The organism is Paenibacillus sp. GCM10023250, from assembly GCF_042653205.1.
Taxonomy (GTDB): Bacteria; Bacillota; Bacilli; order Paenibacillales; family Paenibacillaceae; genus Paenibacillus_Z.
The window spans coordinates 57,672-115,046 of the sequence record NZ_JBHSHY010000015.1; the positions used below are offsets into that span (position 1 = coordinate 57,672).

General features: G+C 64.0%; 50 protein-coding genes and 1 other annotated feature (2 of these 51 running past the window's edge). Of the genes, 36 read left to right on the plus strand and 14 right to left on the minus strand.

Features of this window, described 5'->3' with window-relative positions; genetic code table 11:
- The 9 genes from ACFPB1_RS14050 to ACFPB1_RS14090 form a co-directional block, all read left to right on the plus strand.
- On the plus strand, positions 1-1,346 hold the 3' portion of the coding sequence (locus ACFPB1_RS14050; protein WP_379226262.1) for a GH36-type glycosyl hydrolase domain-containing protein. It extends 6,997 nt beyond the left edge of the window; 1,346 of the gene's 8,343 nt are visible here — the last part of the coding sequence; its start codon lies beyond the left edge, outside the window; the stop codon is at positions 1,344-1,346.
- A gap of 195 nt (positions 1,347-1,541) precedes the next feature.
- On the plus strand, positions 1,542-2,114 hold the full coding sequence (locus ACFPB1_RS14055) for a DNA-3-methyladenine glycosylase I (protein ID WP_379226264.1): 573 nt from the start codon (positions 1,542-1,544) through the stop codon (positions 2,112-2,114).
- A 405-nt stretch (positions 2,115-2,519) separates the two neighbouring features.
- Positions 2,520-3,263, plus strand: coding sequence for a methyltransferase domain-containing protein (locus ACFPB1_RS14060; protein ID WP_379226266.1), 744 nt, complete (start codon positions 2,520-2,522; stop codon positions 3,261-3,263).
- Positions 3,264-3,442: 179 nt separating this feature from the next.
- Positions 3,443-3,847, plus strand: coding sequence for a Fur family transcriptional regulator (locus tag ACFPB1_RS14065; protein ID WP_379226270.1), 405 nt, complete (start codon positions 3,443-3,445; stop codon positions 3,845-3,847).
- On the plus strand, positions 3,814-4,533 hold the full coding sequence (locus tag ACFPB1_RS14070) for a winged helix-turn-helix transcriptional regulator (protein ID WP_379226272.1): 720 nt from the start codon (positions 3,814-3,816) through the stop codon (positions 4,531-4,533). Before ACFPB1_RS14065 ends, ACFPB1_RS14070 begins: the two co-directional genes overlap by 34 nt.
- Before the next feature lie 273 nt (positions 4,534-4,806).
- Positions 4,807-5,757: a thioredoxin-disulfide reductase gene (trxB, locus tag ACFPB1_RS14075; RefSeq protein WP_379226274.1), complete on the plus strand. Its 951-nt coding sequence runs from the start codon at positions 4,807-4,809 to the stop codon at positions 5,755-5,757.
- Positions 5,758-5,784: 27 nt separating this feature from the next.
- The gene (locus tag ACFPB1_RS14080) at positions 5,785-6,033 is read left to right on the plus strand and encodes a glutaredoxin family protein (protein WP_379226276.1); all 249 of its coding nucleotides are present in this window, start codon (positions 5,785-5,787) and stop codon (positions 6,031-6,033) included.
- Positions 6,034-6,086: 53 nt separating this feature from the next.
- On the plus strand, positions 6,087-6,665 hold the full coding sequence (locus ACFPB1_RS14085) for a peroxiredoxin (protein ID WP_379226278.1): 579 nt from the start codon (positions 6,087-6,089) through the stop codon (positions 6,663-6,665).
- Positions 6,666-6,823: 158 nt separating this feature from the next.
- Positions 6,824-7,312: an NUDIX hydrolase gene (locus ACFPB1_RS14090; RefSeq protein ID WP_379226280.1), complete on the plus strand. Its 489-nt coding sequence runs from the start codon at positions 6,824-6,826 to the stop codon at positions 7,310-7,312.
- Positions 7,313-7,483: 171 nt separating this feature from the next.
- Here ACFPB1_RS14090 and ACFPB1_RS14095 read toward each other — a convergent pair whose 3' ends face one another.
- On the minus strand, positions 7,484-9,115 hold the full coding sequence (locus tag ACFPB1_RS14095; protein WP_379226282.1) for an S-layer homology domain-containing protein: 1,632 nt from the start codon (positions 9,113-9,115) through the stop codon (positions 7,484-7,486).
- Between the two features lie 195 nt (positions 9,116-9,310).
- Positions 9,311-9,566, plus strand: a binding site (T-box leader).
- 111 nt (positions 9,567-9,677) lie between these two features.
- Here ACFPB1_RS14095 and ACFPB1_RS14100 point away from each other — a divergent pair.
- From ACFPB1_RS14100 to ACFPB1_RS14115, 4 genes are all read left to right on the plus strand, one after another.
- Positions 9,678-11,360 carry a glutamine--tRNA ligase/YqeY domain fusion protein gene (locus tag ACFPB1_RS14100; RefSeq protein ID WP_379226284.1) on the plus strand — a complete coding sequence of 561 codons (1,683 nt, stop codon included), beginning with the start codon at positions 9,678-9,680 and terminating at the stop codon, positions 11,358-11,360.
- 133 nt (positions 11,361-11,493) lie between these two features.
- Positions 11,494-11,922 (plus strand): DMT family transporter, encoded by a 429-nt coding sequence (locus ACFPB1_RS14105; protein WP_379226286.1) that lies wholly within the window; start codon positions 11,494-11,496, stop codon positions 11,920-11,922.
- Positions 11,923-11,966: 44 nt separating this feature from the next.
- Positions 11,967-12,665, plus strand: coding sequence for a Crp/Fnr family transcriptional regulator (locus ACFPB1_RS14110; RefSeq protein ID WP_379226288.1), 699 nt, complete (start codon positions 11,967-11,969; stop codon positions 12,663-12,665).
- An 11-nt stretch (positions 12,666-12,676) separates the two neighbouring features.
- Positions 12,677-13,195 (plus strand): DMT family transporter, encoded by a 519-nt coding sequence (locus ACFPB1_RS14115; protein ID WP_379226290.1) that lies wholly within the window; start codon positions 12,677-12,679, stop codon positions 13,193-13,195.
- Here the strand turns inward: ACFPB1_RS14115 and ACFPB1_RS14120 are convergent.
- From ACFPB1_RS14120 to ACFPB1_RS14140, 5 genes are all read right to left on the minus strand, one after another.
- Complete coding sequence (locus tag ACFPB1_RS14120) at positions 13,192-13,911, minus strand: TIGR02206 family membrane protein (RefSeq protein WP_379226292.1); 720 nt, start codon at positions 13,909-13,911, stop codon at positions 13,192-13,194. The genes ACFPB1_RS14115 and ACFPB1_RS14120 overlap by 4 nt on opposite strands.
- Positions 13,912-14,096: 185 nt before the next feature.
- On the minus strand, positions 14,097-15,227 hold the full coding sequence (locus tag ACFPB1_RS14125) for a GerAB/ArcD/ProY family transporter (protein WP_379226294.1): 1,131 nt from the start codon (positions 15,225-15,227) through the stop codon (positions 14,097-14,099).
- On the minus strand, positions 15,224-16,336 hold the full coding sequence (locus ACFPB1_RS14130) for a Ger(x)C family spore germination protein (protein WP_379226296.1): 1,113 nt from the start codon (positions 16,334-16,336) through the stop codon (positions 15,224-15,226). Before ACFPB1_RS14130 ends, ACFPB1_RS14125 begins: the two co-directional genes overlap by 4 nt.
- 4 nt (positions 16,337-16,340) lie before the next feature.
- Positions 16,341-17,828: a spore germination protein gene (locus tag ACFPB1_RS14135; RefSeq protein WP_379226298.1), complete on the minus strand. Its 1,488-nt coding sequence runs from the start codon at positions 17,826-17,828 to the stop codon at positions 16,341-16,343.
- Positions 17,829-18,116: 288 nt separating this feature from the next.
- A complete protein-coding gene (locus ACFPB1_RS14140; protein ID WP_379226300.1) occupies positions 18,117-19,094 on the minus strand; it encodes an aldo/keto reductase in 978 nt (325 codons plus the stop codon).
- A 223-nt stretch (positions 19,095-19,317) separates the two neighbouring features.
- Here ACFPB1_RS14140 and ACFPB1_RS14145 point away from each other — a divergent pair, with 223 nt between their 5' ends.
- Entirely contained in the window at positions 19,318-19,812 is a 495-nt protein-coding gene (locus ACFPB1_RS14145) for a GNAT family N-acetyltransferase (RefSeq protein WP_379226302.1), read from the plus strand.
- A gap of 34 nt (positions 19,813-19,846) precedes the next feature.
- Complete coding sequence (locus ACFPB1_RS14150; protein ID WP_379226304.1) at positions 19,847-20,614, plus strand: HAD family hydrolase; 768 nt, start codon at positions 19,847-19,849, stop codon at positions 20,612-20,614.
- 253 nt (positions 20,615-20,867) lie between these two features.
- On the opposite strand, the gene ACFPB1_RS14155 is transcribed toward ACFPB1_RS14150, so the two are convergent.
- Positions 20,868-22,115 carry an MDR family MFS transporter gene (locus ACFPB1_RS14155; RefSeq protein ID WP_379226306.1) on the minus strand — a complete coding sequence of 416 codons (1,248 nt, stop codon included), beginning with the start codon at positions 22,113-22,115 and terminating at the stop codon, positions 20,868-20,870.
- A gap of 459 nt (positions 22,116-22,574) precedes the next feature.
- Here ACFPB1_RS14155 and ACFPB1_RS14160 point away from each other — a divergent pair, with 459 nt between their 5' ends.
- The 8 genes from ACFPB1_RS14160 to ACFPB1_RS14195 all read left to right on the plus strand — a co-directional run bounded on the left by ACFPB1_RS14160 (position 22,575) and on the right by ACFPB1_RS14195 (position 29,671).
- Entirely contained in the window at positions 22,575-23,831 is a 1,257-nt protein-coding gene (locus tag ACFPB1_RS14160) for a DNA polymerase IV (protein WP_379226308.1), read from the plus strand.
- A complete protein-coding gene (locus ACFPB1_RS14165) occupies positions 23,828-24,349 on the plus strand; it encodes a hypothetical protein (RefSeq protein ID WP_379226310.1) in 522 nt (173 codons plus the stop codon). Before ACFPB1_RS14160 ends, ACFPB1_RS14165 begins: the two co-directional genes overlap by 4 nt.
- Before the next feature lie 321 nt (positions 24,350-24,670).
- Positions 24,671-25,951, plus strand: a complete 1,281-nt coding sequence (locus ACFPB1_RS14170; RefSeq protein ID WP_379226312.1) for an ArsB/NhaD family transporter — start codon at positions 24,671-24,673, stop codon at positions 25,949-25,951.
- Between the two features lie 16 nt (positions 25,952-25,967).
- Positions 25,968-26,255, plus strand: a complete 288-nt coding sequence (locus ACFPB1_RS14175; RefSeq protein ID WP_379226314.1) for a hypothetical protein — start codon at positions 25,968-25,970, stop codon at positions 26,253-26,255.
- Between the two features lie 100 nt (positions 26,256-26,355).
- Entirely contained in the window at positions 26,356-26,856 is a 501-nt protein-coding gene (locus ACFPB1_RS14180) for a DUF4362 domain-containing protein (RefSeq protein WP_379226316.1), read from the plus strand.
- A 75-nt stretch (positions 26,857-26,931) separates the two neighbouring features.
- Positions 26,932-28,182, plus strand: coding sequence for an MFS transporter (locus tag ACFPB1_RS14185; RefSeq protein ID WP_379226318.1), 1,251 nt, complete (start codon positions 26,932-26,934; stop codon positions 28,180-28,182).
- A 39-nt stretch (positions 28,183-28,221) separates the two neighbouring features.
- A complete protein-coding gene (locus ACFPB1_RS14190; protein WP_379226320.1) occupies positions 28,222-28,770 on the plus strand; it encodes a ubiquinol-cytochrome c reductase iron-sulfur subunit in 549 nt (182 codons plus the stop codon).
- Positions 28,771-28,915: 145 nt separating this feature from the next.
- Positions 28,916-29,671 carry a class I SAM-dependent methyltransferase gene (locus ACFPB1_RS14195; protein ID WP_379226322.1) on the plus strand — a complete coding sequence of 252 codons (756 nt, stop codon included), beginning with the start codon at positions 28,916-28,918 and terminating at the stop codon, positions 29,669-29,671.
- Positions 29,672-29,755: 84 nt separating this feature from the next.
- Here the strand turns inward: ACFPB1_RS14195 and ACFPB1_RS14200 are convergent, their stop codons facing one another.
- Positions 29,756-30,271 carry a DinB family protein gene (locus ACFPB1_RS14200; RefSeq protein ID WP_379226324.1) on the minus strand — a complete coding sequence of 172 codons (516 nt, stop codon included), beginning with the start codon at positions 30,269-30,271 and terminating at the stop codon, positions 29,756-29,758.
- A 122-nt stretch (positions 30,272-30,393) separates the two neighbouring features.
- Between ACFPB1_RS14200 and ACFPB1_RS14205 the strand changes: the two genes are divergently transcribed.
- From ACFPB1_RS14205 to ACFPB1_RS14215, 3 genes are all read left to right on the plus strand, one after another.
- Complete coding sequence (locus ACFPB1_RS14205; RefSeq protein WP_379226326.1) at positions 30,394-31,581, plus strand: winged helix-turn-helix domain-containing protein; 1,188 nt, start codon at positions 30,394-30,396, stop codon at positions 31,579-31,581.
- A 115-nt stretch (positions 31,582-31,696) separates the two neighbouring features.
- Complete coding sequence (locus tag ACFPB1_RS14210; protein WP_379226328.1) at positions 31,697-32,965, plus strand: MFS transporter; 1,269 nt, start codon at positions 31,697-31,699, stop codon at positions 32,963-32,965.
- A gap of 160 nt (positions 32,966-33,125) precedes the next feature.
- A complete protein-coding gene (locus ACFPB1_RS14215) occupies positions 33,126-34,922 on the plus strand; it encodes an AAA family ATPase (RefSeq protein ID WP_379226330.1) in 1,797 nt (598 codons plus the stop codon).
- An 89-nt stretch (positions 34,923-35,011) separates the two neighbouring features.
- On the opposite strand, the gene ACFPB1_RS14220 is transcribed toward ACFPB1_RS14215, so the two are convergent.
- Entirely contained in the window at positions 35,012-37,069 is a 2,058-nt protein-coding gene (locus ACFPB1_RS14220; RefSeq protein WP_379226332.1) for an amidase family protein, read from the minus strand.
- 486 nt (positions 37,070-37,555) lie between these two features.
- Between ACFPB1_RS14220 and modA the strand changes: the two genes are divergently transcribed.
- Positions 37,556-38,395, plus strand: coding sequence for a molybdate ABC transporter substrate-binding protein (gene modA, locus ACFPB1_RS14225; protein WP_379226334.1), 840 nt, complete (start codon positions 37,556-37,558; stop codon positions 38,393-38,395).
- A 309-nt stretch (positions 38,396-38,704) separates the two neighbouring features.
- On the opposite strand, the gene ACFPB1_RS14230 is transcribed toward modA, so the two are convergent.
- The 5 genes from ACFPB1_RS14230 to ACFPB1_RS14250 form a co-directional block, all read right to left on the minus strand.
- Positions 38,705-39,481, minus strand: coding sequence for an ABC transporter ATP-binding protein (locus ACFPB1_RS14230; protein ID WP_379226336.1), 777 nt, complete (start codon positions 39,479-39,481; stop codon positions 38,705-38,707).
- Between the two features lie 128 nt (positions 39,482-39,609).
- The gene (locus tag ACFPB1_RS14235; RefSeq protein ID WP_379226338.1) at positions 39,610-39,789 is read right to left on the minus strand and encodes a hypothetical protein; all 180 of its coding nucleotides are present in this window, start codon (positions 39,787-39,789) and stop codon (positions 39,610-39,612) included.
- A gap of 40 nt (positions 39,790-39,829) precedes the next feature.
- Complete coding sequence (locus ACFPB1_RS14240) at positions 39,830-41,239, minus strand: MFS transporter (RefSeq protein ID WP_379226340.1); 1,410 nt, start codon at positions 41,237-41,239, stop codon at positions 39,830-39,832.
- Between the two features lie 128 nt (positions 41,240-41,367).
- Complete coding sequence (locus ACFPB1_RS14245) at positions 41,368-41,973, minus strand: TetR/AcrR family transcriptional regulator (RefSeq protein ID WP_379226342.1); 606 nt, start codon at positions 41,971-41,973, stop codon at positions 41,368-41,370.
- A gap of 283 nt (positions 41,974-42,256) precedes the next feature.
- The gene (locus tag ACFPB1_RS14250; RefSeq protein ID WP_379226344.1) at positions 42,257-44,326 is read right to left on the minus strand and encodes a GxGYxYP domain-containing protein; all 2,070 of its coding nucleotides are present in this window, start codon (positions 44,324-44,326) and stop codon (positions 42,257-42,259) included.
- A 376-nt stretch (positions 44,327-44,702) separates the two neighbouring features.
- Between ACFPB1_RS14250 and ACFPB1_RS14255 the strand changes: the two genes are divergently transcribed.
- From ACFPB1_RS14255 to vanT, 9 genes are all read left to right on the plus strand, one after another.
- A complete protein-coding gene (locus ACFPB1_RS14255) occupies positions 44,703-45,869 on the plus strand; it encodes a GntR family transcriptional regulator (RefSeq protein ID WP_379226346.1) in 1,167 nt (388 codons plus the stop codon).
- A gap of 258 nt (positions 45,870-46,127) precedes the next feature.
- On the plus strand, positions 46,128-47,045 hold the full coding sequence (locus tag ACFPB1_RS14260; RefSeq protein WP_379226348.1) for an ABC transporter permease: 918 nt from the start codon (positions 46,128-46,130) through the stop codon (positions 47,043-47,045).
- A gap of 24 nt (positions 47,046-47,069) precedes the next feature.
- Entirely contained in the window at positions 47,070-47,966 is an 897-nt protein-coding gene (locus ACFPB1_RS14265) for a carbohydrate ABC transporter permease (protein ID WP_379226350.1), read from the plus strand.
- A gap of 104 nt (positions 47,967-48,070) precedes the next feature.
- The gene (locus tag ACFPB1_RS14270) at positions 48,071-49,750 is read left to right on the plus strand and encodes an ABC transporter substrate-binding protein (RefSeq protein ID WP_379226352.1); all 1,680 of its coding nucleotides are present in this window, start codon (positions 48,071-48,073) and stop codon (positions 49,748-49,750) included.
- A 102-nt stretch (positions 49,751-49,852) separates the two neighbouring features.
- Positions 49,853-52,042: a hypothetical protein gene (locus tag ACFPB1_RS14275; protein ID WP_379226354.1), complete on the plus strand. Its 2,190-nt coding sequence runs from the start codon at positions 49,853-49,855 to the stop codon at positions 52,040-52,042.
- Positions 52,043-52,693: 651 nt separating this feature from the next.
- Positions 52,694-53,323, plus strand: a complete 630-nt coding sequence (locus ACFPB1_RS14280) for an FMN-dependent NADH-azoreductase (protein ID WP_379226356.1) — start codon at positions 52,694-52,696, stop codon at positions 53,321-53,323.
- Positions 53,324-53,531: 208 nt separating this feature from the next.
- Positions 53,532-54,620 (plus strand): D-alanine--D-alanine ligase family protein, encoded by a 1,089-nt coding sequence (locus ACFPB1_RS14285; protein ID WP_379226358.1) that lies wholly within the window; start codon positions 53,532-53,534, stop codon positions 54,618-54,620.
- A gap of 90 nt (positions 54,621-54,710) precedes the next feature.
- Positions 54,711-55,592, plus strand: a complete 882-nt coding sequence (locus ACFPB1_RS14290; RefSeq protein WP_379226360.1) for a D-alanyl-D-alanine carboxypeptidase family protein — start codon at positions 54,711-54,713, stop codon at positions 55,590-55,592.
- A protein-coding gene (gene vanT, locus ACFPB1_RS14295; RefSeq protein WP_379226362.1) for a serine racemase VanT catalytic subunit crosses the window boundary here: on the plus strand, positions 55,582-57,375 show its 5' portion. 408 nt of this gene lie beyond the right edge of the window; the window shows 1,794 of its 2,202 coding nt (coding positions 1-1,794); it begins with the start codon at positions 55,582-55,584; its stop codon lies off the right edge, out of view. Before ACFPB1_RS14290 ends, vanT begins: the two co-directional genes overlap by 11 nt.

Genomic DNA, 57,375 nt, shown 5'->3' on the forward strand with positions numbered 1-57,375 from the left:
GCCGGCCGGACATGACGCGGCAGCAGATCATCCGCCACGCCTCGCACCAGTATCTCGAAGGCGATGTGCAGCATTGGTGGCACGAAGAGACGCACCGCGGCATCCGGACGAAATTCTCGGACGACCTGCTGTGGCTGGCGTACGCCGTCGCGCGGTACGTGTCGCATACGGGCGACGTAAGCCTCCTGGAGGAAACCGCGCCGTTCCTGCAGAGCGGACCGTTGTCCGCGGACGAACACGAGCGCTACGAAGAGACGGTGCTTGCCGGGGAGAGCGGCACGATTCTGGACCACTGCTTCCGCGCGATCGACCGCGCCCTCGGCCGGATCGGCGAGCACGGGCTCCCGCTCATGGGCATCGGCGACTGGAACGACGGCATGAGCAACATCGGCCCGGCAGGGCGCGGCGAGAGCGTCTGGCTCGGCTGGTTCCTCGGCGACGTCCTGCGCGGCATCGCGGATATCTGCGAGCGCCGCGGCGACGCCGAGCGGGCGGACCGGTACCGGAACGCCCGCCGCGAGCTGGCGGAGGCGATGCAGGAAGCGGCCTGGGACGGCAAATGGTACCGCCGCGCCTTCACCGACGCCGGCACGTGGCTCGGCACCGTGCACAACGCGGAGTGCCGGATCGACGCGATCGCCCAATCCTGGTCGGTCATCTCCGGCATGGCGCCGCCGGACCGCGCCGAGCAGGCGATGCGTTCGTTCGACCGCGAGCTCGTGAACCGGAGCCTCGGCCTCGCCCATATTTTGACTCCGCCGTTCGATAAGACGGAGCCGAGCCCGGGCTACATTCAAGCCTATCCGCCGGGCATCCGCGAGAACGGCGGCCAGTACACGCACGGCGTCATCTGGAGCATCGTGGCCTGGAGCCTGCTCGGGGACGGGAACAAGGCGTTCGAACTGTTCAACCTGTTCAACCCGATCTCGCATACGAAATCCCAGCTCGAGGCACGAACCTACGTCGGGGAGCCGTACGTCATGACGGCTGACATTTACTCGGAGCCTCCGCATCGCGGCCATGCCGGCTGGACGTGGTACACGGGAGCGGCGGGCTGGATGTACCAGGCGGGCGTGGAATGGATTCTCGGGCTGAAGCGCAGCGGCGACCGGCTGATCGTAAAGCCGTGCATTCCGTCCGATTGGCCGGAATTCGAGATGACCTACGCGTACAAGGGCGCCGAGTACCGCATCCGCGTCCTCAATCCGTCACGCAAGTCGACCGGCCTGTCGGCGCTCGCGATCGACGGGAACGGCGTGGCGCTGGAAGCCGGGGCTTCCGAGGATGGAGCGTCCATCCCGCTCGCGGACGATCGGGCGGTTCACCATATCGAGCTGACCCTCTGACGGGCCCGCGCTCGGCTTGACCGGGGCGGCCGTTCGGGCGCATCGCTGTCGATGCGGCCGGGCGGCCGTTTTCGGTTTTATCGCGGGGGGCAGGGGGCGGCGGTAAAAAAAAAAGTGGAACATATGTTCGATTTTTGCTAGGATAGGGACAGGAATCACGATCGAAATTTGGCTGGAAAGGATGCTGGACGAGCGATGCCGAGACGATGCGCTTGGGTCAACGAAGACCCGCTCTATCAGCACTATCACGATTATGAATGGGGCGTCCCCGTCCATGACGACCGGAAGTGGTTCGAGCTGCTGTCGCTGGAAGGCGCGCAGGCGGGCCTCAGCTGGTACACCGTGCTGAAGAAGCGCGAAGGGTACCGGCGGGCATTCGACGCCTTCGATCCGGTACGGGTGGCGGCCTACGACGAGGACAAGCTGGAGGCCTTGGCGGCCGACGAAGGCATCATCCGCAACCGGCTGAAGATCCGTTCGGCCGTCGCGAACGCCCGATGCTTCCTGGAGGTGCAGGCGGAGTTCGGCAGCTTCGACGCCTATATCTGGCGGTTCGTCGGCGGAACGCCGATCCGGAACGACCGGCGGTCCGCCGCCGAGGTGCCGGCGACGACGCCGCAATCCGACGCGCTCAGCAAGGATTTGAAGAAGCGCGGCTTCAAGTTCGTCGGATCGACGATCTGCTATGCCCTGATGCAGGCGTCCGGGATGGTCGACGACCATACACGCGATTGCGATTTTCACCATGCGGGCGTCCGGCCGTCTTAAGGATGGGTGTTTTGGCCGGGCGCGGCATGCGGCGCGATTGGCGCTTGACGGCGATTCGGCTTCCGGGGTATAACTGGAATAAGTTTCTTGCTTCTCATAGAGGAAGATCCATGAACGGGAGAGTAGATCCGCGATGCACGCCGCAGCGAGCCGGGACGGTGGAAGCCGGCACGTGCACGCGGATACGAAGCGCACCCGGGAGATGATCCGCCGAAACGAAGTAGGCGGGTCCGGCGAAGGACCGTTATACCTGTGAGCGGCCGAAGCGCGTTTCGGCACGTAGAGTGGTACCGCGGGAGCTAAGCTCTCGTCTCTAAGCATTGGAGACGAGAGCTTTTTGTTATTCCGGCGGCCCGGTTCGAGCGGGACGACCGGGCCGAAGAGGCGAAAGGGGAGCGATCAGCCATGGAGAAGAAGGAGCTGAAGAAGTTCGTGCTGGGGAAGCTCGAGCTGCGGGACGGCATGCGCGTCCTCGATTTGGGATGCGGGAACGGCGGAGACCTGCTCGCGCTCGGCGAGCGGCTGCACGACGCGTCGTTTTACGGCGTGGACGCCTCCGCGGCCGGGATCGCGGAGGCCGAAGCGGCGGCGGCGGGCGACGGGCGGTTCCGCTTCGCGGCGATGGATATTTCGGCGGGCCTGCCGTTCGAGGACGGCGTGTTCGATGCGGTCTATTCCATCAACCTGCTGGAATGCATCGTCGATAAAGCGGCGCTGCTCCGCGACATCCATCGCGTGCTGAAGCCCGGCGGGCAAACGGTGATGGCGCATCTCGACTTCGACACCCAGCTGTTCGACGGCACGGACAAAGACCGCGTGCGCCGGCTCGTGCAGGCGTACAGCGACTGGCAGCAGGCGTGGATGGACGACTGCGACGCCTGGATGGGCCGCCGCCTCTGGAAGCACCTGAACGGCAGCGGCCTGTTCGAGGGCGCCGTGGAGGCCTTCGTCTTGACGGATACGCGCTTCGAGCCCGGCTATTACGGGTACGAGCGCGCCATGGATTTCGGCGCGATGGCGAAGCGGGGCCTCGTCGCGGAAGCAGACTATGCCGCCTTCTTGGCGGAGCAGCATGCGCTCGGCGAAGCCGGACAGTTCTTCTACAGCATCACGATGTATGCGTACGCCGGGCGGAAGAAGGGCGGTTGAGCCTGACTAACAACCGAAAGCACAGCCATGCGCGTCCGGGGGAACAATTTTCCGGGGAACCATTGTCCTTGTCCAGGCGAGAACGCGGCGTCCTTGCGGGGAATTCGCCGTCGGCTTGACGAAAGCGGTTGGAAGGATTAAATTTAAACTAAGTCTAAAATTGCGAGGAGGGGAATCGGATGTCCCGCCAAACGTTGACCGCGCCCCGAAAGCTGATCCTGGATATCGTGACCCATTCGCACGACCATCCGACCGCTTCGGACATCATCGACCGCCTGAAGAGCCAAGGCCAAAGCGTCGCCTACGCGACTGTCTATAATTCGCTGCGCTATTTGACCGAGCAGGGGCTCATCCGCGAGCTGAAGCTTGAGAAGGACGCCAGCCGCTACGACGCGCGGACCGAGGATCATCAGCACATCGTCTGTGTATCCTGCGGCAAAGTAAGCGAAGTGATGACGGATTCGCCGAAGGAGTGGCTTCGCCGGATCGAGCATGAGACCGGGTACGCGATTTCGGAGGAACAATTTCTATTCAAAGGGGTGTGCGCGGAATGTCGGACGCCGGCCAGCCAATCGACGCATTGAACGCGGATGCTTTTCCGGACGGCGCGTTCTGCGACACGACGCGAAGAATCGTCGTCATCAGCCCGTTTCCCGCACGCCTGCAGGGGCTCGTCTCGGAGCTGATGGCCCGCTGCTACGACGTGCTGATGTTCCATAGCGCCAAGGAATCCGTGCTGTCCCTGCTTCAAAACGACCTTATCGTCGTGGACCTCACGTGGGGGACGGAGGAGGATGTTCCGGCGCAGGCGGCCGGCTCGGCCGACTGTCTCTATTTGATCGGCAGCCGCACGGTGCGGCCCGTGCCGGAGGGCCACACGCTGGAATGGCCGTCGGCGCTCGAGACGGCGCTCGCGAGGATCGAAGCGCTCGCGGGCCTGAGCAAGCCGCAGGCGCCCGACGCGTCCGCCGACCGGCTGCGGTTCAAGGACGTGGAAATGGACCTGAAACGGATCATCGTCCTGCACCGCGGCGAGAAGATCGACCTGACGAAGACCGAATTCGACCTGCTGCGTGTCCTCCTAACGTCGGACGGCGGCGTCCTGTCCCGTCAGGACATCATGGAGGCGATCTGGGGCGACGGCTATTTCGGGGGAAGCAACTCGATCGACGTGCATATCAAGAGCTTGCGGCAGAAGCTCGGCGACGACCCGAAGCGCCCGGTCTACATCGCGACCGTGCGCGGCGTCGGCTACCGGCTAGGAGAATAAGCGCAAGCGCGGCTCCGCAGGGCGGCCTTCGGTAATCGAAGGCCGCCCTGCGGCTGTCCCAAGCGGGCGGCATCGCCCTGCGATCAGCCGCATGATCCTATTCGGCGTCGTTTCGGGAACCGCGCCGCGCTCTTCATCGAACCTTTACCGACTCTTCATCATACCTTCATGATCGCTTCATCATACCTTCATGCAAGCCTTGCGCATGGATGGTATGATTTTTTTGTGCCCAATAATTAAACTAAATCTAAATATAAAGATGGAGGGAACCGCATGCGAAAAACGATCATTGTCGGTACCGGCCCGGCCGGATTGACGGCCGCCATTTACTTAGCGAGAGCGAACCTGAACCCGCTCGTCATCGAAGGCCCCGAGCCGGGCGGACAGCTGACGACGACCACCGAAGTGGAAAACTTCCCGGGCTTCCCGGACGGCATCATGGGACCGGAGCTGATGGCCAACATGCGCAAGCAAGCCGAACGGTTCGGCGCCGAGTTCAAGACGGGCTGGGTCACCGAGGTCGACGCGTCGAAGCGGCCGTTCACGCTGAAGGTGGAAGGGCTCGGGGAGCTGCAAGCCGAAACGCTCATCATCTCGACCGGCGCCTCGGCGAAATACTTAGGCATTCCCGGCGAGCGCGACAACGTCGGCCGCGGCGTCAGCACTTGCGCCACCTGCGACGGTTTCTTCTTCCGCGGCAAGAAAATACTCGTGGTCGGCGGCGGCGACTCCGCCATGGAGGAAGCGAGCTTCCTGACGCGCTTCGCCTCGGAAGTCGTCGTCGTCAACCGCCGCGAAGAGCTCCGCGCCTCCAAGATCATGCAAGCGAGAGCGCGTGACAACGCCAAAATCAGCTGGGCGCTCGGCCGAACGCCGCTCGAGGTCGTCGCGGACGACAAAGGCGTGAAAAGCCTTAAAGTGCTGAACAACGCGACCGGCCAAGAAGAGCTGCTCGAGACGGACGGCGTCTTCATCGCCATCGGCCATACGCCGAACACGAAATTCCTCGGCGGCCAGCTGACGACGGACGATCACGGCTACCTGGCCGTGAAGCCCGGTACCACGGAGACAAACGTTCCCGGCATCTTCGCGTGCGGCGACGTCCAGGACAGCCGGTACCGCCAAGCAATCAGCGCCGCCGGCACGGGCTGCATGGCCGCTCTCGACGCCGAACGGTTCCTGGAAGCATCCGAAGCGTTCGAAGCCTCGGCCGCTACCGTTTGAATGACATCCACCGAAGGAGGAATAACTATGTCTAATGCCAACCCCGTAATCGTCTATACGAGCACGCACTGCAACTTCTGCAAGCAAGTGAAATCGTTCCTGAGCGACCGCGGCGTCGCCTACGAGGAGCGCAATATCGACCAGGACGAGAAGTACGCCGAGGAACTGTGGAATACGGGCATGCGTTCCGTGCCCGTGACCGTCATCGGCGAAGCCAAAATTCTCGGCTTCAATCAGACGCAGCTGAACCGCGCCGTCGCGGAGCTGCAAGCGTAAGTCGTACGCCGCGATTAGGCCATTCATTCCCATACACAGGAGGATTCTACACTATGACCATTCAACCAACGACCATCCAACCAACCGCCGTGTACCCGTTCGCCAAAGTCGGCCTGCCCGCGCCCGAATTCACGCTGCCTTCGACCAAAAACCTCGAGACGCTCGAGGAGAACGTCTCGCTCTCCGATTATCGCGGCAAGTGGCTCGTGCTGTTCTTCTGGCCGTATGACTTCACGTTCGTCTGCCCGACGGAAATCGTCGGCTTCAGCGAAGCGTATGAGCAGTTCAAGAGCCTGGATTGCGAAGTGCTCGGCGCTTCCGTCGACAGCGTTTATACGCACCGCGCCTGGATCGAGACGCCGGTCGACAAGAACGGCATCGGCCCGATCCGCTTCCCGATCGCGTCCGACTTCACGAAGGCAACGGCGCACGCGTACGGCATCCTGAGCGAAGAAGGCGCGGCGCACCGCGGCCTGTTCATCGTCGACCCGGAAGGCATCCTGCGCTACCAGGTCGTCACGGACATGAACGTCGGCCGGAGCGTCGACGAGACGCTGCGCGTGCTGCAGGCGCTGCAATCCGGCGGCCTGTGCCCGGTCAACTGGAAGCCGGGCGACAAAACGCTGGGCTGATCATCCGTGCCGCGGCGCTTCCGATCGCGAAGACTCCGTCCCTTTACGGGCCGGGGTCTTTTTCGCGCGTATAAGACGCCTGGGGCGATCGGAGACAAGGACCGCGGGCCTTGCGCGTGGAATCTTTATGGGATACCAAGCGGAAAGGGGACTGTGACATGTTCTACGTCAATTCGCGCGCGATCATCGAGCGAACCGTCGGCGATTGCGCCGAAATTATCGTTCAAACGCGGAACAAGCCCGGCGGGCCGCGGCGAATCGAACTGCCGGGCGGGAGAATCGAGCCCTTCGAATCGTTCGTCGCAGCGCTCGTCCGGGAAGTCAAAGAAGAAACGGGGCTTGACATCGTCGAAATCGAAGGCGAGGAGACGCGAATCGAGACGGCGGGCATGAACCCCGACTTTGAGGTAGAATGCATCCGCCCGTTCGCGGCTTATCAAACGACGAAAGGGCCGATCGATTCCGTTGGCGTTTATTTTCGATGCAAGGCGAAAGGGGAACTGCTCGAATCGGGCGATGAAACGCTGCGGCCGCACTGGGCGACGGTCGATGAGATTCGGCGCATGATGGCGCGAGACCCGCTGCAATTCGCCGACGTCGATCGGGCGGGCCTCCTGTTTTATATCAAGCATAAGGATAAGGAATGAACGGATATCCGCCGCGTGCGTCAGCTCCCATGGCCGCCGGGCGTAGGGACCGATACGGTTTGGACGGACCGCGACGCGAATCGTCCCGCGTGCGAATGAATGCGCGCGGCAAAAAGGCGGCATCGCCTCGAGCCTCGATGCCGCCTTTTTTGCCGTGTCCCGCCGCCGCGATTAGGCGAACGCATACGCGTCGAACCGGATCGCGTTGCGGACGCTCGTCCACATGTCGGTGGTTTCTCCGCCCATGTACCAGTAGCCGTAGCCGGCGACGGCATTCGCGGCGCCGAGCCCGATCTTATGCGACAGCGAGCGGCCGTCCTCCAGCCAGAGGCGGTTCAGCTGCGTCCGGTCGGCGTACTGGGCGTAGTACTGCCCGAGTGCGTCGTCCCAGCGGGGCGCGAGCTTCTTCGCGCGGACGAGGGCGTTCTGTTCCGGGAGCCCGATCTCCAGGGATGACGCGGCGCCGCCGCCGGTCTGCGTCCATTGGCGCGTGTAGAGCGGCAGCGCGAGGATAACTCTGCCGGCGGGCGCTTCCCGCAGCAGCGTCGCCAAGCCCTGCCGCACCCAAGGGAGCGAGGCGACAGAGCCTGCGACCGAATCGCCGTCCCAGTGCTCGTCGTAGCCCATGAGCACGATGTAATCGGAGGCGTTCGCGAGCGCGGCGTAGTCGAAGACGGCGGTCCAGTCCGTGCCGAGATCGGGGGAGACGTTAACGGACACCGCGGCATGCGAGGCATCCAGCGCCTGCTCGAGCGCCGCGACGAACGCCGTGAAGGCGTCGCGGTCCTCGGGCAGCATGTTCTCGAAATCGATATTCAATCCGTCGAGGCCGTACAGCCGGACGCGATCCGCGAGCTGCTGCACGAACGCCTGCCGCCGGCCTGCGTTCGCAAGCATGTCGTGGGTCGCGGCCGCGTCGGAATGGTTGCCGACCATCGCCCATACGCGGTTGCCGCGGGCGTGGGCCCAGGTGACGAGCGCGGCGTCCGTACCGTCTTCGAGGGCTCCTGTCTTCCCGAGGAAATACCAACGCGGCGCCAGCGTGTTGACTTCGGACTTCGCGACTTGGCCTTCGTACTGCAGCGTCGTCTGGTCATACTGCCAGCCGAGCTGGATCGGGGACGGCGCCGCCGCTTGAATTCGCGCAGCCCAATCGGCGTGCGTCCACGTACGGTTCAGCAGCACGGCCGCTTCCTGCCGTGTGATGGCATCCCGCGGGCGGAACCCCCCGGCATCGCCGCCCATCAGATCCAGCTGCCGGAGCCGGTAGACGGCGGGCAGCGCCCAGTCGTCGATCCGCGCCTCGTCGCCGTACAGGCCGTCCGGCACGGAAGACGCCGGCGGCAGGGACTGCTTCGCCGCCCGCGCGAGCAGCACGGCCGCCTCTTCGCGGGTGACGGGACGGTTCGGCTCGAAGCGCGATGGCGACGCGCCCTGCACGAGGTTCAATTGAACCGCCGCCTGAACCCAGCCGTAATGCCAGGCGGAGGCCGGGACGTCGGTGAACGCGGGGATGGCCGCGGAGACCGGCTGGATGCCGAGCAGCCGCTCGAGCATCGTCGCGAACTCGGCGCGGGTAATCGCCTTGTCCGGCTCGAACCGCCGCGGACCCGTTCCCGTCACGAACCCGAGCTTGGTCATGTTCACGATCGCTTCCTCGGCATAATTCGGGCGTATATCGTCGTACGGCAGGGCGTTCGGCGCCGCTGCGGCCGCGGCCGCATGGGGATAAAAGCCGTAGGTCATGCCGATAATAAGCATTAGAGCAAAAATCGGACGATGGAAGAAACCGCTAGTAATCATGGGGCATGTCTCGCTTTCGGATCGTAGTTGCATAGCGGCGCCAAGGATGACGACGCCCAAAGATCCATCGTACGCGATCGGATTCGGAATACCCAGCCTCAATTATTGGGAATTTCCCGTCCGCTGGAAAAACCGTGCTCTTGCCGGTTTACAGCCGATGGCGGGATTTGGTAAGCTAGGAAGCATCATGGAAACGCAAACGCGATGAAGAGAAGAGTAACGGACGACGCGCTTGTCCAGAGAGCTCCGGCAGCTGAGAGGGAGCCTGGCGCCCGCCGCGAACCAAGTCTCGGAGCTGCGTGCCGGAACCGCGCGCGGGGATGGCACGACGGGCGCTCCCGTTACAGGGCTAGAGTATCGCCTTGCCTCGCGCAAGCGCCGTACTCGAAGAGGTTGATGCGGCGACGCATGAACGAATACGGGGTGGCACCGCGAAAATTTCGTCCCCAAGACCGACGGTCTTGGAGGTGAAATTTTTTTTGTTTTTTCGCGGATGCCGCGCCCGCCGTCCGGCGGCGCCCGGATGAATCCGCCTCAATCCGCTTAGAGGAGGCGCCTTGCCATGATTGACGAACATGCCGAAACGGAACATTTCTTAGCGAAAGCGATCTCAGAGGAACTCGCGTCCCATCCATTCGGAAGACCGATGCGAACCCGCTTCCCGCCCGAGCCGAACGGCTATCTCCATATCGGGAGCGCGTATGCCATTCAGACGAACCATGACATGGCCGCACGGTACGGCGGCGCGTTCCATCTGCGCTTCGACGACACGAATCCGCTCAAGGAGGACATGGCGTATGTCCGCGCGATTATCGAAGACATCAAGTGGCTCGGGTACGACCCGGGCGCTCATATCTACTACGGCTCCGATTATTCGGACCGCATCTATGAGGCGGCGTTGACGCTCATTCGCAAAGGCAAAGCGTACGTCTGCGACCTCGGCCCCGAGGACGTGGCTGCCTATCGCGGAACGCTGACGGAGCCGGGCCGGAACAGCCCATGCCGGGACCGCGCGGTCGCGGACAATCTGGCGCTGTTCGAAGGGATGAAGCGCGGAGACTTTCCGGCGGCGTCCAAGGTGCTGCGCGCCAAGATCGACATGGCCTCGCCCAACATGAACCTGCGCGACCCGGTGCTCTACCGCATCCTGCACGCCGAGCATTACCGGACCGGGACGGCGTGGTGCATCTACCCGATGTACGACTTCGCCCATCCGATTCAGGACGCGATCGAGGGCATCACGTATTCGCTCTGCTCCATCGAGTTCAAGGACCACCGCCCGCTGTACGAGTGGGTGCTGCGCGAGCTGGGCGTCGCCGAGCCGCCGCGGCAGCGGGAATTCGGGCGTCTGAACCTGACCGGTGCGGTGACGAGCAAGCGGTTTCTGCGGCAGCTGGTCGAAGGCGGATTCGTGGACGGCTGGGACGATCCGCGGCTGCCGACGCTGCGCGGCCTGCGCCGGCGCGGCTTCACGCCGGCCAGCATCCGGCGCTTCATCAGCGAGATCGGCGGCATCCGCACGCAGAGTACGGTGGACATCTCGCTGCTCGACCACTGCCTGCGGCAGGATCTGAAGGCGAGCGTCCCCGCGCTGATGGCGGTGCTGCGGCCGCTCAAGGTCGTCCTTACGAACTACCCGGAGGGCGAGACGGAGCGGCTGCCGATCGAAAACAACGCCGAGAACGGCGCGCTCGGCAAGCGGGAGGTGCCGTTCTCGCGGACGCTCTACATCGAACGGGACGATTTCCTGGAGGAGCCGCCGAAGGGCTTTCACCGCCTCAGTCCCGGCGCGGAGGTGCGGCTCAAGGGGGCGTATTTCATCCGCTGCGAGGACGTCGTCCGCGATCCTGCGACCGGGGAAATCGCCGAGCTGCGCTGCACGTACGATCCGGAGACGAAGAGCGGCACGGGCTTCGCCGGACGCAAGGTAAGGGGGACGATCCATTGGGTGTCCGCGGCGCACGCCGTCCGCGCCGACGTTCGTCTGTACGGGAGGCTGCTACGCGATGGCGAGCTGCCGCATACGGACGGCGGAGCCGCCGACTGGGCGGAGGCGCTCGATCCGGAATCGCTCGTCGTCGTGCAGGACGCGCTGCTGGAGCCGTCCGCGCGGGACGCCCGGCCGGAGGACCGCTTCCAATTGATCCGTCACGGATTCTTCTACGCGGATCCGAAGTCTGCGGCGGGCGGCCGGCTCGTCTTGAACCGGATCGTGCCGCTGAAGGACGGCTGGAACCGGCGGTAGACGGCTGGGCCTTCCGAGCTGACCTCGTGCTGCCGCCGAACGCTTTTCGCCTCGTTGGGACATATGTCCTTCCCGCCGCCCCGCAGGCCGTTATTTAATGGACGAAGACAGGAAGCGCGGGAGGGAACAGGCAGTGAAAGGAATCGTATCCGCGGTGCTGGGCGGCTTCTTCGTCATGCTGCAGGGCGTGGCCAATGCGCGGATCGGCGCGGGCATCGGGACGTGGCAGGCGGCCGCGCTGACCCAGCTGACGGGGTTCGTCGCGGCGCTGGCGATGCTGCTCGCCGCGCGGGACACCGGCTGGCGGGAGCTGAAGCGGGTGAAGCCGCTCTATCTGATCGGCGGGGCGTTCGGCGCGGTGGTCATTTTCAGCAGCGTGCAGGCGATCCGGCATAACGGCGCGACGATGACGACGTCCGTGCTGCTGATCGCGCAGCTCGGGCTGACCTTCGTGATCGACGGCCGGGGCTGGTTCGGCGTGCCGAAGCGGCGCATGAAGCTGCCGCAGCTGATCGGCATCGGCATCATGATTGCCGGCGTGGCCATACTCGGCCTGCCATAAGGCGTTATAACGCTGCAATGGGTGATAAGGGGGACGAAGCGCGAATGAAGGAAGCGAAGGATCGCGGGCTGCTGGCGCGGTTCATGCGGGAGCACGGCCTCGAGCGCGTATTTCCGGAGCCGTTGCTGCCGCATGTCGGGCTGTACCGGTTCGAGCCGGGCGAATTTCTGTGCAGGCAGGGCGATCCGGCGGCGTGGCTGTACGTGCTGGTGAAGGGGAAAATCAAGATTTACACGACGTCGGCGGAGGGGAAGACGCTCATTCTCAGCTTCAAGACGCCGCTCGACGCGATCGGGGATATCGAATACGTGCAGGGCGCGGATATCCTGAACACAGTGGAGGCCGTCTCGGCGGGCTTCGTCATCGGCGTGCCGTATGCCCGGCTGCGGCAGCACGCCGCCGACCATGCGCCGCTGCTGCGGTTTCTGCTCGACATCGTGTCGCGGAAGTTCTTCGCCAAGTCGCTTTCGCTCAGCTTCAATCTGATGCATCCGGTCGAGGTGCGGCTCGCGAGCTATCTGCTTGCGGTGACCTTCGAGGAGCCGGACGCGCCGGATGGCGGACGGCTCGGCACCTCCGGGCTCCGGGATGCCGCGAACCTGATCGGCACGAGCTACCGGCACGTGAACCGCGTGCTGCAGCAGTTCGCGGACGAAGGGTTGATCGAACGCGGCAGAGGGTTCATCGCCGTGCAGGACCGGGCGGGCCTGCGGGCTCGCGCGGGACGCAATATCTACGAATAGGAGCGATCGGGATGCTGACGGGAATGCTATGGGCGCTGCTCGCGGGCGCGCTCGTGAGCGTGCAAAATATGTTCAACAGCAAGGTAAGCGAACGCGCGGGCGGCGCGGCGACGACGGCGCTCGTGCTCGGCCTCGGTTTCGCGGCTTCGCTGTCGCTCGGGCTGCTGTCCGAAGGCGGCCGCATGTTCGAATTCCGTTCCATGGAGCCGTGGTATTGGTTCAGCGGCCTGCTCGGCGTCGGCGTGGTCACCTGCCTCGTGCAGGGCATCCGGCGGCTGGGTCCGACGTATGCCGTCGCGATCTCGCTGAACGCACAGCTGGCGTTCTCGCTGCTGTGGGACGCGCAGGGCTGGATGGGGCTGGCGAAGGAGGCGGTGACGCCGCGGCAGGCGATCGGCGTGCTCGTCATCGCGGCGGGCGTGCTCGTGTTCAAGTTCGGCGAAAAGCCCAGTCCGCGCGCGGGAACGCGAAGAAGGACGCCGCGCCGGGGGAGAGGTCCCGGCGAAGACGTCCTGACGCGGCCGCGCTAGGGCTTGGAGCCCCGGCGCAGGAACGGGAGGAGCAGGAGGACGAAGATCGCGAGCGCGATCGCTTCCTCGGCGATCAGGTAGTACGGATACGGGCCGAGCACCGAGAGGAGCGAGGCGGCTTCCGGCTTGCGGCGCAGGAACATGTAGTTCGCGTCCAGCCAATAATCGAGCGGTCCGACCGTCACGACGAGCACGTTCAGGAACACCATCGCGACGCCGATGTCCTTCCACGCGGGACGGAAGCCTTCGATCCACGTCATGTACAGCGGAGCGAGAATGATCGCCATATGCACGACGAAGAAGTGGAAGAAGCGGAAGTGCGGAAACGGATACACGAGATCCGGTGTCAGCATGGCCTGAAGCGCCCCGCCGATGCCGGCGAGATACACGATGCCGTAGAGCAGTCGGCTGCGCGCCGCGAGCATGGCGATAGCAAGCAGCTGCGTGATGCTGCACAGCTCGAGCGGCAGCGTGTAGCGGACGTCCCACAGCCCTTCGGCGGCGTACCATCGGAAGAGCGCCGCCTGGGGCACGGCGAGCGCCGCGACCAGGCCGAAGCGGACCGCCGCGCGAAGCGGCGCCCGGCCGCGGATGGCCGCACGGTACCGGTAGAGCAGCACGCCGAGCAGCAGCAGCGCGGCGAGCGCGGCGACGTGCGCTGCGGAGAACGCGGCGAACCGGTCGGAACCGAGGACCGGATCGAAAAACGAGCGCATGGGGGCACCTCCTGGTTGGCCAAGCGGCTTGGCTATCCAAGGGAATTCGCGGCGAGGGGCGCGAATTCCTGTAAGCGCGGCCGGACAACGCTTCCTTGGCCCGGCGCGGGTTCGGGGTATCGGCGCGTACGAACGGCGGCTGCCCGCGCCGCGCGAGTCGGCTTCGCGCCGGCCCGGCACCGGCTTCACGCGCCGGCTTCATTCTCCGGGCGCGGCGTCCGGATGCGCAGCCGTGCGAGCAGGAACAGGAGCGGAACGAACCCGAACAGCAGGCCCAATCCGGCCCGGTGATAGACCGACCGGAAGGCGTTCAGGTCGTTCATGTCCTTCACGAACCATTGCATCGCCGCGAGCAAGAGCAGCGACAGGACGAGCATGACGCGCGGCTGCGCCCGGAACGCCACCTTCGCCGTGTGGCACGCGGCCCACAAGCCGAGCGAGATGTTGGCCGCGATTTTCAACAGCCAGATGGAGAGGATGAGGTATTCCAGCCGCTGCATGAGCGGGATCTCCAGCACGGACATGGCGTTCAGCGTCGGCCAGACGGTTTCCAGCAGCTGCCCCTCGCTGAAGTACATATAGACGACGAGGAGCATCAACATGAACATGCCCGTTGCCAGCAGCACGCCCGCGTGGGCCCAGCGCCGGGATTGGGCGGGGTGTTGAATGAACGGATACGCGACCAGCAGCACCTCGACGCCGAGGTATTGGGCGGCCATCACCTTCGTCGAATCCCAATATTGCGGGAGTGAATGGTCGAACGGCGGCAGCAGGTTCTGGGGATGGAGCATCGGCAGGAGCAGGAAGGTGAACGGCGCGATGAACAGCATGACGCTCAGCAGCCCCCATAAGCAAATGCCCGCGACGGTCTGGAAGCCGCCGCTGACCGCGTTATAGACCAGCACGAGCAGCAGCAGGCTGAACGGCCAGAAATTCATCGACGGAAACATCCAGATCTTGCAAATCTCAATGTACGAGCGGAACGTCAGGAAGGCGCCGAGCAGCGCGAATAGGACGAACAGCCCGTTCAGCGCACTGCCCAGCGGCCGCCCGAAGCAGCGGACGTTGATCGCCGCGAGCGTCGCGTCCGCGTGCGGCAGGCGCGAAGCCGTGCTGTACATCAGCCACAGCACCGCATGGATGCCGATGCCCGCCGCGATGACGGCGACCCAGGCATCGTGGCCCGCGCCTTCGACAGCCTCGCGCTGGAAGCCCATCAGGCTGATGTCGACCGCACTGACGTACAGAACGCTCAGCAGATGCAGGGAAGACACGGTATAGCGTGCGCTTTTCGTCTCCGCGTTCACTTCGATCACCTCGCCAGTCTATTCCCCATTTTGCCCACGCCCGTCTGCGCGATGCGCAGGCCGACCTTCGCTTCCGCCTTCAGCGACGGATACGCGGCGTAGAACGTCTCCGCCCGCCAGCCCCTCGTCCGGCTTCGCGCGAAATCCCCGAGCCCGAGCGGGTCCAAGCCTTTCTTCGCGCAGTCGGCCGCGAACGCTTCGATCCGCCTCGCGAGCGTGCGCCCCAGCTCTTCCTCGAGCTTCGCCAATTCCCGTTCCGTCATCGCGCGCATCGCGTGCGGCACCTCCTGGAGCAGGACGTTCAGCCGGACGTCGAACCGGATCGCCGGCACGGGCGGCTGCTGCAGGAGGCGCAGCTTCGTCTTGGACGACAGGCACCGGATGACCAGGCTGTCGCCGTCCGCGGCCCCGGGCAGGGCGACGGTATAGCTGCCGTCGCGGGCGCTGCCGGTCAGCAGCTTCAGCAGGAAAGCCTCGTTGGCGTCCACGCGCTCCGCGTACGCGTCCCCCTTGAACAAAGCCGCCCCGCCGACCGTGATTTCGCCCCGATCCGTCGTCAGATAGGGCAGGACGATGTCCCGGCCTTCCCCGTAGTAGTCGAACAGCGTCTTCTGAAAGCCGAGGCGCGGCAGGTTCCCGTGCTTCATGTTGTCTTCGACGAGCGTCCGCAAGTACGTCGCGTCGCGCTGCTTGCCCGACTCGGCGAGCAGCTTCCGCGCTTCGCCGTCGGCGACGGCCAGCTGGAGACGGCTCGATATTTTGGGATCGCGGAAGAAATTTTCCAGGATGGCGTCAATCCCCCGCGCCGCGAACGCTTTGCCGAACACGACCATCCGCAGCTGCCCGTACTCCAGCGTCTTGCCGGACTTGGTCTGCAGCCGCGGGATCATGTCGAGGCGCGAATTGGACCCGGTGTCGAGCAGATCGGCCCGGGTCTCGCCTTTCTTGGCGTAATCGCCGACCAGCACGGCCGTCACGGTCCGGCTGCCGTCCAAGTCGTAGCTGGCCGCCTGCGCCAGACTGATTTTATCGATCACTTGCTGGCTGCCGCAGGCGCTCAGCAGGGCGGCCGCCCCGGCGGCCATGGCCGCGCGGAGAATCGGGGGGATCGCAGCCATGGCGTCACTCCTTGTCCAGCCGGTTTTCGCGCTTGACCGGCTTCGGCTTGTACCGTATGGGATGTTGCGGCCTGAGATAGCCTGCCCTGCCGTTCAGGCGCTGGTACGAGGCGCGCATCAGGCTGTCGTTCCAATCCTTGAACCGCAGCGGGTAGAAGGGGGCGGTGTACGGCGAGCCCAGCGACCGCAGGCGCGTCAGATGCACGAGCAGGAAGCCGCAGCCCATGAGGATGCCGAGCCCTCCCCAGACGGCGGCCAGCAGAATGATCGGAAAACGGATGAAGCGGATGGTGTTCGACATCTTGTAGATCGGCGTGACGAAGGAGGCCAGCGCCGACAGGGACACGATGATGATCAGAATATTGCTCGTCAGCGCGGCTTCGACCGCCGCTTGTCCCAGAATGACGCCGCCCACGACGCCGATCGTCTGGCCGATCCGCTTCGGGAGTCTCGCGCCCGCCTCGCGCAGCAGCTCGACCGTGATTTCCAGGAACAGCACCTCCATGACCGGGGGAAAGGGGATGTTGATCCGCGAGTTGACGAGCGGCCCCAGCAGATCGGTCGGTACCACCTCGTAGTGGAAGGTCGCGATCGCGACGTACAAGGCCGAGGCGAACACGGAATACACGACCCCCAGCACCCGGATGATGCGGAAGAAAGAGGCCAGCGTCCAAGGGAGCAAATAATCTTCCGTGGACAGGAAGAAATCGAACAGCGTCGACGGGCCGAGCATGAAGTACGCGGAGCCTTCGCTCGTGACGGCGACTTGGCCCATCAGCAGCGCGAACGCGACGCGGTCCCGCCGCTCGGTCGTCGTGAATAGGGGGAACGGCGACCTCGAATCGTCGGAGAGGAGCTGATCGAGCTGGGACGTGTCGAACAGCACGTCGAAATCGACGGCGTTCAGGCGGTGCAGCATATGGGCGACGTGGTCCTCGTTGGCGACGCCGTCGAGGTACAGCACGGCGACCCGGGAGCGCGACACGCTGCCGACGGACACTTCCTTCACGACGAGGTTCGGCACGTTCAGCTGGTTCCGGATCAGGCGGATGTTCGTCTCCAGGTCCTCGATGAAGCCGACGTTCGTTCCGACGACGCTGAACTCGCTCTCGGTAATATTGCTCTGCCGGATCCCCCTGCGGCTCTCCAGCGGGACGAGCGCGCAGCGCGAATCCCGCCCGTCCAACCGGAGCAGGACGTGGCCCTTGAACAGCTTGTATTGAATGACGTCGATGTCGTCCGTCAGCTCGATGCCGTCGATCGGCAGCGCCCGCGCGATGTCCTCCAGACCGCGGCACGGCACGGGCAGCCGGGTCTGGAGCGCCTCCAGCAGATGCTCGCGCAGCAGCTCGTCGTCGACCAGCGTCTTGAAATACGCGATCGCGACCGGCGGATCCGTGTACGGGAGCGTGCCGGACGCGAAGTCGCTCGAACGCCGCGCGGCGGCGAGCAGCTCGCCGAGCGCGTCTGTGTGGGTCTTGATCTCTGTCATGATGAACCGTCCTCGCGGCAAGCTAAATGATGGAACAACCGCTAGTTTTCGGCTTCGCCGCGAAAATTATGCAGACTAGGGCAAACCGCAAACGGGCGGGCGGGAGCGCGCGAGAAGGGGAGAGCGGGGTGACGGGAGGATACGGGAAAGGGAGATCAATGGGAAGTGGGGAACGGGGGCGACGTTCGAAGGCACGCCGACAAGGCCCCTCGGCAATCGGGGGGCCTTGTCGCGCTTGCGGGCCGGCCGCCCCATGACGGGACCCGGCCGGCTGGGCCGCGCGTTCGTTTAGAAGCCGCGCACGGGATGCGGCACGTACAGCTCTTCCAGCGAGCGGATTTCCTCCGGCGTCAGGGACAGCGCTACCGCCGCGGCCGCGTCGTCCAGGTGATGCGGCTTCGTGGCGCCGACGATCGGCGCGGTGACGGCGGATTTGGCCAGCAGCCAGGCGAGCCCGACTTGGGCCCGGTTCACGCCGCGTTCGGCCGCGATCGCGCCGACGCGCTCCACGATCGCGCGGTCGGCGTCGACGGCGGCGGTGTACAGCGTTTGGCCGAAGAGGTCCGTCCCCGAGCGCTCGCTGACCTCGTCCCACTCCCGCGTCAGGCGGCCCCGCGCGAGCGGGCTCCACGGGATGACGCCGACGCCGAGCTCTTCGCACAACGGCAGCATTTCGCGCTCTTCCTCGCGGTAGAGCAGGTTCAGGTGGTTCTGCATGCTGACGAATTTCGTCCAGCCGTTCGTTGCGGCCGTGTGCTGCGCCTTCAGGAACTGCCAGGCGAACATCGAGGACGCCCCGATGTAGCGGGCTTTGCCGGCCTTGACGACGTCATGCAGCGCCTCCATGGTCTCTTCGATCGGCGTGTGCGGATCCCAGCGGTGAATCTGGTACAGGTCGACATAGTCCGTGCCGAGACGGCGCAGGCTGTCGTCGATCTCGCTCAGGATCGCCTTGCGGGACAGGCCGGCGCCGTTCGGGCCCGGGCGCATCCGGCCGTGCACCTTCGTGGCGATGACGACCTCTTCGCGGCGGGCGAAGTCCTTCAGGGCGCGGCCGACGACCTCTTCGCTCGTTCCGTCCGAGTAGACGTTGGCCGTGTCGAAGAAATTGATGCCGAGCTCCAGCGCCTTGCGGATGAACGGACGGCTCTTCTCCTCGTCCAGCGTCCACGTGTGCGCTCCCCGATCCGGCATGCCGTAGCTCATGCAGCCGAGGCAAATTTTCGATACTTCGAGGCCGGTCCGGCCCAAACGCGTGTACTCCATTTTCCATTCCTCCCGTTGCGTGCGGTTGTGGGTGTCTGTCCATGGCTGAGGGACTCCTTCCATCATACCGGATAATTCGTCCCGCGCCTAATGCGGGAAGCCTTAATTTGCTCGCCGCGCCGGTTCGCGGCGGCGCCGGCGGCAGGAGACGCGGAGCGGAGGGCGAAGTTCTTGAGGGTAAGCGACGCGGCCCAGGCCGGAAAAAGGGAAGGAGGGACCGCTTATGGCATTTCGCCTGGCGGACATGAATCGCGGGGCGGCCGCGGAGATTCTCGGCTGGCGGTACGAGGCGCCCTATGATTTCTATAACAACGCGCCGTCGGACGAAGCGGCGGACGAGCTGCTGGCGGGGGGCTACGCCGCCGTGCTTGGGCCCGGCGGGGAGCTCGCCGGGTTCTTCTGCGCGGGCGCCGCGGCCCAGGTGCCGAACGGGGCGTACGCGTACGGCGGGGATTGGCTCGACATCGGCCTCGGCATGAAGCCGGAGCTGACCGGCCGCGGCCTCGGGACGCCGTTCTTCGCGGCCGTGCTGCGCTTCGCGGACGAGCTTTACGGCGAGCGGCCCAAACGGCTCACGGTAGCCGCGTTCAACCGGCGGGCGATTCGGCTGTACGCGAAGTTCGGTTTCCGGGCGGCGGCCGAGTTCGAAGCGGGCCCGGCCGTATTCATCGCGATGGTGCGCGGCCGGGATGGCGGAGGGTCGAATGGCAGCGGTTGACATCCGAATGGTAAAAGACAGGGAGGCATGGCGAATGGAGGAGCGCGAACCGCACGGGTATTCGATGGAAGGGTTTGAACCGGGAAGGGCTGAATCGGAGCCGGTCGGCGTGAAAGGGCACGAAGCCGGCGGCTTCGCGGCGGAAGGCATCAAGGCGGTGCTGTTCGACCTCGACAACACGGTGCTCGACCGCACGCGGATGTTCGGCGGCTTCATGGACGCCTTCTTCGCGCGGTATTTCGCGCACGCGGAAGACCTGCGGGCGCTGCGGGCGCGCGTCGCGGAGCTGGACATGGACGGCTACAAGCCGCGGGAGACGCTGTTCGCGGAACTGCTGGACGAGCTGCCGTGGGCGCGGAAGCCCGAACGGGGCGAGCTGGCGGCGTTTTACGGCGGCGCCTACTTGCCCTGCGCCGTGCTGATGGACGGGGCGCGGGAGGTGCTCGCGCGGGCGCGGGCGAAGTACCAGACGGGGCTGATCACGAACGGCAAGGCGTCGACCCAATACGGCAAGCTCGACCGGCTCGGCATCCGGGACGCGTTCGACCTCGTGCTCGTGTCGGAGGAAGCGGGCGCGAAGAAGCCGGACCCGCGCCTCTTCGCGATGGCGGCCGACCGCCTCGGGCTGCGCGCCGGGGAGTGCCTGTTCGTGGGCGACCATCCCGAGAACGACGTGGAGGGGGCGGCCCGCTTCGGCATGGCCACCGTCTGGATGCGGCTCGGCCGTTCGTGGCCGGACGGCATGGCGGCCGAGCCGGGGCGGACGATCGACCGGCTGGACGAGCTGCTCGCGCTGCTGTAGCCGAGCGGCGGAGACGAGGCGCGGGGGGAGGCGACAGCGAGCGGAAAAAGGCGGACGCGCGGACGGCGTTCGCCGGCAAACGACAAGCCGGCAGCGCGTCCGCCGTCGAACGGCGGCGCGGGCGGTTCGGCTTGTCCGAAGAGCGGCGGCAGGAGGCGCGGGGGCGCGCGGCTGCCGCTTTTTTGCGCTGCGCAGGCTGTGTGACGCCAGAATGTATGAGAATAGAATAAGGAAGATGTTCATATTTCTTTTTTCAAGGCTGCATATGCTGGATTTGCGCACGCAAATCTGAAATCCGCCTCACGTTCTCCCCCGCCCGGTAGAAGACGATCGCGCTAACAGCGACGAACGCCATTGTCACGAACAGCGTCGATCCGTCGTATTGGCTAAGCATCAATCCGCCGATCCACGGACCTATAAAATGGCCCAAATTGCCGAACGATTGAGCGCCGTAATAGGCTCCCCTCATACCATCCGGGGCGATCCGGTCAACAAGCACGTTGCCCGACGGATAAGTCAATATTTCTCCAAACGTAAATACGATCATGGACAGCAGAATCGTTAACCATCCGACGGAATAAGCGAAGCCGATGTTGCCGAGCGCGTAGAACGAGACGCCAATTGTCAGGGTGACCAGAGGCGTGCACCTCTCCGTCCATTTGGACAACGGAATCTGCAAGGCGACGACGGTAATCGCGTTGACGCTCATCATGACCGCGAACAGTGTGACGCCTTCGGCAAACTTCCCCTCTACGTATTGGGACAGCGTCACCGTCATTTGCGAATAACCTATCGCCGTCACGATGCTGCCCAGCAAGTAATACCTTAACACGACGTCATTTTTAGCCGCGCGCCAAGCGGACGAAAGGCTTTTGCCTTCCTTCTGCTCTCCTTCTATTCTCTTGATTCCGAATCGGTTCAGAAGAACATAAAGGCTGCAGACGTAGATGAAATAAATGGTACTCGTAAAGAGGAAAGGAAGCGTACTGTCTAACGCGGCGAACACCGCGCCCAGCAACGGTCCGACCGACACACCGACGTTGATCGCCATGTATCTCAGTGAGAACACTTTGAATCGGCGCTCCTTCGGCGTCAAGTCGGCCATTAGCGCCTGCGAGACTGGTTCGTAGAACGATCGGCACAAGCCGTTCAGCAAGCTGAACAAGAAGAATAGCACCGCACTATTCGACAGCGCGAAGCCGAGGAACACGGCACTCCATCCGAGCAGCGCGCCGAGCAGGATTTTACGGCGTCCGAACTGATCTGACAGTGCTCCTCCAATGAAGCCGCCGACCATGCTGGCGAGCGAGCCGGCCCCAATCACGAAGCCGATCATCGCAGGGTTGAGATCGGTGTGCTTGGACAAATAAATGGCGAGGAACGGCATACTCATCGAAGAAGCCGCACGCGCCAAAATTGTACCGACCAATAAGGAATGAACGATTGGATGGTAATCTTGTGCGAACAGCCGAAGGCGGTCGTACAATCTGGATAACATCATGGCGTTCAGCTCCTCGAATATAGTTTCACTCAACGAAACTTTGTTTCATATTTAGTAAGCCTATTTTATTCGATTTGTCAGAGGAATTCCACTCTTATTTTCCCAGACTGCCCCGTTCCGTTATAGAAAGGCCGAACTCCACCCCTTAGTCAAGATGTGACGAATGAAAGGGCTATGACCCGTTGAGACATGGGAGCGATAATCGCTAAGGCGAAGTGGAGACGTGCGTATAAAGGAACAATAAGGGTAACGACTCTCTTCTCACTAATGCTGAAACTTTTTTTTCTCTAGAATTATGACACCACTCAGCGGGGGCGCGCGGCTGCCGCTTTTTTGCGCTGCGCGGGCAGGTGCGGAATTCGGATGAACAGGGAGATTTTTCCCTTGCATTGCGAACGCGTATTCGGTATATAATAAGAACATACGAACATATATTCGCGTTCTCGAGGGGGTTCATAGATGTCGAGGCATATTTTCCTGATCGACGGACAGTCCTTCTACGCCTCCGTGGAGAAGGCGGCGCACCCGGAGTACCGCGACAAGCCAGTCGCCGTCGGAGACCCCGCACGGATGAACGGCATCGTGCTCGCGGCCTGCCCCATCGCCAAGTCCCGCGGCGTGACGACGGCGTCGCGCGTCGGGGAGGCGATGGCGCGCTGCCCGGACCTCGTCGTCATCCGGCCCCGGATGGGGACGTACATTCAGATCTCGTTATTGATAACCCGGATTTTCGAATCGTATACGGGGCTCGTGGAGCCGTACAGCATCGACGAGCAGTTTTTGGACGTGACGGACTCGCTCGCTTACTTCGGGGTGTCGCCGCAGGAGCTGGCCGCGAGCATTCAGCAGCACGTGCTGCTGTCGACCGGCGTCTGGTCGCGGGTCGGCATCGGCCCCACGAAGATTCTCGCCAAGATGGCGACGGACAATTACGCGAAGAAGACCGACGAGGGCGTCTTCGAGCTGTCGTACGACAAGCTGGAATCCACGCTCTGGACGCTGCCCGTGCACCAGATGTTCATGGTCGCCTCCGCGATGACCCGGCATTTCAACCGGATGGGCCTGTCGAGCATCGGCGACATCGCCCGGATGGAGTTCGCCGAGTTCAAGCGGCGCATGCGGCGCGAGATGGGCAAGCAGAGCGACATCCAGGCGGGCTACTACTGGCAGACCGCGCGGGGGATCGACCCGAGCCCCGTGGAGCCGGGCATTCGGCATCAGCTGAAGTCGGTCAGCCACGGCAAAGCGCTGCGCTGGAATCTGTACCGCGAGCTGAAGGACATCGAGGTCGTGCTGCTGGAGCTGGTGGTGGAGGTGTGCCAGCGCACGCGGCGCAACCGGTTCCTGGGCTCGGTCATGTCCGTGGCCGCGGCGGAAACCGACGGCGTCCGCTCCGCCTGGTTTAGCCGGCAGGTGACGCTGCCGCAGCCGACGTCCCTGACCCACGAGGTGGCGGCCGCCGCGCTGAAGCTGTTCCGGGAGCATTGGCACGGGCTGCCGGTCAGCCGGCTCAGCATCGCCTTGTCGCAGCTGACGGACGACAACGTCATCCAGCTGACGCTGTTCGAGGACCGCTCCCGCGCCTACCGCAAGGAGCGGATGATCGACGCCATCAAGGAACGGTACGGAAGCACGGCCATCATGCGCGCCTCGTCGCTGCTGGAGGCCGGCGTGGCTCGCGAAAGGGCGGAACAAATTGGAGGACACTACAAATGAGCAAGCTGGACGGCAACGAACGCTGGAAATCCAAAATGTTATTGACCGAGCACGTGGAGCGCTACGACGAGCAAACGAACGCGGGCGGGCAGAGCGCCGCGGCCGCACGCGCGGGGGCGCCTAGGGAGCGAGGCCTCATATCGACGGAGGAGCGAGCCATGCTGCGCGACTATATCCTGCTGCCGCACATGGAGAAGATGGTGGAGAAGAGCATCGCCGACGTGGAGCATATGACGACGGTGCTGAAGCGCGCGTACCTGATGGCGGGGCAGAAGATCCTGGACCGCATCGCGCAGGACCTGTACGGCCTGCGGCGGGAGCTGAAGAAGCGGAACATCCGGATCCTGAACGAGGAGCAGGCCGATCTCGTCGTGTACCACCGCTATTACTGCCGGGGCTACGAGGACCGCTTCGGCATGACGCGCGACGTGATGCGCTCCGAGATCAGCGTGCGGCTGGCCCGGTACACGTCGGAGCTGGCGGCGCTGCTGAAGGAGAGCCCGGTCAAGCCGAAGTGAGCGGGCGCCGGGGCGGATCGGTGACCGGGGCTCTCCCCGCACGGGGAGCCATGCGCCGCTCGCGGCGCGACGCGCGTAGAGGCGCGTCGGGCAGGGCGCCGGCCGGACCTGCTGGGCGCCGGCGCATGGGCCGCCGCGCGGCCCGCATGGCCGTCGCGGCCGGTTTTGCTTTACAGGAGCACGTCCGTCATGTAGGATGGTGTAGGACATAACCGCATAACGCGTTACCGGAGGAGCCTGTCATCGACGGGCTTTTTTTGTCTTTTTTCGGGCATAAATGAAAGCATCCGGTAATCGCAAGCACCGTTAGAGGAGGAGACTATGGACCAGCAAGCCATTTGGGCGATCGGGATATTCGCGGCCGCCTACGCACTTATCGTATCGGAAAAAATCCACCGCACCATCGTCGCCATGATCGGTGGCCTGCTCGTCATCGCGCTCGGCATCGTCGACCAGGAGACGGCTTTGCACCACATCGACTTCAACACGCTCGGCCTCCTGATCGGGATGATGATCATCGTCGCCGTCTCGGCCGATACGGGGGCGTTCGCGTACGCGGCGGTCTGGGCCGCGAAGAAGGCGAAGGGCCGGCCCGTCCCGATCATGATCGCGCTCGCGCTGCTCACGGCCGTCGCCTCCGCGTTCCTGGACAACGTGACGACGATTCTGCTCATGGTGCCGATCAGCTTCAGCATCGCGCGGCAGCTCGGCTTCTCGCCGATTCCGCTGCTGATCACGCAAGTTCTGGCCTCCAACGTCGGCGGCACCGCCACGCTTATCGGCGATCCGCCGAACATCATGATCGGCAGCGCGGTGAAGGAACTGACGTTCGGAGCGTTCCTCGCAAACCTCGCCCCGATCGCGGTGATCGTCATGGCGGCGTACGTGCCGCTGTTCGCGCTGCTGTACCGCGAGCAGCTGCGCACGACGCCCGAGCGGATGCGCAGCCTGATGGATATGGACCAGTCCGAGCTGATCACGGATGCCAAGCTGCTCGTCAAAAGCCTGTCCGTGCTGGGCTTGACCATCCTGGGGTTTTTCCTGCACCAGGCGCTGCATCTGGAATCCGCCGCCGTCGCGCTCTCGGGCGCCTTCCTGCTGCTGCTGATCACGGGCGAACACCGGATGGAGGAAGCGTTCAAGAAGATCGAATGGCCGACGATATTCTTCTTCGCGGGCCTCTTCGTCCTCGTCTCGGGGCTCGTCGAGACCGGCGTCATGGCCGATCTGGCCGCCAAGGCGATCGAGCTCACGGACGGCAACGTCGCCGCGGCTTCCATGCTGATCCTCTGGCTCAGCGCGATCGCCTCCGCGTTCCTGGACAACATCCCGTTCGTCGCGACGATGATTCCGCTCATACAGGAGATGGGCGCGCGCGGCATCGACAACCTGGAGCCGCTCTGGTGGAGCCTCGCGCTCGGCGCCTGCCTGGGCGGGAACGGCACGCTGATCGGGGCGAGCGCCAATCTCATCGCGGCGGGCCTGTCCGCCAAGGAAGGCCACCCGATCCGCTTCGTCGCGTATATGAAGGTCGCGTTTCCGCTCATGCTGTTGTCCGTCGCGCTCGCGGCCGGTTATATTTACGTGCGGTATTTAATTTGAGAAGGGGGAGCGCCAAATGCTGACGTACGAGTTTGACGACAAGCGCATTCGCTTGCAGGAAAGTCCGAACGGCGCCGACATCGAATTCCGGATCGAGCTGCTGCGCGACGCCGAGGCGTTCGTGCCGAAGCTAAAGGCGGTCAGGGCTTATTTCGAGGATAACGACGTTTTGACCGACGTGCTGTTCTACGCGTATCCGAACCATGTCTATACCGCCATCGTGCGGCCGGATTATTATGCCGATTTCGTTCTTCAGCTGATGAAGCATCGGCTGCTGCGGAGCGTGGCGTGGGCGGAAGCTTAGGCGCGGGTCAGGGCACGCCGTCCTAGGCATGTCCTAATTTGGGAGTCATTGCAACTTAAGCCCGGCGGGTACGTCCATTAGTAGGAAGGGGGAGACGCGGATGACTAAAACGTTGACCGCCGTGCTGCTGGCCGCCGCGCTGCTGGCGGGCTGCGGACGGAACGACGGGAGCGTGGCCGGCGGCTCGGCCGCGGGCTTCCCGAAGCCGGCGAAGCCCTACACGTCCGAGGAGGCCGCCAAGAACGGCGACGTCGTGAACGTGCACGGACGCTACACCAACCTGGACAAATGGCTGGCGTTCGCAGAGCGGGTCGAATCGGGCAAGGACGAGCCGGCACAGGTGCGTGTCACGGCATACACGATCGAAGGCGACCCGATCTTCAGCGAGCTGGTTTACGACGGGCAAGCCGTTCATTTCACGTACGACAACGCGATGGACGCCTTCGGCAAGGACCTGGGCCGTCCGTCGGCGACATGTGCCGGCATCGGCCGGCAGGCTGGCGAAGACGGGGTCGTCTTATACGCGCTGAAGGGCTGCGACGGGGAGGCCGGCGGCTTCTTTAGGCTCGAAGTTCCGGAAAAAGAGCTTGGACCGGGCTGACGCGGCGTGTACAATGAAGCCTATATGGCGTAATCATTGCGCACATCACGCAGCTAGAGGAAAGGCATTATCATCATGTGGACGTACACCGCCAGTTTGGTTCGCGATTTATCCCCGGGGGTGAAGCGCTTCATCGCGACGGAGAGCTTATTCGGCATCGCCTCCGGCATTTTCGCCCTCATTCTTAATTTGCACCTGCTCGACCTCGGCTTCTCCAATGACGACATCGGCCGCATCACGTCGCTCGGCGCGCTGACGGTCGGACTCGCCAGCCTGCCCGCCGGCATCGCCGTGAGGCGCATCGGCCGCAAAACGATGCTCGTCACCGGCATGCTGCTCGCCTTCCTGGCGCTCGCGCTGTTCGGCGTCGCCACGAGCCTCGCCGCGATCACGGCCGCGCAGCTGATCTGGTCGCTCGGCATCACGGCGATCGTGAACTCCGAGATTCAGCTGATCTTCCAGTACTGCCGTACCAAAAAAGAAGAGACGAGCGCCTATTCGCTGCTGTTCGCCATGTTCACGTTCTTCACCGGCGTCGGCACGTGGCTCGGCGGCTACCTGCCGCAGTGGCTGCCGGGGCATACGACGGTCTATCAGTACGCCTTCTTCGTGGCCGGCGCCTGTCTTGGGCTCTCCGGCCTGCTGCGCGGCCTGCTGCTGCCGGCGACGCACGCCCGGGCGGAAGCCGCCGCGGGGGCCGAGCAGGCAGCGGGCGGGACGCCTGCCGCGGCAGCGCCGAAGAAGCGGCGCGCGACGGCGTTCCTGCTGGCGCTGTCGCTCCTCGTCTTCAGCTCGGGCTTTACGTTCGGGCTGCTCAGTCCGTTCCTGAATATCATCCTGAAATTCCGCTACGAGATGGCGGACGGGACGATCTCCGGCCTGCTCGCGCTGTCCGGCTTCTTCTTCTTCCTCGGCTCGATCGTCATGCCGTACGTCGTGGAGCGATGGGGGAGCCGCCGGACGTTCATCTTCCTGTTCCTCTATAACGCGGCGATCGTCGCGCTGATGGCCGCGGCCATGCCGGCCGCCGCGTTCGCGGTGCTGCTGCTGCTCCGCGGCACCGGCTTCACGATGCTGAACAACTTGACGGACAGCGAGTGCATGTCGGCCGTGGCCGAAGCGGACCGCAACCTGTTCGCGGGTTTGCGGACGGTGTCGCGCAGCGCCGGCAACACCATCGCCTCGTACTGGGCGGGGATGATTTTGGCGGGCAGCCATTATTCGCTGCCGTTCCTGCTGACGGCTGCCGCTGTGCTGACCGGGTACGCCGTGTACGCGTGGTTCGTGCAGGGTATGCTCGACCGCCGGCCGGAGGGGCAGACGTAGCGCGGGCGGCAGCCATTTCGCACGGAAGGAGCGATCGCCATGGATCGCAAGGTTCCGCAGAAGATTACCCGGCGCGCGTTTCTCGGCACGACCGCGAAGCTCGCGATCGGGACGGCCGCGCTGCTGGCCGGCAGCACCGGCCTGTTCTACTACGGGGCCGTGACGCACCGCAAGTCCCCGGTCTCTGGACCGCCGCCGGGCAATTATGCCCGGCTCGGCGCGGCCGCGGACCTGGAGCGGCTGCGCGGCGTGACCCGCATCGATTACGAGGCGGACTACATCGACGCCTGGTATACGAAGCCGGTGAAGGGCTTCGTTTACGTCGCGGCCGGCGAGGACGGCAGGCTGATCATCCTGTCGCCGGCCTGTACGCATCTGGGCTGCGCGGTGGTGCCCGCGACGGAAGCGCAGCGGGCCGGCCGTCCCGAGACATACTTCTGGTGCCCGTGCCACGGAGCGGAGTTCGACGCCGCGGGGGGCGCCACCTTCGTGGTTGAGCGCGGATTGGACACGTATGAGCCGGTCTTCTTGGACGGCAGCGTCTACATCGATATCATGAAGCCGATTCCGGGAGCAAAAGGCGCCTGAAGCCGGCGCGAAGAGCCCTGTCTTGGCGGACAGGGTTTTTTTGGCGCGCGCGGAGAGGTATAATGGCACTGAACGCATGCTCCGACGGATGGCATGCGAAACGCAGGGACATGCGGAATCACGAGGGAAAAGGAGCGTGCACGACATGAACAGCAAGGAACGGTTTTCCGACCGGGTGGACACGTACGTCAAATTCCGGCCGACCTATCCGCAGGAGGCGATCGACTATTTGTACGGCCCGGTCGGCTTCGACGCCAGCTCGGTCATCGCGGATATTGGAGCGGGGACAGGCATTTTCTCGCGGCTGCTGGTGGAGCGGGGAAGCCGGGTCATCGCCGTCGAGCCGAATGCCGAGATGCGGACGGCCGCGGTGGAGACGCTGGCGCAAGAGCCGCAGTTTCTCGCCGTGGCAGGCTCGGCGGAGGAGACGACGCTGACGGATGCGTCGGTCGATTATATCACGTGCGCGCAGTCGTTCCACTGGTTCGACCGGGCGGCCGCGCGGACGGAATTCCGCCGCATCCTGAAGCCGGACGGGAAGGCGGTGCTGATCTGGAATTCGCGCCTGACGGAGGGCACGCCATTCCGGGAGGGGTATGACGCGCTGCTGAAGCGGTACGCCACCGATTACGAGCAAATGACGCACAAGAACATCGCGCCCGCCGACCTCGCCGCGTTCTTTCGGGAAGGGACGATGCGCGAGGCGCGCTTCGGGATGAGCCAAACCTTCGATTACGAAGGGTTGAAGGGCAGGCTGCTATCCTCGTCGTACAGCCCGATGCCAGGCCATCCGAACCATGAGCCGATGCTCGAGGCGCTGCGGCGGCTCTTCGACGAGACGAACGAGGACGGCAAGGTCGCGTTCGACTACGAGACGGAAGTGTATTGGGGCGAGGTTTGAACCTGGCCGCAGGGAACTAGCCGCGAGCGGCGCCAGCCCCGGACCGTTGTCCGGGGCTGTTGTCGTGTATTGGCGCTCGCGGGTTCAGCGGACGTACCAGTACAGCGCGAGCTCCGTCATAACGGACGGAATGCCCATCTGCCGCAGCATGGCCGACATGTTCCCGCGGTGGTAGGTGCCGTGGTTCACGATCTGCAGCGCCATCTCGGACAGCTTGACGTCCCGGATGCCGGCGTACGGATTATCGAGTGTCAGGACGGCGTCCAGGTCGTCCCGGCTCCGCAGGAATGCGGCGATCTCCTCGCCCTGCGAACGAAAGGCGGCTTCGGCCGCCTCCAGGGACAGCGCCCGGATCTCGTCGTCCAAGTGAGCGGTCGCTTCCATGGCGTCGGCCATGCGGACGCCCTGCATCATCAGCAGCCAGCCCCGGTCGACCCGGTAAATATGGGCGAGCGCGTCGGCCAGCGTCGGAAACGAGCTCGTCACTTCGCGGCGGTATGCGTCCGCGGGCAGTTCTTGCAGCCGGCGGATCATCGTCTCGTTCGCCCAAGTATGGAAGGCGATCATCTCCAGCGCGTGGTGGGTGTTCAGTTCGTTCATTTTTCATCAGCCTCCGTCGTTGTTTTCGGTGTTCCGAACCGTTGACTTCATTGTAGCGGATCATTCCTGACAGCTGATTGTCAGGGATCAAAAAATAAAATGGATATCGAAGGAGGGCCCGCATGGCGCAAATCTGGTTCGACCCCGGCACCCTTACGGTCAGCTGCGGGCCGGATACCGTACCGCTGCTTGCTCAGGAATACGCGCTGCTGCGGTTTCTGTACGACCGGCGCGGGCAGGTATTCTCGCGCGGCCAGCTGCTCGACCACGTCTGGCCGGACCGGTATCCGGACGAGCGGACCGTGGACGATCATGTCTACCGCCTCCGCCGGAAGCTCGCCCGCCTGCAGCAGCTCGCCGTCGTGACCGTCCGCGGCCGCGGCTACAGCCTGCGCGTAGCGGAGACGCCCGCGGCGCCGAATCCGTCGGTCCTGGACGCGGACATCCGCTCCTCCGTGCAGGGCTTGTTCCGCAAATACCATCTATACGGCCAAGGAAGTTCCATGCTGACGCTGGCCGCGCAGCAGGACGTGCTCGGCATCGAGGTCGACGCGTTCTACGGCGTGTACCTGCGCTTCATTCAAGGCGACCTGGCGTGGTTTCTGCGCACGGACGAGGCGCCGCCCGCCGACCGGCTTTATTGGGTGCTGCTCTTCTACGCTTACCTGGCCGATCCGCGCGACAGCCTCGCGCGTTTCGAGCGGGCGCTGGAATTGCAGGCGCTGGCGCCGGAGCAGCGGCGCGAGCTGTACATATTGAACATCGTCGACCTGTACGCCGACACGGGGCAGGTCGCGCAGGCGGAGGCGCGGCTCGCGGTCGCCCGCGAGGTCGTGGAACGCGACGGCCTGACGGCGGGCTTCGCGATGCCGGTGGCGCTCGCGGAGCTGTACGTCCGCATCGTCAAAGGCGACCTCGACGCCGCGGCGCGCGGCATGGAAGCGCTGGAGCGAATGCTGGCGGAAACGGGGTACTTGCGGGAAATCGGCCGGTTCCATCTGCTGCGGGCGATGTACCTGCTGCGGTCCGGCCGGACGAAGGAAGCGGCCCGCGCCGTAGATACGGGGCTGAGCGTCGTGCGGCAGTCACAAAACGTGCCGCTCCTGCTCCAGTCTGTACGCCAGCTGCTTCTCTGCCTGGACCGCCCGCCGGCCGGGCAAGCGGACGTCAAGCCGGATGCGAAGCCGGACGCCAGACGCGAAGCGCTCCGGCGGAAGCTCGCGGCGCAGCGGGAGGAGCTCGAGCGGGAGCACGGCTACGGCGAACTCCTCGGCGAGGCGGACGCGATGCTGAACCGGTATTTGACGTAACGCCGCCCGAATCGCGAAACCTTCGTTTCGTCTGACAGTCCTCTGATCTTTCTCCGCTATGATGATTCCACGGCCTGCAAGGGTGATTCGGGGAAATCGGAAGGAGAAGGGCATCATGAGGAAAATGAGCTTTGCGCGCGGGGCGCGCGCGGACGGCCTGTGGGGGAACCGCGTCTTCGCGCGGATGTTCGCCGCCTACGCGGGCGCGGCGATGGGGGAATGGTTCGACGCGATCGCGATCCAGGTGCTGATCGTGTATCGCTGGGGCGCGGGACCGGTGACGCTGTCCTGGATCCCGGTTGTCATGGCGCTGCCCGGCCTCTTGCTCGGCACGTTGGCGGGCGTCGCGGCCGACCGGCTGCCGCGCATTCGGCTCATGCTGCTGAGCGACCTGTTCACGGCGGCCGCCACGGTCGCGATATTGGCGGCGCCGAACGTCTATGCGCTGATCCCGCTGCTCGCGCTGCGCGCAGGGGCCGCCGCGTTCATCGCGCCGGCCCAGCAGGCCGTCACGCGGCATGTCGTACCGGCAGACCAGCTGCTGCGGGCGACGACGCTGAACGGCATGCTGCAGCAGAGCGCCAAGATCGCCGGTCCGCTCGCCGGCGCGTTCGTTCTCGCGGCGCTGTCGCCGGGCGCCTGCATCCTGGCGCATGCTGCGGCCCGGCTGTTGTCGGCCGGCCTGCTGTGGACGGTCCGTTCGGCCGAGCCCGGCCAAGCGCGGAACCCGGAGGCGGAGAAGCCCCCGTCGGCGGCCGCGGAATGGCGCGAAGGGCTGCGCGCGGTCGTCCGGGCCAAGCCGGTGCTGCACGCGCTGCTCTTTGGGTTCGTCGGGCTGACGGCCATCCTGATGGTCGACTACCAGTTCGCCACGCTGCTGCGGGAGCTGGCGCCCGGCCGTCCGTCCCTGCTCGGCTGGCTGATCGCCGCGATCGGCGCCGGTTCGGTCGGGATCATGCTTCTGCTGAACAAGCGGAAGCGCCTTCCGTACGGCTGGGGCTTCGGCGGCGGCTACGCCCTGCTCGGCGCGGCGATTGCGGGCTTCGGCCTGCTGCCGGTCGGCGCGCCGGCGGCGGCCGTGCTCGCGCTGGGCCTGCTGCTCGGCGTCGGGAACGGGGCGTGCATCACGACGAAGAGCTATTTGCTGCAAAAGGAAATGCCTGCAGCACTCATCGGCCGGGCGTTCGGCGTCGACCAGACCTTGACGAGCTTCGTCATGCTGGGGGCGCCGCTCGCCGGCGGCCTGCTGATCGAAGCGGCGGGGGCGCGTCCCGTATTCGCGGCGTTCGGGTGGACGACGGCCGCCATCGGCATGCTCGGTCTGCTGCTCGCGCCGATCTTATGGGGGCGAAGCGGCGCGAGCGCGGCCGGGGACGCCCGCTAGAAGCATCACATACCGTGTGAGATTAAGAGGAAGGAGCGGCGGCTCTTTCCTTTTTTTATGCCGCTTTCACGCGTCGAATGTTTCTTCCACCTGCGCATATTTTGATCCATAGACTAATAAATTGGGGTAGAATTCACTTACTTGTGAAGGAAGTGTGGCGATGGGGAGATATCGATGGAAGAAATGGCGGAAATTCCTCCTCTGGCTGCTCGTGATCGCGGTCGTCCTCTGGTACGTGCTGACCGGCGGGCCGACGGTTCTCTCGGTGGCGCTGAGCATTCTCAGCCTGCTGCTGCAGCTGCTTTTTGCCATGACCTTCATGATCGTGCAGTTCGTCGCGCTCTTCTGGTTCCTGGCGCGGGGGCGGACGTATTGGATTCTGCCCGGCGAAACGGGCGCGACCTGGGACGATTACCGGGGCAATCCCGAAATCGTGGACAACGCGAAGCGGATCGTGACGCTGCTCGGCGGCGTCAAGGATTTCAAGGAAATGGGCGGCGAGGCGATCCGGGGCTTCCTGCTGTGCGGGCCGCCGGGCACCGGAAAGTCTTATCTGGCGCAGGTCATCGCGAACGAAGCGCAGGTGCCGTTCGCGTACGCGTCCGCGCCGAGCTTTCAGAACATGTTCTTCGGCGTCGGCAACATGAAGGTCATGCGGCTCTATAAGAAGGCCCGCAATCTGGCGAAGGTGTACGGCGCCTGCATTATTTTCATCGATGAAATCGACGCGATTGGCATGAGGCGCAACGGCGCGGGCGGCGGCGGCATGCTCGGGATGATGGGCATGGGCGGCGGCTCCGGGCTCCTGAACGAGCTGCTGCTGCAGATGGACCCGCCCAATATCGATAACGGCAAAATCGCGAAGCTGCTCCGCTCGCTCGGCTTGCGGCGCAAGAAAGCGGAGCGTCCGGCGGTGCTGACCGTCGCGGCGACGAACCTGCCGGATGTGCTGGACCCGGCGCTGCTCCGTCCGGGCCGGTTCGACCGGCAGCTGTGGGTCGACGCGCCGGATTATGACGGCCGGATCGATATTTTCCAGTACTACTTGAAGAAGGTCAAGCACGACGAGACGCTGACGCCGGCGAAGGCCGCGCTCGACACGATCGGCTACAGTCCGGCGCAGATCAAGCATATCGTCAACGAGTCCGTCGTCATCGCGCATCAGCGCGGCGCGCCGCTGGCGAGCTACCTGGACTTCCGGGTCGCCATGGAGACGTACGAATGGGGCCTCAAGCAGCCGCTCCGCTCGATGAGCGAGGACGAGAAGCGCAACGTCGCGTATCATGAGGCGGGCCACGCGGTCGCCCAATATTTGCTCAAGCCGCACGAGCGCGTCTGGAAGGTGACGATCATCCGGCGCGGCAGCGCGCTCGGCCTGGCGGCGACGAAGCCGACGCACGAGCGGTACAACCGGAGCGACAGCGAGATTTTGGCAGGCATCCAGGTGTGCCTGGCCGCCCGGGCGGTCGAGGAGGAGTTCCTTGGCAAGAAGCTGAACGGCGTCACGTCCGACCTGCAGCAGGCAACGTCAATGGCGGGCGCGTATCTTGGCATGGTGGGCATGGGCGACGAGCTGTTCAGCTTCCTCGCGGCCGGCTCGCATCAGGAAGCGCTGAAAATGCTCCGTCCGAAAATCAACGAGCTGCTGAAGGATCAGATGCAGCAGGTGAAGAAGCTGGTGAAGGACCACGCCGATTTCGTGCACCTCATCGCGGAGGAGCTGCTGAGGCAGGGGGACTTGACGGGCGAGGAGATCGAGGGGCTTTACGTCTCGCTGTACGGCCGCACGCGGCCGGAGCCGCCGAAGGTATCGGCGTCGGGGCCGGAGACGGGCGGGAACGGCGCTTCGGCGAAAGCGCCCGAAGCGGCGGCGGAGGAACCGGAGCCCGAGCCGGAGCCGTCCGGCGAGGAAGAGGCCGGGAGCGGGGAGCCGGAGGACGATAAATGGAGCCGATGAGCGTTCGGCAGCAGCCAGCGGCAGCAGGCGCAAGGGGATTCCCTTGCGCCTGCTGCCGCGGCATATGCCGACGCCGGCTTGCGCGCGGATCAGTCCGTCGCGCGGTTATAGAACTGTTGCCATTGCTTCCACCACGAGCCATACAGGAAATTGGTCATGACGTTGACCGCGTGGTCCACTTCCCGCTGGGTCGAGAAGTTGCTGGCGTAGACGGCAAGCGCGTCGTCGTACGCTTGGCCGCTCGCATGCTCCGCTGCAGCGTCGTCGAGCAGCGCCTTGAGGCGGTCCTTGACGGCCATGCCCGGCGCGACGCGGGCGAGCGTGGCTTGCTCGAAGGCGTAGCCCATCTGGATCAGCTGTTCCTCGGTGAAGGCGTTGCCCGTAATCTGCAGGTTGAAGGGCTGGCCGTTCGTGCCCTCGGCCGTCCGGTAGCCGGCCGGCACCGTGATGCTCGGATAACCCGCTTTGGCGGCGATGCCGGTCGTCGAGCCGTTCAGCCCGATCAAGGCGTCGAGCTGGTATTTGTCCAAGAGATAATTAATGCCGTTCTTCCTGGAATACTGAATGTCGGCGGCGCGCTGCGCCTGATAGGTCTGGTAGTCCGCGGAGCCGGGCGTCATGTCGTAGCCCTGCGATTCTTGCAATATGCTCTGGCCGTATTTCAAGACGTCCAAATGCGTTCCGTTGTAGGCGATGACGTCCTGCAAGCTCTTGATCACCGTCTTCTTGTCGCTGGCGAAGGCGTTCTGCGACTGCAAATAATGGTCGATGTCCTGCTTGAAATCGTAGTAGAGCACCTTCGACGCCGGCGCGGGGGCAAGCTCCGAGGACAGGCCGCCGCCGTTCGCGGCGAAGACGAGCCGGGCGCCCTGAGCCCGAAGCGTCTGCAGGACGTTTTGGAACGAGGCGTACAAGTCGGGCTGCCTGTCTTTGTCGGGAACGGCGTACACGCCGAGTACCTTTCCTTTCAGCCCGTCCTTCTTCAGATAAGCCGAATAGTCCTCCACACGCGCTTCCAGGTAGGCTTGATCGACTTGAATCTCGTTGTCGACGCCCATGTTGATGTGGATGTCGTCCGGGTCGTAGCCCTGCATGGCCGTCAGCAGGGCGGCCACGTCGGATACGCTGCGGCCCATCGGACCGGCCGTGTCCTGGCTGTGCGACAGCGGAATGATGCCGTTGCGGCTGACGAGGCCGACGGTCGGCTTCAGCCCGACCAGCGAGTTGGCGGCGGACGGCGAGAGGATGGAGCCGGATGTCTCCGTGCCGATCGTGATGGCCGCAAGCGCCGCCGCCCCGCTCGCGCCGGAGCCGGAGGAGGACCCGGAGACGTCGAGCACGCCGGGCAAGTACGGATTCAGCACTTGTCCATGCAGGGTGGAATAGCCGTTGCGCATGCCCTGCGCGATGAAATTCGCGAATTCGGACAAGTTCGTCTTGCCCAAAATGATCGCGCCGGCTTCTTTCAGACGGCCAGCCAAGAACGAATCCCGGACGGGGTAATTGTTGGCCAGCGCGATGGAGCCGGCCGTCGTCGGCATGCCGTCCTCGGCCGCCGTGCCGATGTTGTCCTTGATCAGGACGGGGATGCCGAACATGCCGGCGGCTTTGGAGGGATCCGCTTTGACAGCCGCGTCGGCTTCGCGGGCGAGCCGAAGCGCGTTCGGATTGACGATGGCGACCGCGTTCAATTTGACGGTATGGGAATTGTACAGCGCGATGCGGGCCAGGTACATGTTGAGCAGCTTCTCGTACGTGAGCTTCCCGTCCCGCACCATCGCCTGCATGTCCGCGATCGTCGCCTTCTCCAGGTCGATCGTGAGCGTATCCAGCGCCACGCGAAGCGCAAGCCGGGTTTCGTTGATCCTGTCGACTGGAGTTGCCGGCGAGACCGTCGCCACCATGGCAAGCGCATACTTGACGTTAGCCGCGTAGCCGGCAGGGTAGCTGCCGAGCTTCAAGCCTTTGGCTTCCGCAACGACGGTCTTCAAGTCGTTCAGCGCCGCGGTGGTGGTCGTCGCTTCGACAATGGCGCCGTTCGCGTCGAGCGCGAACGCCGTGGCCGCGTTGCCGAACAGGAAGCAGCACAGGACGGGGGCCGCCAACGCTCTGGCCGCGCTCCGTTTTCGGGTTCCGACGTGTAGCATGGGATCATCCTCCATATATGTAAGATTAAATGACATAAAGAATATAGTACAAGCCGCGCGAACGTTCAAAAGACGGAACGGCGATGAAAGCGGTAACAATTATGGTTTATGTAATATATGCTTAATAATACGCATGATATCGCTATCTGTTGAATATTCGATGCAGCGGCCTCTATCCGCAACCCGATGGAAGTGGCATGCGGCATCGCGGATGGTTAGGTTAGGTAACGTTACATGAAGATAGCAAGCCAAAAAAACCTTCCGGGTGCGCACAGGCGTCCGGAAGGTTTTATGATCGCGGATCTGACGGGTTTGTATGCGCCGTGCCTCGTCTCTTGCTTCACGTCTCGTATAAATCTCGCCCGTCCGCGACAGATCGTACCCGGCAATCGCCTGCATTTTACCATATCCTGCCGGGACGCGCGTGGCAGAGAGCGCCGCGCCTTGCTATAATGATACGATCGGATTATGGGAGGGCTGTAGGACATGGTAGGGAAGAAAAAACGGCTCGTCCTGTTCCTGCTGACGGCGCTTGCCGCCGCGTCGGCCGGCTGCGGCAGCGCGGGGGACGGCGGCGAAAGCGCGCCGAACGGCGCTTCGGCGGGCTCGGAACCAGCGCGGGCGCGGGTCGAGCTCGTCGTCTCGGCCGCGGCCAGCCTGGCGGACGCGCTGCAGGACCTGAAGCCCGCCTTCGAGGCTGCCAACGACGGCATCGCGCTGACCTATAATTTCGGGGCGTCGGGTACGCTGCAGAAGCAAATCGAGCAGGGCGCGCCCGCCGATGTGTTCCTGTCCGCATCGATCCGCAATATGGACGCGCTGCTGGACGAGGGGCTCGTCGATCCGGCGCGCGAAGGCAGCCTGCTCGCGAACGAGCTCGTCGTCGTCGTGCCCGCGGGAACGAAGGGCATAAGCGGGCTCGGCGACCTGGCGGGAGCCGGCGTGAAGCGGCTCGCGATCGGCATTCCGGAGAGCGTCCCGGCGGGCGGCTACGCCAAGGAAGCGCTGACGAACGCCGGGCTGTGGGAGAAGCTGCAGCCGAAAACGGTGCAGGGCAAGGACGTCCGGCAGGTGCTGCAGTACGTCGAGACCGGCAACGCGGACGCGGGCTTCGTCTACAAGACGGACGCGCTGGCATCGAAGAAGGCCGGCATCGCCTTCGTCGTGGATCCGGGGCTCCATGCGCCGATCCGGTATCCCAGCGGCGTGCTGAAGGCGAGCAAGCATCCGGCCGAAGCGGCGGCGTTCTACGATTATTTGCGGTCGCAGGCCGCGGCGGACGTGTTCGCGAAGCACGGCTTCTCGGTGGCGGATGACAGGAAGTAAGCGCGGAGGAGTCGGGGGGCATGGGAAAGCATGCCGCTCGGCCTGTTCGGCCGCGATGCACGGTCCCGGCGGCGGGGCTCCGCTGCGCCCCGGAGGAAGCAAACACGCGGAGGGTTCCCCGGGGAACCCTCCGCGTGTTTGCGTTGCGGCGGGACGCTGGCCGCGTCCGGCACGCGTCATTATTGCTGCGCGCGCGCATCTTCGCTCGCCTCGTGCAGCCTGCGTTTTTTGCAGCGCTCGCTGCAGCTGTAAACCCCGCTCGGCGCGCTGACTATCCGGCAAGACGCTTGCCGCGCATTTTCGCGCCCATCAGTCCGCTACGCGCACATACACCCGCTCGCCGTGCTTCTCGACCGCCACCGGCGACTCGAAGAACGCGCTCAGGCCGTCCGTCGTCAGGACGTCCTCCGTCCGGCCGCTGCGCACGACTTCGCCCCCGCGGATGAGCAGCGCGTGCGTGAACGCCGGCAATATCTCCTCCGTGTGGTGCGTGACGTAGATCAGCGTCGGCGCGTCCTCGCTTCCGGCCAGGTCCCGGATGCTGGCGAGCAGCCGTTCCCTGGAGAAGAGATCGAGCCCGTTGCACGGCTCGTCCAGAATCAGGATGCGTGGCTTCGCCATGAGCGCCCGCGCGATGAGCAGCTTTTGCTTCTCGCCCTGGGAGCAGGTGCGGAACTCGCGGTCCCACAGATGGGCGCAGCCCAGCTTCGTCATGAGCTCGCGGGCGACATCCAGCTCCTCGTCCGACACGCGCTCGTACAGTCCGATGGTGGCATGCTTGCCGCTGATGACGATGTGCTGCGTCCGGTCCGTGGCGTACAGCTTCTCCTGCAGCGACGTGCTGACCCAGCCGATCTCCTTGCGGAGCTCCCGCAGGTCGACTTCGCCGAAGCGCCGGCCGAGCACGCTGACGGTGCCTTCGGACGGCCAGAAATACCCGTTGACGAGATTCAGCAGCGTCGTCTTGCCGGAGCCATTCAAGCCCAGCAGCGCCCAGTGCTCGCCCGGCGCGACCTGCCAGCTCACGTCCTTCAGCAGCGTCAGCCGCTCGCGCCGCCATGTGACATGTTGAATATCGATGATCATGAGAAATGCGTCAAACTCCTTTCGCGATGCCTTGCTTGCCAGTATGCTTGCGGCCGCGGCGAGGCGCCGGCCGTCTCTTTGCCCATTGTACGCCTGTCTGCGCGATTCCTCAATCGTTCGGATGACGCTTACGCCGTCTCCGGCCCGCGCGCCAGCATGGATTCGCGCGGAAGCAGGGAGGCGCGGCCGCCGGGCGGCGGCAGGAACGCGCGAGAGGCGACGAGGCAATTGGCGCCTTGGGCGTCCAGCAGCCGCCCCGTCGGCCGCCGGCCGGCTGTCGGCGCAAAGAGCGGTACGAGGTACCGCATATGGGGCCGCCGGCCTTCTTTCGCCCGCCTTCCGCCGCGCCTACGCCCGCTGCGTGTCGGCGCCGGGGGCTGCCGCCGGCCGCGCTGCTTTGCGCCGTCGGCCGAACGCTGCCCAGACGAACACCAGGTTCAGCGCGCAGAGCGCCGCGAGCGCGAAATAGACGTTGCCGAACACGGCGGCCGCGCCAGAGTGGCCGAATACGCCGAACGCCGGGGAGGCGCTGCCGCTTGCGGCGCCGTCGACGATCTTGCTCACGACGGCGCCGGCGATCGCGCAGGAGAGGAAGTTCCCGAGCGTCAGGATGCCCAGCCCGACGCCGGTCTGCCCCGCGGGCAGCGTCGAGGCGACGAGCTTCGTCATCGCCGCCTGGTAGAACGCGGCGCCGACGTTGCCGAGCACGAGGCAGGCCGCGATGTAGCCCGCCGCGCCGCCGCTGAACAGCGAGAGCGTCAGCTGGCCGGCCGCGAGGAGGATGAGTGCCGCGACGATGATGAATAGGCTGCCGCGGCGGTCGGCCAGCTTGCCGCCGTAACGGCCGAAGACGGCGGCGCTCATGGCGGCCGGGAACATCAAGAAACCGATCGCCGATGTGCCGAGGCCGTTCGCCGCGCTCAGCAGCATCGGCGTGACGAAGGTGACGGTGAACGAGACGGCGTAGGCGAGGAAGCTGCTGAACAAGCCGCCGCGAAATCCGCCGCTGCGGAAGACCGCCGGCTGCACGAACGGCTCCGCGGTCCGGACGATCCGCAGGACGAAGAGCGCGAGCAGCAGCGCGCCGGTCAGCGCCAGCCAGCCGCTCCACTGCGTGATGCCAAGCATGCAGAGCGTGACGGAGCCCCCGAGCAGCAGCGCGCCGAGCAAGTCGAACGTGCCGCTCCGGGTGGTTTCGTCCGGCAGCCACTTGCGCAGATGCGGCAGCGTCGCCAGCGAGCCGATGGAGATGAGGAAGAGGTAGCGCCAGTCGAGCCAGCCGGACACGAAGCCGCCGACGATCGGCCCGACGCCGGACGCGAACGCGATGGCCGAGGCGAGGATGCCGAGCACGCGGCCCCGGCCTTCCGGCGCGAACAGCCGGACCGGCACGATCATGGCGAGCGCGGGAATGGAGGACGCGCCGGCGGACTGGACGAAGCGGGCGGCCAGCACCGTCGCGAAATTCGGCGCCAGGAAGCCGAGAAGCGAGCCCGCGGCGAAGAGCAGCAGCCCGATCGTGAGCAGCCGGCGAAGCGGATACCGGTCCGCCAGCTTGCCGTACGTGAGCGATCCGACCGCGTAGATGATCGAGTAGCCGGTAATGACCCAGCCGGCTTCGGACGGCAGCAGGCCGAACGCGCGCGAAATGTCCGGCAGGGCGATGTTGAACATCGTGACGTTCATGACGGAGAAGAGCAGGATGAGGCAGAGCAGGCGGATAAGCTTATCCGAGTGGGGTTGGGAATACGATGCCATGGACGATCGGCCTTCTTTCGAGTGAGAGTGGGCTTGCAAGACAGGTGTGTTGAACGTACGGGACGTTAGTTAGCGGTCACTAACATACAGGGCGTAAAAAAACGGCCTAAGCCGTCAGAAGCGATCCGTCAGCGCGGAGATAGGGCGCGCGCGAACAATTTCGCGCCGTTGTCGACGAAATCGGCGATCGGAAGCCCTGCCAGCAAATTGGAGCCGCCAGGCACCCGGCTGAGAAACGCGCCGTGGTGAAGCCACAGGTAGGAAGCCGCGTTCGTGGCGGGATCGACATCCGCCAGCTTGCCCTTCTCCTTCATCGCCGCCAAATAACCGGTCAGCATCTCCTGTAGCGCGAGGGGGTGCTTGCGGATCCGTTCGGCAAGGCTCGGGATCGACCGGCTCTCCGACTGGAAGATGAGCAGGATGCGGCTGTTGCGCTCCATCAGCTCGTGATACGTCGCGCCGATCAGGCGCAGGTCCTGTTCAAGCTCCCAGACGATCCGTTCGGCGAACAGCTTGCGGAATTCCACCGTGTAGTAATACCGGTCCACGGCTTCCTCCAGCATGTTCAGCTTGCTGCCGAACTGGCGGAACAGCGTCATTTCGCTGACGCCGGCTGCGGTCGCGATGTCCTTCGTCGACGCGCCCTTATAGCCGCGTTCGGCCATCAAGTCGACGGCGGCGTTCATGAGGCGCTCCCGGGTACCCGATATGTCGCGGGCGTCGTTCTCTGTCACTGTCGTTCCGCCTTTCTGCATGAATGTTAGTGCTAACTAACAATCTCGGATGAGGTTATCATAGCCGACGGCCGAGCGGTCTGTCAATGGCCGCCGGCGGCCGGCCGCGCATCAAAAACAGCTCCCGGGAATCTCTCGGGAGCTGCATCGCCTAACGGTATTCGGTGTGCGCGAACGCATGCGGTACCGCGCGAACGTACTCGCAATCGCATGCGGTGCTGCGCGAACGTACTCGATATATGCGCGATCCAATCGGACCGCCGCGCGAGCGGAACCGCCCGCCTTACGGCTTGGCCGGCAGTCCGTTCGCCTGGCGCACGAGCGCGAAGTACTGGTCGGCGCGCACGGCGGAGAAGCTGCCGCTATCGAGCGAGCCGTTCAGCGCGACGACGTCGGACGGCGTCATGCTCCAGGCCAGCAGGCCGAGGGAGACGAACAGCGGCGACTTGCCGTCCCAGTTCGCTTTCGCTTCGTCCAGAATTCGCTTGCCGTCCTGAACGGTGCTGATGCCCTGAATAATCGATACCGGCGTCTTGCCGCCTTCGATCGAGACGCCGAAGCGGTCTTCCCAGCTGAGGAACAGACCCGGTACGTGGTACTCGTTCGCGTAAGCGTTCAGCTTCGTTTCGCTCAGCGGCACGTTCTGACCGTCGACGCGGTTCAGCACGTACGGAATCGTCATGCCGGTCTTCTTCAGGTAGACGTTCGTCTGCTTCAGATACGGCGCGAACGTGTTGTCCGGCCAAGCGTTCGGATAGAAGTACCCGGCGCCGGACGGTCCGGCGACCAGCTGGTCGTTCGGCGTCGCCGTGCTCAGGTAGTAATCGAGCATCGCCGGCGCGCCGTCGTACAGCAGCGGGCTGGACGTCCAGTTGATCGGCACCTTGCCGCGGTTCGGATCGTCCCACAGGACGCGCAGCCGGTGCTCGTTGTACTGGAAGTTGTCGCCTTCGCTGAACGTGTAGGAGACGTAAATTTTATTTTCCAGCTTCGGCGTCTTCGCCGGAGCGGGGAGCTTCGCCTTCAGTTGCGTGCCCGAGAAGACGGACATGTTGCTGAACCAGTCCGCCGCCAGCACGTAGACGCTGTGGTTGGACGTGATTTCAACGGAGTTGAACTCGCCCTGGACGTCGTTGCTGAACCAGCCCAGGTACGGCGTGCCCGGCTTGACGTCGGAGAGGATCTTCTCGAACAGGTCGCGCTGCTCCGGCACGTTGGCGTCGAGCCAGAACACCATCGCCTTGTTGGCGACCGCGTAATCGCGCAGGTAGCCGTACGGCTCCTTCTGCTCCGAGGAGAGCGGCTGCTCGTTACCCGCGGATACCTTGTACTGATTCCACATGTCGACGGAAGCGGTCAGCTGCTTCGCGCCGGCTGGAACCGGGAACTTGTAGACGAAGTAACGGCCGTTGTCGGCGAAGCGGTGGCCGCCGCTGCCCGTGGAAACCTGCGAGCTCTGCGCGTCGTAGAGGAATGGCTCCTCCTCCGGCGTGCCCGGCACGAAGCGGGCGATCTCCTTGCCGTCCGCCTTGACGGTCACTTCATGCACGGCGGAGCCCCAGCCGTCTTGGGTGAAGGCGTCGTCGAACCGGAGGAAGACGGCGTCCTTGCCGAGGTACGGCGTCAGGTCAAGGTCGTAGACCTTGCGGTTCTTCGCGTCGCGCTCCTGCGTCGTGTCTTGCGCGATCGTCTTGAAGGAGGCGGGGAAGCCGTCCGGAATGCGGATGGACGTGTCCGGGCTGAGTCCGACCAGCATCCGGTGCGTCGTCTGGCTCCACAGATTGTCGTACTGCCACGTATAGGCGTCGAGCCGGTCCTTGAACTTGCCGCGCAGGTCGTCGAGCACCTTCAGGCCGTACGGCGCGGCGGCGAGCTTCTCCGCCAGTTCGGGACTGGCGACGACGGCGTCCTTCAGGCCGGCTAACGTCGTGGCGACGTTGATGGAATCCGGTACGTTCGGATCGTAGACGATGACGCCCTTGATCTCGTTCTTGAACGTCTTTACGATATCCCAATAGTTGTCGCGGACTTTATACGGCACGTCCAGGTCGTTCAGCCACGTGAACTTGCCTTCTTCCTTGCTTTCGAGCACGTACAGGCGGGGCTCCTTGCGGTTCACGATCCCCTCCAGCGTCGTCAGCATGATTTTGGCATCGCCCGGCAGATCGTAAATGTCGGCGACTTCGAGCTGCTTGACCTTGGCGAAGCTCGGAAGCGCCTGATCGGCCGGCCAGGAAATGCCGCTTCCGCCTTTCTGTGCCGTTGGAACGGCGGGGGATTCCGCCGAGGCGCCGACCGTGAAGGTCAGCGTGCACGCCAGCGCGAGTCCCGCGGTCGCAATTTTTCGCATCATGAATTGGAACACCTCATCCTCGTCGAATTGGTTGAACTTTGCATCATGCCCTGCCTCGTATTGCAAGCCGGAGGGCTTCGTCCGTCAGCCCCGTTTGCCGGCTCCTCCTGCTCCTTCACCTCCGGAAGACACTTCGCTTGAGCCCAAGATGGTTTTACGTGTTGAATCAATTTATATTTAATATATTATATATGTATTTACAATACTTTCGACAAAAGTTCTTACAAATTCCTCTCATAGCCTGAGTACGCTTGGGTCGAAAGGTGTAGAAGGATCCTGTAAAAAAGGCGAGTGGGCGCAAAGAATCACTCTTGCGCACCTGCAAGCAAAAATATATTATATATACTAATATGATACCGAAGATTGGTGATATGGAATGAGTACAGCCGACCGAGTGCCGTTATACCAGAAAATCCAGGATTACATCCGCGACTTGATCGAGTCGGCGGGGCTGAAGGAAGGCGACCGCATTCCGACGGAGAAAGAACTGATGGAACGCTTCAACGTCAGCAAGATTACGGTTGTGAACGCGCTGTCGGGACTTGCGAACGAGAAGGTCATTTCGCGCGTGCCGGGCCGCGGCAGCTTCGTCAGCGGCAAGGTCAAGGACGCCGCGGGAGACGCGCACGGGACATCCGCGGCGTTCGGCCACGGCGCGCTCGACAGGGGGGAGACGGGCAAGCGTCAAGGCGTCATTGGCCTCGTCATGCCGTCGATTTACGACTTTTTCGCCATCCGTCTCGTCGAAGGCATTCGCAAAACGCTGGAGGAGCGGGGGTTCCGTTGCGTCATTCTCCTCTCCGGCGGCGAGCTGCGGCAAGAGATCGAGGCGATCAAGACGCTCAAGGACATCGGGGTGGAGGGACTGCTGATCTTCCCGGTGGACGAAGAGCGTTATAACGACGAGATTCTCGCGATGAAATTTTCCGGCTTCCCGTTCGTCCTGATCGACCGCTTCCTGCCCGGCGTGGAGACGAACTACATCGCCTCGGACGGCCGGATGGGCGCGGGGCTCGCCGTGGACCATCTGTGGGAGCTCGGCCACCGCGAGATCGCGATCTGCTCCGATTCCCCGCTGCAGACGATCACGGTGCAGGAACGGATCGAAGGCTACATGAACGCGCTGAAGAACAAAGGGGCGCTGATCAATCCCGCCCACATGATCACGGATTTCAGCATGGACGCCGGGGACGGGACCGAGAGCCATCCGCTGTACCGCTACATCCGCAACCGCATGGCGACGGCGTACATCACGCTGAACGGCAAGCTCGGCGTGGAAATCTACCGGATGGCGCGCCAGGCCGGCCTGAGCGTGCCGGGCGATGTGTCCATCGTCAGCTTCGACGACCCGACCTCGGTGGTGGAGGACTTCAGCCTCTTCACGCACGTCAAGCAGTTCGAGCAGGACATGGGCTGCCGCGCGGCGGAGATGCTGCTGCAAATCATCGAACGGGGCAGCGGCCGGGGCTTCAAATACATGAAGACGCTCATCGAACCCGAGCTGGTCGTGCGCCAAACGTCCGGCCCGCCCCGTCAGGCGTAAATCGCCGCTCCATCTTGCCGCCAACCGGCTTCCGGCTTCCCCGGAAGCCGGTTTTTTTGCGTTTCGTGCTGTGGTCCTCGGCCGTCTGACGCGTTTTCCGATGGCACTAACAAAAATTACCGCTGGGAAATTAATAAAAACATATTGAATATATATAATATTTAATATATATTATAGGTGAGATGAGGAAGGATATGGATGCCGCGCTCGGCGGGCATCGGGCAAGACGAGGTTATTTAGTTGAAAGGGGACAAAGACATGACTGGATCCTTGCTTTGGAAACGCATTTGGCGGCACAAGCTCTTCTATCTGTTCATGCTGCCGGGTATCGTCTGGTTTTTCCTGTTTTCTTACGTGCCGCTGTACGGCATACAAGTCGCGTTCCGGGATTTCCAGTTTTCCGGCGGTTTTACCGGAAGCCCGTGGGCGGGCTTGAAATACTTCCACCAATTCTTCGACTACTACCAATCGAACAGGCTGATCCGCAACACGATTCTCATCAGCGCGATGAAGCTGTGCATCGGCTTCGTGATGCCGATCATCCTCGCGATTCTGCTGAACGAGGTTCGCAACATTAAGTTCAAGAAAACTGTGCAAACGCTTTCGTACCTGCCGTATTTCGTCTCCTGGGTCGTCGTCGTGACGCTGATCCAGCGGCTGTTCGCCCAATACGGCGGCCCGGTCAACAACGCGCTCGAGGCGCTCGGCTTGGTGCACGACCCGATTCAATTCATGAACAACACGAACTGGTTCTACCAAATGATCCTCGGCTCCGACGTCTGGAAGAACATCGGCTGGAACTCCATCATCTACATCGCGGCGATCGCGGGCATCGACCCGCAGCTGTACGAAGCCGCGAAGATCGACGGCGCCGGCCGCTTCAAGCAGATCTGGCACATCACCATGCCGGGCATCCGCAACATCGCCGTCATTCTGTTCATTCTCGCCACCGGCAGCCTGATGAGCGCCGGCTACGAGCAGCTGCTCCTGCTGAACGGACCGGCGACCGCCGCGATCGGAAGCGTGCTCGACGTGCACGTCATCAACGCGGGCATCAGCGAAGGCCGGCTCAGCTACGCGGCCGCGGTCGGGCTGTTCCAAAGCGTCATCGCGCTCATCTTGATTTTGACGGTCAACAAGATTGCCCGCAAAGTGAGCGACGTATCCCTTTTCTAACGAGCAGGAAGGAGCGAACCGGACATGAAGAAACGGCATTTCTCGCCATTCGATCTTATCAACTACATTATTCTCGCCATTCTCGGATTTTCCATGGTGTATCCGTTCATTTACATCCTGGTCTACTCATTGAACGACGGGAAGGACTCCATGATGGGGGCGCTCTACTTCTTCCCCCGCAAATTCACGTTCGACAACTATGGACAGGTGTTCGATAACCCGAAAATTTGGGCCGCCTACAAAATCACCTTGGCCCGGACGCTGCTCGGGACGTTCCTCTCGGTGTTCCTGTGCACGCTGATGGCGTACGCGCTGTCGAAGAAATCGCTGCCCGGCCGGACGTTCTTCACGTTCTACATCTTCCTGCCGACGATCTTCAGCGCGGGCTTCATTCCGTACTTCATCACGCTGCAGAAGCTGCACCTCATCAATACGTTCTGGGTGTATGTCATTCCGTCGCTGTTCAGCTTCATGCACATCGTCATTATCCGGACGTTCCTGCAGGGCATCCCTGAGGAGCTCGAGGAATCGGCCCGCATCGACGGCTACGGCGACTTCCAAATCTTCGCCCGCATCATCCTGCCGCTCTCGGGGCCGGTGCTCGCGACGATCGGGCTCTTCGTCGGGGTCGCGCATTGGAACGACTGGTTCACCGGTGCCTACTACGTGTCGAACAAGGATCTCATTCCTGTACAGACGCTGCTGCAGCAAATGCTGACGGAAGCCGAAGCGCTGTCGAATTCGATGCAGCAAGCGGCCCAGAACGGCGGCCAGACGATCAACGTCAACGTGTCGGGCTCGACGCCGGAATCGCTGCGCATGGCGCTGCTCGTCATCGCGGTCTTCCCGATCCTCTGCGTGTATCCGTTCCTGCAGCGCTTCTTCGTCAAAGGCGCGATGATCGGTTCCGTCAAAGGCTGAGGCGTTCGAGAACGAAGCGGTTCCAGGCAAGGCGCACCATCGGATAAACGTTTCGCGAGAAACTTTATCATATATCATTCATCATTATAATTGGAGGGGTTCGCATGTGGAAAAAGAAGGGGACGGTCATGTCCTCGGCACTGGCATTGACGCTGCTCGGCAGCCTGCTGGCGGGCTGCGGCGGCAACGGCAACGGAGGCGATGCCGGCAATACGGGCAACGGCGGCGATGCGGCGGCGAACGGCGATAACGGCAACAAACCCGTCACGGTGAAAATCCTGCACAACTGGAACGGCTCTTCCGCGGGCGACGTCGACATGACGCCGATCGCCGAGAAGATCAAAGAAAAGACCGGGGTTACCGTGCAGTTCGACTATACGAAGGGCAGCGAGGTCGAGAAAGTCAATACGATCTTCGCGACCCAGGATCTGCCCGACATCTACACCGGCCCGGCATGGGGCGGCGAGCTGGACGGCATCGTGAAGGCCGCGAAGGAAGATCAGCTGGTCGACCTGGCGCCGTACCTGGACAAATACCCGAACCTCGCGAAAGAGATCGCCAAGGAGAACGTGCCGCCGGCCCTGTACGACAAAGCGATCGGCGCCTTCGGCGATAAAAAATATTTGCTCTACCAGAACCAGCCGGCAAGCGACCAGGATGCGCTCGATTGGCTGTACGGCTTCTACGTTCGCAAGGACATCGCCGCCAAGATCGGCGTCGATCCGCAGTCGGTGAAGACGAAGGACGATCTGTACAACTTCCTGAAGAAAATCAAGGACGCGAACCTGCAGGAAAGCGGCCTGCCGGTCATCCCGCTCGGCGGCTTCCACGCCGGCTGGGCCGTCACGATCGGCAGCTCGATGTTCTACGGATCGGATTACGCCGACAAAGGCGACGGCACGCTGGAGCATACGTTCATGACAAAGCAGTACGAGGATTACACGCTCTACTACCGCAAGCTGATCTCGGAAGGGCTGCTCGATCCCGAGGCGTTCACGCAGACCGACCCGATCGCGAACGAGAAAATCAAGCAGGGCCGCATCGCCGTGCTGGCCGCGCACTATCCGGCCATCCTCGACGCGTCCAAGGACTACGTGAAGGCGCATCCGGGCAGCGACTACGTGCCGGTCGGCCCGCTGGAGCGCGCCGGGGCCGAGGCTGACCGTCCGGCCGACCTCGCCATCCAAGGCAACAACGTCACGGTCATCACGAAGAAGAACAAGAACGTCGAAGCTTCGCTCAAACTGCTCGACTTCCTGGCTTCCGACGAAGGCTTCAAGCTTGTCCACTACGGCATCGAAGGCGTCGATTACGACATGGTCGACGGCAAGCCGGTCGCCAAGCAGGACGTGTTCGACAAGTTCTACGCCGACACGACGGGCAAAGTGAAGAAGAACGCAGGCTTCGGCATCGGCTTCGAGTCGATGACGGGTCTGGACCGCACCGTCACGCTCGGCGGCGACATCTGGGCCGACCAGGACCGCAAAGCGGCCATGGACAACGCGCGCAAAATCCTCCGCCCGAACGGCATCAGCGTCATCTCCGCTTACAACCCGGGCGACGTGCTGGCGAAATCGCCGCAATACGAAACGCTCAAGCCGGCGATGGACCAAATCAGCGACGTATGGCAGCAGGCGATCTTCACGAAGTCCGACGCCGCCGCGCTCAAGGTGCTGAACGAGCTGCGCGAACAAATGAACAAATCGGGTTACGCGGACGCAATGAAGTACGTCAACGAAAACTTGAAAGGCAAAGAAGTCGTCAAGCTGCAAATGGCGAACTAAGTACCGTATCGCAAACGGCCGGCCGTTCCCGAACGGCATCCCACATTCCATGAATCCCGGCCGGCGCTAGCCGGCCGGCTCTATTAAGGAGGCGTATTCGCCGTGAGCCGCAAAACGAAGGCAAATCCCGAATGGACCGGGTTTCAGGAATCCCGCCCGTACGGGCCGAACTATGATTTACGCACGGATTTCGTCATGGTGTACGGAATCGGCGACGATCTGCCGGAACGCATCGCAGGCTGGAAAAAAGCGGGCTATACGATTCACTTGATGACGGGCGTATCCTGGGGCCAATACCAGGATTACCTGTACAGCCGGTTCGACGGCCGGGACCATTGGGACGAGGCACAGAAGATTCGCGACGGTTCGCATATGCTGCACGGCAAGGACGTGCCGTACATGGTGCCGACGATCTCGTTCGCGGAATATTTGGCGACGCATATCAAGAAAGCGATCGATTGCGGGGTCGAGGCGATCCACATGGAGGAGCCGGAGTTCTGGGCGCAGTCCGGCTACGAGGACGCGTTCAAGCGCGAATGGCTCAACTACTACGGCGAGGACTGGATCCCGCCGCATAGCTCGCCGGACGCGCAGTACCGCGCGTCCAAGCTGAAGGCGGCGATGTATTACCGGGCGCTCGACCGGATCTGCAGCCAGATGAAGGAGTACGCGCTCGTCACCCACGGCCGGACCGCCCGGTTCTACGTGCCGACGCACAGCCTGATCAACTACACGCAGTGGCGGATCGTCAGCCCGGAGGCGCTGCTCGTCTCCATGCCGGCCTGCGACGGCTTCATCGCGCAGATCTGGACCGGCACGGCGCGGACGGCGAACGTCTACCGCGGCGTGCGCCGGGAGCGCACGTTCGAGACGGCGTACCTGGAATACGGCGTCATGCAGGAGCTGACCCGCGGCACGGGCCGGGAGATGTGGTTCCTTCACGATCCGATCGAGGACAATCCCCGTTACACGTGGAGCGACTATAAGTTCAACTACCGGCAGACCGTCGTCGCCTCGCTGCTGCATCCCGGCGTGAGCCAGTACGAGGTCTGTCCGTGGCCGCGCCGCGTCTTCGAAGGGAAGTACCCGACCCCGGACGGCACGGATAAGGAAGGGATCCCGGGCGACTACGCGACGGTGCTGCTGACCGTCATGGGCGTGCTGCGGGACATGCACAACCACGAAGAGGAAACGGGCGCTGCCGAATATACGCGCGGCATCGGCCTGCTGCTGGCCAATTCTGCGATGTACCAGCGCGGCGACGTGCTCGGCGAAGGCAGCGAACGCGCGGCCTTCAAGTACGACGGCACCGGCGCGAATGGCGAGCTGACGGCGGAGCAGCGCGACCTGCTCGACTGGTCGGCGTTCTACGGCCTGGCGCTGCCGCTCGTGAAGCGGGGCATTCCGCTGCGGCCGGTGCAGCTGGACAATGTCCTGACATTCCCGGGTTACCTGGAAGGATACCGCGTGCTGCTGCTCAGCTACGAGTTTATGAAGCCGGAGCATCCCGGCATTCACCAGGCACTCGGACAATGGGTGCGCGAGGGCGGCGTGCTGATCTACGCCGGCGACGGCAGCGATCCGTTCCACGGCGTGCAGGAGTGGTGGAACCGCGGCGCGGGCAGCCGCACGTACGACCGGCCCGAGCAGCATCTGTTCGAATCGCTGGGCCTCGGCCGCAATCCGGAGGAAGGCGAGCATGCCGTCGGCGACGGCGCGGTGATCTTCGTGCGCGTCAACCCCGCGGCGCTCTCCAAGTCCGGCAAAGGCGCGGAGCTCGTGGCGAACACCGTCCGCAAGGCGCTTGCCCTCCGGGGCGAGGCGAAGGACTACTTCGAAAGCGGCGTGCTCCGCACTCAGCGCGGACCGTACGTGGCCGCGCAGGCGATGGACGAGACGGAAGCGGACGGCGGACTGACGCTCCGCGGCCGGTTCGTCGATCTGTTCGAGGCGGAGCTGCCGGTCCTCGAACGGGTTGAGCTGCGGCCGGGCGAGAACTGCCTGCTGTACGACCTCGAATGGGACGGGGACGCCGCGGCAGCCGGCGAGCCGGCCATCCTGATCAGCGCGTCCCGCATCCGGGACGAGCGGCGCGAGCCGGGGCGCTTCGCCTTCGTCTCGGAGTCGCCGGCGAACATGACCGTCAGCACGCGCATCCGCTGCGGCGCGGCGCCGTCGCGCGTCACGGCGGACGGCGCGGACGCCGAGTTCGCGCACGATCCGGCGTCGGGCACGCTGCTCGTCCGCCATCCGGGACGGCCGGAAGGCGCGGCGATCGCGATCGAATGGTAGACCGCGGGATCGAACCGCGGCTCTAATAGCACGAGGAGAAGCGGCCGGGGAACCGGCTGCTTCTTCGGCGTTTCGCCCCGCGTAATCGGTCCCGCGAGCGAGACGATGCGGAGGAGCCCGGGCGTGCGCGCTGGCTGGCTGCCGAATGTTCCGGCTCGGCCCGACGCGGCGGCTTTTAAACCAAGACAGAAACGGGCATAGTGGTAACAATGCGTGCCATCGATGCGCGCCTCGCTGCGAGCGGCTATCGGATCAGCGGGGCGCGCGGCATCCAGCAGCGCCACGAGAAGCAGATTGCGATCGACCTGAGCTCCCGGCACTTATCCCGGCCGGCACGCAGACAACTAGCTTCGCTCGGGCAGGAAGCCTCGGCTGCTTGCCGTTGGAGGAATGCGCGGACTAGCCGCGGACGATCGAGGCGTGAGAGTGATACGAAGGGGACGGACAACCCGCCGATGGCGGGGCGTCCGTTTTTTGTTGCGTTCATAGGCGATTGCATACCAGGCGCTGAAATCGTGGAGCGTGGGAAATTCTGGTGGTTACATGGCGGATACCTGAGCACTTTAATGTGCCTTCTTCCCAACTCCGGCAAAATGCATGATAATAAAAAAGTCTTAAAATTAAACCAACACGAAAGGATGTAAACAAATAATGGCAACTGTACTTTACATTACCGCACACCCGCATGATCACAGCGTTTCCGCTTCTATGGCCGTAGGCAAAGCGTTCATCGAGGCTTACCGCGAAGCGCATCCGTCCGACGAAGTGCTTCACCTCGACCTGTTCCAAGCGGACATCCCGCAAATCGACGCCGACGTCTTCGCAGGCTGGGGCAAGCTGCAATCCGGCACGGCATTCGATCAGCTGTCCGACGCCGAGAAAGCGAAAGTCGCCCGCCTGGGCCAGCTCGTCGACCAATTCGTCGCTGCTGACAAATACGTATTCGTCTCGCCAATGTGGAACTTCTCGTTCCCTCCGGTGCTGAAAGCTTACGTCGACTCCGTCGCCGTAGCCGGCAAAACGTTCAAATACACGTCCGAAGGTCCGGTCGGCCTGCTGACCGACAAAAAAGGCCTGCACATCCAAGCAAGCGGTGGCGTATACTCCGAAGGTCCTGCTGCCGGCATGGAGAGCGGCTTCAGCTACCTGAAGAAAATCTCGGCGTTCTTCGGCATTCCTTCCTTCGAGCCGCTGTTCGTCGAAGGCATGGCGCTTGCGAACGCCGAAGAGTCCAAAGCGAAAGCCATTGCCAAAGCGCAAGAGCTTGCAAAATCGTTCTAATCCATCCCAATCTTCAGTCCGGAATCAATCCGGCCATCCATGTGGGGCAAGAGAGACGCGTTCTCTCTTGCCCTTTTTGTCGTGCGCGCCTTTCAAGCTTGTAAGGTTGCTGAAAGCCGAATCAATAGGTGAATCGAAGGGGAGCGGCTACACTCGTAAAGGAAAACGAAGCAGGCTTCACGACATCGATTCAAAGCGAGGAGAGATCATGATGAACGATAAAATCGCGCTGGGCGTCCTGTTCGGCGGCGCGTCGACGGAATATTCGGTATCGCTGTCGTCGGCGGCCGCCGTCATCCGGGGGCTGGACCGTTCCAAATACGACTTGATTCTGATCGGCATTACGCGGGACGGCCGCTGGCTGCGCTACTTCGGCGGCGAAGACGACATCCGGGACGACCGCTGGGCGGCGCATCCCGGATGCGCGCCGGCCTTCCTGTCGCCGGACCGGTCGCGGCAGGGCCTATTCGAGCTGGCCGGGACGGAATACCGCTTCACGCCGCTCGACGCGGTCTTCCCCGTGCTGCACGGCCGGAACGGGGAAGACGGGACGCTGCAGGGGCTGCTCGAGCTCGCGGACCTGCCGTTCGTGGGCTGTGGCTCGCTGTCGTCCGCTGTCTGCATGGACAAGGCGGTCGCGAAGACGCTCGTCGAAGCGGCCGGCGTTCGCGTCCCGCCCGCGGTGACGCTGACCGCCGCGCAGTGGGCGGCTGGCGACCGCGGCGGGCTGGAAAGGCTCGCCTATCCGGTCTACGTCAAGCCCGCCAGATCCGGCTCGTCGATCGGCATCACCAAAGCGCACGGCCCGGCGGAGCTGGAAGCCGGCATCGCCGAGGCGCTGCGCCACGACGACAAGCTCGTCGTGGAGACGCATGTCGACGGCGTCGAGATCGGCTGCGCGGTGCTCGGCGGGACGGAGTTCTTCGCGGGCGAGCTCGACGAGATCGAGCTTGCGGGCGGCTTCTTTGACCACGACGAGAAATACTCGCTGCGCACGTCGGCCATCCATCTGCCGGCGCGCATCGGGGAGGCCAAGACGGCAGAGGCCCGCGAGACGGCGCTGCGCATCTACCGGGCGCTCGGCTGCAGCGGTTACGCGCGCGTCGATCTGTTCCTCGCGTCGGACGGCACGCTCTACTTCAACGAAGTGAACACGATTCCCGGCTTCACGCCCGCGAGCCGTTATCCGAACATGATGCGGGCCGCCGGGCTCGACTTCCCGGATCTGCTCGACCGGCTCGTCGCGGAGGCGCTGCGCGGCCGCCCAGCCGTCCAAGCCCGCCTTACGGCGCTGTAAGGAAGCTGAAAGGCGAACCGATAGGAACTTCGGCACGGCCCGCATACACTTAGCTTAAGACAACCAACCGGAAGCGAGGAGAAGTCGCATATGATCCCGAGAACGAGAGAACCTATAGAAAAACAAGCCTGGTCGCTCCGCGGCGGCGCCCCGCTCGCTGGCGCGTACCGGACGGTCTACCTGGGCGAGGAGCGGGTCGGCAGCGGCAAGCTGGTGCTGGTCAACGCCGCGCATCCCGTGCGGACGTTCGAGACGCGGCTCGCGCCGGTGGCCGGCAGCCTGCTGCGGGAAGCGGGGAGCCAAGAGCCCGACGCCGCGCTGGACGAAGCCTGCCTCGCGCAGCTGACGGCGCTGCTGGACGGCAGCGGCGGCCGGGATCGGATCGCCGTCGTCAGCGGCTACCGCTCGAAGGAGAAGCAGCGGGCGATCTACATGGACACGCTGCAAGAGCGCGGCCCGGCCTATACCGAGCGCTACGTCGCGCTGCCCGGCGCGAGCGAGCACCAGACCGGGCTGGCCGTCGACGTCGGTCTCGCGGACGGCGGGCTCGATTACATCGCGCCGTCGTTCTCGGAGGACGCGGACGAGGTTGCGTCGTTCAAGCGGCTGGCGCCGGCGTACGGCTTCGTCCAACGGTACGCGGAAGACAAGACGGCGCTGACGGGCATTGCCTGCGAGCCGTGGCATTATCGCTACGTCGGCCGCCCGCATGCGGCCGTCATGACGCGCGAGAATCTGTGCCTCGAGGAATATACCGCGTTCATGAAGTCCTACGCGTTCGGTCGCAAGCATTTGATCGTCGAGGACGCCGGCTGGCTGATCGAATCGTATTACGTGCCGGCCTCGAACGGCCTGTCGTCCGTCCCGGTACCCGCCGCCGGCGCGGCGGATTGGGACATATCCGGCAATAATGAGGACGGCTTCATCGTGACGGCCTTCTACGGCAAGGGGGCGAAGCGCCATGGCCGCTGAGCGCAGCTTCGGCCGCGTCGACCTCGTCAAGCTCATCGCCGCCGTATTCGTCATCGCCAACCATACGGGACCGCTCACCTCGTGGAACCGGGAAGCCGACTACGCCCTGACGGGCATCATATCGCATCTGACCGTGCCGTTCTTCTTCATGGCCTCCGGTTTCTTCTTCTTCCGCCCCGCGAAGGACGGGACGCGGAACAAGCCGCCGGTCAAGCGGTTCCTATGGCGGGTCGGCGGTCTGTACGCGCTCGGCCTGCTGCTTTACTTGCCGGTGAATCTGTATACCGGGCACTTCGGACCGGGCATGACGTTCGGCTTGCTGCTGCGGGACCTTTTCTTCGGCGGTACGTTTTATCACCTCTGGTACTTGCCCGCGCTCTTGCTCGGCACCGCGATCGTGCATGCGCTGCGGCTTCGGCTGCGGGACCGCACGATCCTGCTGCTGGCGGGCGCCTTGTACGCCGTCGGCTTGTTCGGCGACAGCTACTACGGCTTGTCCGCGAAGGCCGGCGCGCTGTCGGGGTTCTACGCGCAGCTGTTCGACATCTTCGGCCAGACGCGCAACGGCCTGTTCTTCGCTCCGTTGTTCATCGCGCTCGGCGCGTACGCCGGCAACCGGGCGGGCGACGGCGGCGGCAGCCGTTCCGCGCGCTGGTACGGCGGCCTGTTCGCGGCATCGGTCGCGCTGCTGCTGATCGAAGGCACCGTGCTGCACAAGCTGAGGCTGCCGCTGCACGAGGATATGTATATCGCGCTCGTGCCGGCCGATTACGCGCTGTTCCGCCTGCTGACACTGCGCGGCAGCCGTTCGCGCCGCCGGCTTCGCTACATGAGCACCGCGGCGTACCTGCTCCATCCGCTCGTCATCATTGCGGTCCGCGGCGCCGCCAAGCTCGCCGGCGCGCAAACGGTCGTGGTCGGCAACAGCTTTGTATTCTTCGCCGCCGTGACCGTGCTGACGTTGCTGATCGCCGCCGCGCTTGCTATACTCGCGTTACCACAAGCTTCGCCGAAGCCCGGCGGGCAGCGGGCGTGGGTGGAGATCGATCTGGCGCGTCTGGACCATAACGCGCGGGTGCTGCGGGAGGCGCTCCCGGACGGGACGAGCCTCATGGCGGTCGTGAAGGCCAACGCATACGGACACGGCGCGGTCAGCGTCGCCAAGCGGCTGTACCGCGGGGGCGTCCGCCAATTCGCGGTCGCGGAGATCGGCGAGGCGGTCGAACTGCGGAAGGCCGGCGTGAAGGGCGACATTCTCGTGCTCGGCTACACGCCGACCGAGCGGCTGCCGGAGCTGATCCGCTGGAAGCTGACGCAGACGGTCATTCATGCCGACGACGCGCGGCGGCTGCAGGCGCACGGCGGCCGGTTCAAGGTGCATGTCAAAATCGACACCGGGATGAACCGGCTCGGCGAGCAGAGCGACCGCGACGACGAGATCCTCTCGATGTACCGGCACGACCGGCTGGAGGTGACGGGGACGTACAGCCACTTCGCCGAAGCCGACAGCCTCGATCCGTCCGATGTCGCGTTCAGCCGCCTGCAGATCGACCGCTTCCGCCGGGCCGTCGCCCTCGTCTGGGGGGCGGGCCTCGATCCGGGCCGGCTGCACCTGCAGAGCAGCTACGGCATCCTGAATTTCCCCGACCTCGAGATGGACCTGGCGCGTCCAGGCATCGCGCTCTACGGACTGCTGTCGTCGGAGAACGACGCAACCCGGACCAAGCTCGACCTGCGGCCCGTGCTTGCGCTCAAGGCGAGCGTCTCGCGGGTACATCCCGTC

Bases quoted from the DNA above. Each gene is read 5' to 3' on its own strand.
- ACFPB1_RS14055 (WP_379226264.1), top strand. From the start codon at position 1,542: ATGCCGAGACGATGCGCTTGGGTCAACGAAGACCCGCTCTATCAGCAC.
- ACFPB1_RS14060 (WP_379226266.1), top strand. From the start codon at position 2,520: ATGGAGAAGAAGGAGCTGAAGAAGTTCGTGCTGGGGAAGCTCGAGCTG.
- ACFPB1_RS14065 (WP_379226270.1), top strand. From the start codon at position 3,443: ATGTCCCGCCAAACGTTGACCGCGCCCCGAAAGCTGATCCTGGATATC.
- ACFPB1_RS14070 (WP_379226272.1), top strand. From the start codon at position 3,814: ATGTCGGACGCCGGCCAGCCAATCGACGCATTGAACGCGGATGCTTTT.
- trxB (WP_379226274.1), top strand. From the start codon at position 4,807: ATGCGAAAAACGATCATTGTCGGTACCGGCCCGGCCGGATTGACGGCC.
- ACFPB1_RS14080 (WP_379226276.1), top strand. From the start codon at position 5,785: ATGTCTAATGCCAACCCCGTAATCGTCTATACGAGCACGCACTGCAAC.
- ACFPB1_RS14085 (WP_379226278.1), top strand. From the start codon at position 6,087: ATGACCATTCAACCAACGACCATCCAACCAACCGCCGTGTACCCGTTC.
- ACFPB1_RS14090 (WP_379226280.1), top strand. From the start codon at position 6,824: ATGTTCTACGTCAATTCGCGCGCGATCATCGAGCGAACCGTCGGCGAT.
- ACFPB1_RS14095 (WP_379226282.1), bottom strand. From the start codon at position 9,115: ATGATTACTAGCGGTTTCTTCCATCGTCCGATTTTTGCTCTAATGCTT.
- ACFPB1_RS14100 (WP_379226284.1), top strand. From the start codon at position 9,678: ATGATTGACGAACATGCCGAAACGGAACATTTCTTAGCGAAAGCGATC.
- ACFPB1_RS14110 (WP_379226288.1), top strand. From the start codon at position 11,967: ATGAAGGAAGCGAAGGATCGCGGGCTGCTGGCGCGGTTCATGCGGGAG.
- ACFPB1_RS14115 (WP_379226290.1), top strand. From the start codon at position 12,677: ATGCTGACGGGAATGCTATGGGCGCTGCTCGCGGGCGCGCTCGTGAGC.
- ACFPB1_RS14120 (WP_379226292.1), bottom strand. From the start codon at position 13,911: ATGCGCTCGTTTTTCGATCCGGTCCTCGGTTCCGACCGGTTCGCCGCG.
- ACFPB1_RS14130 (WP_379226296.1), bottom strand. From the start codon at position 16,336: ATGGCTGCGATCCCCCCGATTCTCCGCGCGGCCATGGCCGCCGGGGCG.
- ACFPB1_RS14135 (WP_379226298.1), bottom strand. From the start codon at position 17,828: ATGACAGAGATCAAGACCCACACAGACGCGCTCGGCGAGCTGCTCGCC.
- ACFPB1_RS14140 (WP_379226300.1), bottom strand. From the start codon at position 19,094: ATGGAGTACACGCGTTTGGGCCGGACCGGCCTCGAAGTATCGAAAATT.
- ACFPB1_RS14145 (WP_379226302.1), top strand. From the start codon at position 19,318: ATGGCATTTCGCCTGGCGGACATGAATCGCGGGGCGGCCGCGGAGATT.
- ACFPB1_RS14150 (WP_379226304.1), top strand. From the start codon at position 19,847: ATGGAGGAGCGCGAACCGCACGGGTATTCGATGGAAGGGTTTGAACCG.
- ACFPB1_RS14155 (WP_379226306.1), bottom strand. From the start codon at position 22,115: ATGATGTTATCCAGATTGTACGACCGCCTTCGGCTGTTCGCACAAGAT.
- ACFPB1_RS14160 (WP_379226308.1), top strand. From the start codon at position 22,575: ATGTCGAGGCATATTTTCCTGATCGACGGACAGTCCTTCTACGCCTCC.
- ACFPB1_RS14165 (WP_379226310.1), top strand. From the start codon at position 23,828: ATGAGCAAGCTGGACGGCAACGAACGCTGGAAATCCAAAATGTTATTG.
- ACFPB1_RS14170 (WP_379226312.1), top strand. From the start codon at position 24,671: ATGGACCAGCAAGCCATTTGGGCGATCGGGATATTCGCGGCCGCCTAC.
- ACFPB1_RS14175 (WP_379226314.1), top strand. From the start codon at position 25,968: ATGCTGACGTACGAGTTTGACGACAAGCGCATTCGCTTGCAGGAAAGT.
- ACFPB1_RS14180 (WP_379226316.1), top strand. From the start codon at position 26,356: ATGACTAAAACGTTGACCGCCGTGCTGCTGGCCGCCGCGCTGCTGGCG.
- ACFPB1_RS14185 (WP_379226318.1), top strand. From the start codon at position 26,932: ATGTGGACGTACACCGCCAGTTTGGTTCGCGATTTATCCCCGGGGGTG.
- ACFPB1_RS14190 (WP_379226320.1), top strand. From the start codon at position 28,222: ATGGATCGCAAGGTTCCGCAGAAGATTACCCGGCGCGCGTTTCTCGGC.
- ACFPB1_RS14195 (WP_379226322.1), top strand. From the start codon at position 28,916: ATGAACAGCAAGGAACGGTTTTCCGACCGGGTGGACACGTACGTCAAA.
- ACFPB1_RS14200 (WP_379226324.1), bottom strand. From the start codon at position 30,271: ATGAACGAACTGAACACCCACCACGCGCTGGAGATGATCGCCTTCCAT.
- ACFPB1_RS14205 (WP_379226326.1), top strand. From the start codon at position 30,394: ATGGCGCAAATCTGGTTCGACCCCGGCACCCTTACGGTCAGCTGCGGG.
- ACFPB1_RS14210 (WP_379226328.1), top strand. From the start codon at position 31,697: ATGAGGAAAATGAGCTTTGCGCGCGGGGCGCGCGCGGACGGCCTGTGG.
- ACFPB1_RS14215 (WP_379226330.1), top strand. From the start codon at position 33,126: ATGGGGAGATATCGATGGAAGAAATGGCGGAAATTCCTCCTCTGGCTG.
- ACFPB1_RS14220 (WP_379226332.1), bottom strand. From the start codon at position 37,069: ATGCTACACGTCGGAACCCGAAAACGGAGCGCGGCCAGAGCGTTGGCG.
- modA (WP_379226334.1), top strand. From the start codon at position 37,556: ATGGTAGGGAAGAAAAAACGGCTCGTCCTGTTCCTGCTGACGGCGCTT.
- ACFPB1_RS14230 (WP_379226336.1), bottom strand. From the start codon at position 39,481: ATGATCATCGATATTCAACATGTCACATGGCGGCGCGAGCGGCTGACG.
- ACFPB1_RS14235 (WP_379226338.1), bottom strand. From the start codon at position 39,789: ATGCGGTACCTCGTACCGCTCTTTGCGCCGACAGCCGGCCGGCGGCCG.
- ACFPB1_RS14240 (WP_379226340.1), bottom strand. From the start codon at position 41,239: ATGGCATCGTATTCCCAACCCCACTCGGATAAGCTTATCCGCCTGCTC.
- ACFPB1_RS14250 (WP_379226344.1), bottom strand. From the start codon at position 44,326: ATGATGCGAAAAATTGCGACCGCGGGACTCGCGCTGGCGTGCACGCTG.
- ACFPB1_RS14255 (WP_379226346.1), top strand. From the start codon at position 44,703: ATGAGTACAGCCGACCGAGTGCCGTTATACCAGAAAATCCAGGATTAC.
- ACFPB1_RS14260 (WP_379226348.1), top strand. From the start codon at position 46,128: ATGACTGGATCCTTGCTTTGGAAACGCATTTGGCGGCACAAGCTCTTC.
- ACFPB1_RS14265 (WP_379226350.1), top strand. From the start codon at position 47,070: ATGAAGAAACGGCATTTCTCGCCATTCGATCTTATCAACTACATTATT.
- ACFPB1_RS14270 (WP_379226352.1), top strand. From the start codon at position 48,071: ATGTGGAAAAAGAAGGGGACGGTCATGTCCTCGGCACTGGCATTGACG.
- ACFPB1_RS14280 (WP_379226356.1), top strand. From the start codon at position 52,694: ATGGCAACTGTACTTTACATTACCGCACACCCGCATGATCACAGCGTT.
- ACFPB1_RS14285 (WP_379226358.1), top strand. From the start codon at position 53,532: ATGATGAACGATAAAATCGCGCTGGGCGTCCTGTTCGGCGGCGCGTCG.
- ACFPB1_RS14290 (WP_379226360.1), top strand. From the start codon at position 54,711: ATGATCCCGAGAACGAGAGAACCTATAGAAAAACAAGCCTGGTCGCTC.